The following is a 57,671-nucleotide window of genomic DNA, read 5'->3' on the forward strand; positions in this document are numbered from 1 at the left end:
TTTTGCACTCCTGCATCCTATCCCGAAAGGACAGCCCAAACCATAAAAACATTTATCACTCGTTAAATTTCTGTTAAATTTTCGTATTCGACACTCACTTTTTTACAGTCCTTTTTCTTTCCTCAAATAGCTTTTATACCCTCTTTCCCCAACCAAGTTTTTTTTGTACCGTTATTTTTCTACATCGTTGATAATCAATAGCAAAAGTCCTCTCATATGAATTCCACATGAATAGTGTTGTTAGCCAAATGTGGGAGCAGAACACCGACGTAGTGATGGTTGACACTGGTAACTCATACGAAGGACTCTGTGAGTATGTCGGTGGCAAGTACATCAGCTATACTGACGAGCATCCTATCACGATGAACCCTTTTGCCATCAAGCGTGAGGAGTTGAACATCGAGAAGATAGGTTTCCTCAAGAACCTGATAATGCTCATTTGGAAAGGAACGCAAGGCGAAGTAACCAAGACGGAAGACCGTCTCATAGAACAGGTCATCACAGAATACTTCGAAGAATACTTTGTGAAGAAACTCATTGATAACTTGTCGTTCAACACATTTTACGAGTACAGCACTGTCCGTATTCCTCAGATTATCAAGGAGAATAATTTGGCAGGAATTGATTTGGCAGCATACAACTATCTGCTAAAGGACTTCTACAAGGGAGGCAGCCATGAGCTTACTCTTAATGAGAACCTCGACACGAAGCTGTTTGACGAGACATTCATAGTCTTCGAGATTGACTCAATCAAGGATGACCCTCTTCTCTTCCCTCTCGTTACGCTCATCATCATGGACGTTTTCATCCAGAAGATGCGTATCAAAAAGAACCGCAAGGTTCTTGTCATTGAAGAGGCATGGAAAGCCATAGCATCGCCAATGATGGCAGAGTACATCAAGTATCTCTACAAGACAGCCCGTAAGTTCTGGGCATCAGTGGGTGTGGTAACTCAGGAGATTCAGGACATCGTGGGAAGTCCGATTGTAAAAGAAGCCATCATCAACAACTCAGACATTGTGATGTTGCTTGACCAGAGCAAGTTCCGTGAACGCTTCGACGAAATCAAGGCTATCCTTGGTCTTACTGATGTGGACTGTAAGAAGATCTTCACCATCAACCGCCTAGAAAACAAGGAAGGACGAAGTTTCTTCCGAGAAGTGTTTATCCGTCGAGGAAGCGTAGGAGGTGTGTTTGGAGTGGAAGAACCCCATGAGTGTTACATGACCTACACCACGGAGAGAGCTGAGAAGGAAGCCTTGAAGCTCTACAAGAAAGAGTTGCAATGTGACCATCAGCACGCCATCGAAGCCTATTGCCGAGATTGGGAGCTATCAGGTATAAGCAAGTCACTGCCTTTTGCCCAAAAGGTAAACCAAGCAGGTCGTGTACTGAGGCTCAAACCCAAGCCAAAGAGTGACCCCAACAGATTATAACAACAAGTCATAAACGATAAGATTCAGGAAAATGAAACGCTATCTGATAATACTTACCCTCTACCTCTGTGCCGTTGTACCTACAATGGCGCAGTACTACAGTGTGAACTATGACAAACGCACCGTAGCAGAAATGACAGCCACTTTTGCTACAGAGGCTGCTACCGAGGCGTATTATGCCCAGCAGGTAGCCAAGATACGTGAATACTATCAGGCGGCTGAGGTTGCAGCAGCAGGAATTTTCACTTCAAAGTTCCTTGACCGCAAAGCCCTCACCAACTTGGGACTATGGACAAGTGCCACTGAGAACTACTATTACCGCCGTATCTACAACATGGTTTCTGCCAAAATCATGCCCAAGATATGGACTGTAGCAGGTATGATGCTCAAAAGTCCACAGAATGCACTCTACTGGGGAAGCTATATATAAGGTATGTGAAGAGACCAAGACACTCTGCTATCAGTTTGAGTCAATCGTCACCAATAGCACGCTCTCATTCAAGGATATTGCTTTTCTGGAGATAAACCAGGAACTTGCAGCCATCTTGAAACTGTCAGAGTTGGGCAATGTAGATTGGGAGAAGATGTTTGACAACTTCTCAAACATCGGTTCCAACTTCACCAAGGAGAACTTGGATGAAGACATAAACAACCTATATAACATGGGAGTCAATCTTGCAGCTGCAGGAGCTGGTAATGCCATAAATTCCATCCTTGGCAACAGCAACTTCAATGGTTCGATGATGGATAAGACAAGCAGTGTCATTGAGATAGCTGAGAATGTCTATAGTCTCTACAATAGTCTGTCAACAAATGCCGGCAACACTATCTTGCAGTTTGTTGGAGGAAGAGATAGCATTGCAAACCTCTTCTCTTTATCGAACTACAATCTGACTTCCTGGATAACAGACTATGCCCGTGAAGGTATGGGACAATATTACACTCAGCGATGGTATATCTACAGAGTTGATGCAGGAAATGTTGCTCTTTGCGACTACTATCCACCAACGGACAACGATGCTGTGATTAAAGGCGACCACTGGTATCGCATCAATACAAAAGATCCGAACTATTCTCCAACATCGGCTGAACGAGAGACAGCGTTGAAAAACTCTGAAAACCATGCAGGTTGGAGCCGAAGTCAGGTTCAGCAACTGAACAGTTCAAACGACGGGTTTAGGTATAGTATGACATACTATATTTCGGGCTACATACTCAGTAAAAAGAAAAAGCAGTATGCCAAAGCCTATGCTTACGAGATACATGTGTCAAAGAGTTGGAACAACAAGGAAGTCGCCTATGAAGATGTCTTTGATTCCTACACTATGGACTTGAAAACATTCAAGGCAGGTTTGAACGCCCGTCTGGCAGAACTCAATGATAACGAGGAAGGTTACACCTATTACCTTTCAAGTGACCCAAAGAAATACTACCAGACCACAGATGCAAAGAAAATTGCAGGATGTGAAACAGCAACCATCAGCGTCACTTGCCATGATGGAGCCAAACTTGGTGAAGGTTCCACGCAATACAAATGTTCAAGTTGCGGAGGCAGTGTGAATGGTCATACCAAACAGTGTGCTATGTCCACAAGTATCACTCACGAAAATGTCGTCACCTCAGAGATAGATACAAAAATTGCGGAAACCGAAAGAAAAATCACCTCTCTCCAGTCTGAGATTACAAGGTTGGAAGCAGAAAATATGGAATTTCTCAGGAAGATAAAGAGTTCAAGTGTGGAAGATGCAGCAAGGTATCGCCAACAATACAATGCCAATAAAGACCGCATTACTGCTTTGAACTCAGACAAGAACGCAGCAGAGGCAGAACTTGCCCAGTACCAAAAGGCAAAGCAAGAAGCTATAGATGGTGAAAATGCCGTAACGGATGACCATTACCGCATACCAGCCATCATGCAGGATTGCAAGACTGCCTACAATCTCAACTGGAATGGTTCGGGTGCTTGGGAAGGTAACACCTTTGTCCGTACAGCATCTATGCCAAATATCAATGGTGTCATTACCTTCAAGGCAACAGTCTCGATAGCACGAAAGCCAAAGTATTTCCTTGGTATCAAGATACACCGAGCCATTGTGCAGATTTCATGGACATTGACCACGCAGTACAGCGACACGCAAGTTGTGGCAGTCATAAATCTCGATCCTGCAAAAACCGATGAAGAGAAAGCTGACGAAGTGAATAAGAAACTGGCAGAGGTCGCTCGTGAATTTCCCGACTGTGACCCAACGGTAGAATATGCAAAGAGCAACCCAGTTGAATCAGATGAAACCGATGACACTTATCATTTGCTATGGTCAAGCGACCGTCTGGAGATAGCACGTCAGATAGACAGCCGTCTTACGAAGATATTTGCCGATTTGGTATCATTGGAGAAGATGATGCACTACAAGCATTCCATCATAGACATATTGAGAAGGGTCGCTCCTCTAAACGACGAACAAGGCAAAAGACAGACTCTCATAGAGAAATGCCGGAAGCGATGGTTGAGGCACGCTGCAAACAGTAGTCATTCAGATAGTTACAACGGAAAATATGATGACGATGAAGAAGACAACAATGAATAGCAAGATACGGACAATCCTCATTTGTCTGTTAACCCTCTTGCCATCAATAGCAAAGGCGCAGATGGGATTTGATGTCACTTCTGTCGAAGCCTATATTAACGACCACAAGCAACAGCGCAGTCTGCTGCTTGTGCGTTCCACCTTGGAGGCAAGCAACAAACTGTTGCATGACTACAGTGGTGATGCCAATATCGGCTTCAAGGACATCAATAAAGAACTGGACAAGTACACCAGAGCTTTTGATGTGATAGACGTTCTGTATCAGACACTTCGCACCAGTCTTAATGTGTACAATACCTATGAAAACGTCAGTGACAGAGTTGGTGACTACAGGAAGATGCTCAATGATTTCAGAAAGAAGTGTCTGGAACGAGGCAACATCATGAGTACCGACACACTCATAATCACCATCAATACCAAGGCATTGGCAAAAATTGCTGATGAAGGAGATAACCTTTATAAGTCTGTCAGTGATTTGGTGCTATATGCAACAGGAGCAGCTGCATGTTCCACATCCGACTTGCTACTTATTCTCACAAGCATCAACAACTCGCTTGATAACATAAAGAAACATCTCAACAAAGCCTACTTCGAGACCTGGCGATACATTCAGGTTAGAATCGGCTACTGGAAAAAGCAAGTGTATCGAGCCAAGAGCAAGGAAGAAATCATAAGTGATGCCTTTGGCAGATGGAAAGGCGCAGGATATTTAGGTTATTAGGATAACAAATAAAAAACTCAATGAATATGAAACATTTAATTAGTTCACGAATGACACTTTGTCTATGTGGTATATCGCTGTGTTTCAGTGCATCCGCTCAGAGCTATGTGACTTACAATCATGATGCAGCCAAGATGAACCAGATAACGGTTCAAGAGATTGGCGCAGGTGGACTCACTCCTGCATTCTACTATGATGTCTTTCACAACAGATACCAGAAGACAGCAGCTCAAAAGAACAAGCAAGGATTCAGAACCTTGGCAGGAATTTCCGCATATCAGCAGGTCGATGTAGCAGATAGCATCAAGTCCTCACTCACTAAGCGAGCAGAAATCGAGGCACTCAACATTGCAGACCGACAAATTGACCTTGCCTGGCTTGCTGAAGGAAGCAAGATTAACGCAAAACTCTCTTACTTCCAGGCAAATATAAACCGAATAATCAGTGCAGGTGGCTCTGTTTCGGACAAAACACGATGGAACGAGTATTACAATATGTTCCAGACAGCCATCAAAGAAACACAGGATGCCTATATGCCTAATGCTCAACGTAAACAGCAGTATCTTGCTATCTATGATGACATTAACAGACAGAACGAGACACTTCTCTCGTTTCTGATTCAATTAAGCAACAAGCGAAAAACATCCTCCTTGCTTGCTGCCAGACTTGAAAGGAGAAACAATGTGGGCAGTCACGCTTCATCAGCTATCAGCCGTTGGCGTGAGGCTGGCAAAAAGAATGCAGGAAATAACTCAGGAGGCAATGATGACTCCGATGACAATAACATAGTAAAACAATAACCCATGGCAGATTCAAGCATTCTTTCCGATTTCGGTATCAATATCCTCGAACAGGAGATTGATGATGTGATATTCCAGACCAACGAGTTCCTTTGTGATGCTACATTCACTGGCTCACAAGGCCCTTTTTGGTGGATATTGCAAATGTGTATGGCTTTGGCTGCACTGTTTTCGATAGTCGTAGCAGGTAGCATGGCCTACAAGATGATGGTTAAGCATGAGCCGATAGACATCATGAAGTTGTTCAAGCCTCTTGTGGTCAGTGTAATTCTCTGTTGGTGGTACCCACCTGCAGACACCGGCATAACGAACAATGGTAGCAGCTGGTGTGTACTCTACTTTCTCTCGTATATTCCAAACTGTATAGGCTCATACACGCACGACTTGTATGAAGCAGAGTCAGCACAGATTGAAGACAAGTTCACGGAAGTTCAGGAACTCATATACACAAGAGATACACTATACACCTCTCTGCAAGCACAGGCAGACGTAGCCCATTCTGGAACCTCGGATCCGAACCTGATAGAGTCCACCATGGAACAGGCAGGTGTGGATGAAGTGACAAACATGGAGACAGACGCTTCAAAGCTCTGGTTCACCTCTCTCACGGCAGGGGCAGTAGTCGGCATAGATAAGGTTATCATGCTAATAGCCTTGATTGTCTTCCGCATAGGTTGGTGGGCAACCATCTATTGCCAACAGATACTTCTGGGTATGCTGACGATATTCGGACCGATACAGTGGGCGTTCTCTCTCTTACCGAAATGGGAAGGTGCTTGGGCAAAGTGGCTGATACGCTATCTGACGGTACATTTCTATGGAGCGATGCTATACTTCGTAGGCTTTTATGTCCTATTGCTATTTGATATAGTGCTCTGCATACAGGTGGAAAACCTAACAGCCATTACAGAAAGTGAGCAGACGATGGCAGCATATCTGCAGAACTCCTTCTTCTCAGCCGGTTATCTGATGGCAGCAAGCATAGTGGCATTGAAGTGTCTGAACCTCGTGCCAGACCTCGCTGCATGGATGATACCAGAGGGGGACACAGCGTTCTCAACCCGTAACTTCGGTGAAGGAGTGGCACAGCAAGCCAAGGTTTCAACCCAGGGCATGATTAGCAAAGTAATGTAAAACAGCAAACAATACATATTATATGGTAATAAGGAATCTCGAAAACAAAATCAAGTTGGTGATGATAATCTGCTCACTATTCCTTGTGGGCTGCATCGTCATCTGCATTTCCAGCATTTGGACTGCCAAGGTAATGGTGTCGGATGCGCATCAGAAAGTGTACGTATTGGATGGCAATGTTCCTATTCTCGTTCAGCGTAGCACCATGAAAGAAACGCTCGATGTGGAAGCCAAGAGTCATGTGGAAATGTTCCACCATTTCTTCTTCACCCTTGCGCCAGACGACAAGTATATCAAATACACAATGGACAAAGCCATGTATCTGGTTGACGAAACTGGTCTTGCGCAGTACAATACATTGAAAGAGAAAGGTTTCTACTCAAACATCATGGGTACGAGTGCCGTGTTCAGCATCTTCTGTGACAGTATCAAGTTCGATAAAGAGAAGATGGAGTTTACCTACTATGGCAGACAGCGTATCGAGCGACGTACAAGCATAATGACCAGAGAACTGGTGACGGCAGGTCATTTGAAGCGGGTTCCCCGAACCGACAACAACCCTCATGGATTGCTCATAACCAACTGGAGAACCCTTCTTAACAAGGATGTGGAACAAAAGACAAAACTGACATATTGATATGGGATGGAAGAAAATGCTCGTCGGCGAGAAGATGCCCGACAAGGACGATCCAAAATATCGTCAGAGATATGAAGAGGAGGTTAGGGCAGGACGCAAGTTTGCAAAAACCATGAAGCTTGATGTACTTGCCGGTAAGGTTCAACTGTTTGCAAATGACCACAAACGCTTGTTCCTGTCCCTCGTCTTTGGATTCATCATTCTCAGTTTTGGTCTGAATATCTACAGGATGGCTGTGGTGTATAATCATCAGAGGTCAAGGCAGAGTGCTGCAGAGAGACAGGAACAGATGTTGCGCAAACGGCACAACAAAGTCAGGAAAGCTGTCTCGGAAGCCTACACCACACTTCCTGCCGTGAATAGAGAAAATCAAATGGATAACAACAAAAAGATAGAAAACGATGGACGCACTGAAAAAGATTAACTGGAAACAGCCAAAGTACATGATACCAATTATCATCTACTTTCCACTGTTGTTTGTCGGCTATTTTGTGATTGACCTCTTTCATACGGAGAAGGCTGAGATTCCTGATGGTCTTACAACGACCGAGTATCTTAATCCAGACCTCCCTGATGCCAAGATGAAGGGTGACGGCATTGGAAACAAGTATGAGAGTATGCTCAAATCATACGGTAAGATAGACGATTATTCAGCTTTAGGTAACATTGAACGCAATGAAGAAGACACAAAAGAAGAGTATGATTCTAAATACTCAGATGAAGAACGTAAGCAAATCGAGGCGCAGGAAGCCGCGAAGCTCGCTGAGATGCAACGACAGCTACAGGAGAGTGCACAGAAAGGCCAAGAAATCGCAAAAGGCGAGGGTAGTTCAGAAAATGACCGCATAGCTCGTGGTAAACAACGTGAACAGGAAGCCATGGAAGAGCTAAACCGTGCCATTGCCCAAGCAAAGTTGCAGGCTCAGCAGGTCACTACTCCACCATTACAGGCCGAGGTCAGTGTTCAAACTGGCGATGCCAAGGAAGGAAAAGCGGAAATTCCGGAAAAGAACAAGACCAACGATGACGAACCCCAGGAAGTAGTCAAGAAGGTCAAGGTCACTTCCGATTACTTCAATACGCTGTGTGACAATGACAAGGAACCAGGGCTTATCAAGGCAATCATAGATGAAAACATCAAGGCAGTTGATGGTTCAAGAGTACGTCTTCGTCTTCTCGACGACATAGTTATCAATGATGTAGTCGTTCATAAAGGCTCCTATATCTATGCCACTATGAGCGGTTTCGGTTCACAGCGTGTCAAAGGTAATGTAAAGAGTATCATGGTAGATGATGACATCATCAAGGTTAATCTCTCACTCTACGACACTGACGGACTTGAAGGACTGTATGTGCCAAGCAGTCAGTTTAGGGAAACGACCAAGGATGTAAGCAGTGGCGCATTGAGCAACACCTCCACTCTTACCAATACCACAACCGCAGCAGGTTCAAACTTGGCGACATGGGGAGCGCAAGCCGTTAGCAATGCCGTCCAGAAGACAAGCAACGCTATCAGCAAGGCTATCAAAAAGAACTCTGCCAAGCTGAAATACGGAACCTTCGTGTATCTCATTAACTCACGTTCAAACCAGAAAGATAAATAATAACGAGCAAAACATATAGAAATATGAAGACTTTCAAGAAAATCAGCGCATTGGTAGTATGCGCATTAGCCTCCCTCCCATCCATGGCACAGCAGACGTATCAGGAAATGGAGCAGCTCACCATCAATGAGAATGTCACAACTGTCATCACCGCCTCTGAGCCAGTCCGCTTCGTTGACATATCCACGGATGCTGTCGTTGGTGACCAACCAATCAACAACACCCTACGCCTGAAACCCAAGGAAGGTGCTGACGTACATGCCGATGGTGATATATTGGCTATCGTCACTATCGTTACCGAGCGATACAGAACCCAGTATGCTTTGGTATATACCACACGCTTGCAGGAAGCAGTTACAGACAAGCAGATACTTGCCTCTGAGAAGATACCATATCACAATCCTTCTGTATCAATGAGTACAGAGGATATGACCAGATATGCCAGAAAGATATGGAACTCACCGGCAAGAATACGCAACGTAAGCATCAAACAGCATCGAATGACCATGCGACTGAACAATATCTATGCTGTAGGCGAATACTTCTTCATAGATTTTAGCATCGAGAACCGCACCAATATCCGTTTTGACATTGATGAGATGCGTATCAAGCTGAGTGACAAGAAGGTTTCCAAGGCTACAAACGCCCAGATGATTGAGCTTACGCCAGCTATGGTGCTTGACCAGTCCAAGACCTTCAAGTATGGTTATAGAAACGTTGTCGTTCTGAAAAAGATGACGTTCCCAAACGACAAGGTGCTGTCAATTGAGATTTCCGAGAAACAGATTAGTGGTCGTACCATCAGTTTGGACATCGACTATGAAGATGTTCTCTATGCCGACTCTTTCAACTCACGCTTAATGATAGAGGAATAAGCCTATGAAGAAATATATATTGTCATTGATGATGGGTCTGTGTATTTCAGTCTCATCATTTGCCCAAAGCCATAGTGACCGAATATCAGTAGGTGTAGGTGCTCTGTATCAGAGGGGTTTGGATGCCACAATCTCGTGGGAACACGAGACAAAGTACCATAATGCTTGGGAATACTTCATCAACGGTTATATCAAATGGGATGAATGTGCATCATGTGGACACGTCTGCCCAAATTCGTTTTGGAACAACTACCGCATATGGAGAATAGGTGCTGCCTATAAACCATGTGTGGTAAGAGGCAGAAACCACCACGGCAACCTGCGTGTTGGTGCAAGTGTAGGCAGTGATACAAAGAAGTTCGTTGGAGGCTTGCATGTAGGTTACGAGCATAACTTTGCTCTCCGTAATGGATGGGGATTGTTTATGCAAGCCAAGTGCGACCTTAGCATACCCAAACGAGAAGACCTGTTCAGAACTGGCATCGTAATAGGATTCAAGATACCAACAATAAAGAAATGACGATAATGAAGATACTACATATCCTTTGTGCTACTCTAATGGCAGTAGCCTTTGTTTCTTGTGATGAGCATAGAGACTTTCCAGATACATCAATGAAGACCTGCGACATCCTCTGTACAAATGGCAAGGTTGTAAGGTTTGAAGATGTAAAGTCACAAAACAAGACACCCATTGCCGTGGTGTTCTACGTTAATCAAAACGAGGACATCCAAGGCACAGGCTATGCTGTCTATCTAAAAGACATTGAACCTTATGTTTATTCTGACTCGCTCGGTCTCAAACATAATACATCAGCAGACATCACGGCATTCGACGGTAACGGCAACACTCACGCTATGTATTCCACAGGCACCTCACCTGCAGCTTCAGCAGTCTTTGATATGTGGCAATATGGTCAGAGTGCCTATATCCCTTCCGTTGCTCAGATAAAGCTCTTGTATGAAGCACGCAGTGCGGTGAATACCTATATCCGCAAGTGCGGTGGTGACGAGTTACTAGACAATCCAGATGAATGTTGGTACTGGACATCCACAGAGGTCAAAGGTCAGGAAACAGCCAAAGCCTGGTTGTTCTCTTTGGCTTCTGGAGCTCTTCAAGAAACGCCAAAGACGCAAGCACATAAAGTCCGTCCAATCATCACGTTATACAATTAGCATTACATATTCACTATACACAAGAATAAGGTTTCATGGAGGAAACAAAAGAATTACAGACCATGTATAAGATATTCCGCTATCTGATATACTTATCATTGATAGTGGAGTTCTTCGAGTATGCTATAGACCCAGAGTTGCTTGACTATTGGGGTGGCATTGTTTGTGACATACACAGCCGAGTAAAGAGGTGGTTCATCTATATGGATGGCAATCTCGTATGGAGCAAGCTTGCGACCATTGTGCTCATCTGCATCACCTGCATTGGCACCCGAAACAAGAAACACTTGGAGTTTGATGCACGCCGTCAGGTATTCTATCCGTTGGTGGGTGGGCTTTTCGTGACTATATTGTCGATATGGCTGTTCGGTCATCGTATGGATATGAGATTCTACTCCATCACGCTGAACATTTGGCTATACATGGCTGCCTCCATTCTTGGTACCATCTGCATCCACGTTGCTCTCGACAATATCTCCAAATTCCTGAAGGAAGGATTGCTCAAAGACCGTTTCAACTTCGAGAATGAGTCTTTCGAGCAATGTCAGGACTTGCAGGAGAACAAGTATAGCGTGAACATTCCTATGCGCTATTACTACAAGGGCAAGTTCCGCAAGGGCTGGGTGAATATCGTGAACCCTTTCCGAGGAACATGGGTTGTAGGTACTCCTGGTTCTGGTAAGACCTTCTCCATCATCGAGCCGTTCATCCGTCAGCACAGTGCCAAGGGCTTTGCCATGGTTGTCTATGATTACAAGTTCCCGACGCTTGCGCAGAAGCTGTATTATCACTACAAGATAAACCAAAAGGCAGGTAAAGTGCCACAAGGATGCAAGTTTAACATCATCAACTTCGTGGATGTAGAGTACTCCAGACGAGTGAATCCTATTCAGCAGAAATACATTGGCAACCTTGCAGCTGCCAGTGAAACGGCAGAAACTCTGTTGGAGTCACTTCAAAAAGGCAAGAAGGAAGGTGGTGGCGGTAGCGACCAGTTTTTCCAGACATCAGCGGTCAACTTCCTTGCAGCCTGTATTTCTTTGTCAACTACAAGAAGGTACCATACGATAAGAACGGCAAGGCTCTTATTGCGGAGATGACCACCGAGCCAAAGACTCATCGTCCGAAACCCACAGGCAGAGTCTTCGATCATACAGGTAGAGAAGTAGAACCCGACTATTGGCTTGGCAAGTATAGTGATATGCCACATATCCTTTCGTTCCTCAATCTCGACTACCAGACCATCTTTGAGGTTTTGGAAACGGATCCAGAGGTCGCTCCTCTCCTCGGTCCTTTCCAGACAGCCATGAAGAATAAGGCTATGGAACAGTTGGAAGGTATGATTGGTACGCTCCGTGTCTATACCTCACGATTGGCGACCAAGGAGTCGTATTGGATATTCCATAGGGATGGTGATGACTTTGACTTGAAGGTGTCCGACCCGAAGAACCCGTCATATCTGCTTATTGCCAACGACCCAGAGATGGAAAGCATCATCGGTGCTTTGAATGCTTTGATTCTGAACCGTCTTGTTACTCGTGTCAACACTGGTCAGGGTAAGAATATTCCTGTCAGCATCATTGTGGACGAATTGCCTACGCTCTACTTCCACAAGATTGACAGACTTATCGGTACTGCCCGAAGCAACAAGGTAAGCGTGGCTCTCGGTTTTCAGGAGTTGCCACAGCTTGAATCCGACTACGGCAAGGTGGGTATGCAGAAGGTAATCACCACTGTTAGTAATGTGGTCAGTGGTTCGGCAAGGGCAAAAGAAACTTTGGAATGGCTCTCTAATGATATATTTGGTAAGGTTGTTCAGTTAAAGAAAGGTGTGACCATTGACCGTGACAAGACTTCCATCAATCTCAATGAGAACATGGACAGCCTTGTTCCTGCCAGTAAAATCTCTGACATGCCAACTGGTTGGATATGCGGTCAGTCAGCTCGTGACTTCATTAAGACCAAGACTGGACGAGGTGATAGCATGAACATCCAAGAGTCGGCAGAGTTCCAGACCTCTAAATTCTACTGCAAGACGGACTTTGACATGAAGAAGATAGCCGAGGAAGAAGCAGATTATGAGAATTACAAGATACCGAAGTTCTACACCTTCCCATCAAAGGATGCCAAGGAGCGCATCTTGTATCAGAATTTCGTGAGTGTAAACCTCGATGTCAAGAATATGATTGACGAGATAAACAAATTCAAGATAAAATGACTTTCAGAAAGATACTATTATTCCTCTTCGTAACATTAAGCATGGCTACCTATGCACAGACACGATTACCGACAGAAAAGCAGCCATCAGCATCGGCTTTCATATTTGAGTTGCCCCCATTTGAGCGAGCCGTTTGCTGCATCAGATTTTATGAAGGTATGCACCGAGCTAAGGACTATCCGTATGTAGGTTATGGTCACAAGCTCAGACCAGGAGAACGTTACTCATCCAATATGTCTGCACAAGAAGCCGAGCAACTTCTTCGTAAAGACCTCAGAGAACTATGTGCGATGTTTCGCTCCTATGGTCAAGACTCCCTACTCCTTGCTGCTTTATCTTATAATATCGGACCATACAAGGTGACTGGATATAAAGGTAAGTACCCGAAAAGTACGGTATTAAAGAAACTTGAAGAGGGCAACCGTGACATTAGGGATGATTATGTGAAGCATTGCCATTGGCGAGGAAAACGCATCCCTTCTATAGAGCGAAGGCGTTTTGCGGAACTCATGTTATTATACACTCCATGACAGAAAACGAGCCTATTAGAACCGTATCAGACGGTATCACATTTCTATCCACTGGCAGATACTATGATGGTATCAACCAGTGGGTAGCACATAAACTGAAAGATGAAGATAATGATGCAATAGATTATGCAGCACGTCAGATTGCCAAGTTGCTTCCTCATGATGCTGTCCTCGTACCTATCCCTGGACATCATGGAAGAGCTATAGAGACCTTGCAATTAGCAAAAGTAATCTCCTCATATACTCATCTCCCTTTCGTTGATGTTTTACGATGCCGTGAGCGTGAATCACAATACGAAGCCAAGAAAAGAGGTCAAACGCTCTCCGCTGAATATATGGGATTTTACAAACAAAAGAACTTGCCAACAAATCGAACCCCATATATCATAGACAATGTCGTAGATACTGGAACCACAGCCAAAGCTGCTATAAAAGCCCTTGGAGGTGGTATCGTAATCTCTTTTGCCATGAGCGATTATCTTCTGCAAAGAGAAGAGTCAAGGGGATTGAAACGATAACCGCAACCATATTTTTGATTATATGCCTAGACCCAAAAGAAAACAAATAAAGCCAATCGTAACTGAAACAATCTACCATTGCAAGGATTGTGCTAACAGTTACGATTGGCATAGTAAGGCGTTAGATGGTCACCTTATTCTGTGTCGTTGCCCATACAAGCAGGAAGGTGGGCGATTTTGTATATTTCTTAAAGACCCACAGTGTGAGTACTTTGTGAAACGACTTATAGAAGGTAAACCAATGTTATCTCTTTCTACTTGAAGAATTGATCTATGTAAGAAACTTGTTTTTTTGTTAGAATACAATATTGGACGTAACGATTAATACCAACCTTTTCCAATTGCTCATACCCAAGCTCGTCACCTTCGTACATTGCTTTTATTGGAGTAAACTCAAAGCAATCATTATCAGGAACAAATGGAGCCAACCAACATTTTTTATCTTGTCTTGACACGCTTGTATTGGTTACTTCTAATTTGTATCTGATTTGATAATGTCCTTTACCTGACATAAAAAGATACACAATGTCACCAACATTGAGTCTCTTGTCAGACTTGCGCCAATAGAGTTTGCCGTATAAAGCAACACTCTTTGTATGATCAAGGAACTTCTCATTTCCTTTAAGTAATACGTGCTTAATTGTATTCATTTCAGACTTTTGAACCTTTATGTTTTATATCTTTGAAAAACTTAGCTATGACTATCAAGCCTGGATATGCTCGGTCATTGTCAAAATAAACCATATCTTTATCCAGCTCCCATACGGACATAAAATCTGGTGTTACAACTGTCTTTAGGTCTTTGTAAAGTCGGTCAAGCATCACTCTTTCTTGTGAGATATAAGTCTCACGTATATCATCAGAAGGGTTTGTACTGCTATGCGACGTAACGAAATGCAGACCGAGACGGATCACACCTTTTGTTTTTTCTTCAAAGTGTTTTATCTCATCCTTCACATTTTCAAGTTGAACGATATTCATGGTCCTCCATCTTTGTAGAAAACGCTCATCGTTTGTACAAGAGGTTTCAAAATTGTCGTAGCTATGCTTGACTTCAATAACAACGCTGTAATCTTTGTAAATGCACCAATAGTCAATTCGTCCTTGAGAATCCTCAATTTCCAATCCCTTCTTTTTACTGTTTCGTGTCATCGGATATTCGGCAAACGCAAGTCCTTTGCAAAGTGAAGCCAGTGTCGGCATTATCAATGTATCTAATTGGCGTTCTCTAAAAACAAAGGGAGGCTCATAAATATCATACTTGGTAGAGTTGAAAGCCAATGCATGTTTAGCCATACCTATGAAAAGTTTCTTTGTCAATTCATAGGCAACATCATAATATGCTTCATCAGATTCCTTTGCCGAGAAAAGAAAGCTTTGAGAGTTTCTTATTGAGTGACGAAATTTCATACCAACTTGAAAATTAGGTTATTCTACTTCTATTAGTTTTTTGAGCGTCCTATATTCAGGATCATCTAACATGAAAATAGTGCCGTTACTTCCTAAGGTAATTGCATTATAGCACAGTTTCAATCGATGTAGCATTGGTTCAATTATTCCTTGTGTCTTTTTTATGAAGTCTTCAACCTCGCTTTTCTTGGATGGTAATTTATAACCTTTATTGCTACTTGCTATTATCACACCATGATCTCGGAGCTTGGCAATAATTCTATTTCGGAAAGACTGAGTTGAAAGTCTTTCAAATCCCTTTCGTTCCAAATCATTTTGCAGTTCTTGTGTTGAAATGTATCTTCTCACAGAATTGTTCATGAAACGGAATAAAAGATAGTCAAGAACTGCAATCTGCATTTTTGAATTTTCATCAGCGTCTTTATTCTCGAATTCCTGCTTGAATGCCAACGCTTTTCTAAGACATAAGTTAGCTACAGTTGCATCATCCAGACTATCAAAATTAATCTGATCTTCCACACGGAATGTTACAGGGTCTCTTGGAAACTCCTGTATTCCTATTATTTTCTTGCCTAAATATGTTCTGTAGTTAGAACCCTCAGCCTTACTTTTCTTGTTCTCATCATAGCAGAATGCTAAACATCCAGACATAATGTCTGCTAATTGAACAAGAACACCATGTTCACTTTTATTAAAACGAAAATAAAACTCATCAAATAAAGAAAGAGCAGGATTATGGTCCTTAATATATTTTGAAAATGATTGCATAAACTCATTGCCACCAGTTTCATCAGCAACTATGGTGAGTTTCTGGAAACTTTTTTGGAGAGCATTATAAGCCATCTGGTTCAAGAACTTATAAAACGATGTTTTTATTCTAAGTCCACTTTGTTCATATATCTTTCTTTTGTCAACAACAAGGTAGTATATATTAAACGGCAATGGCATCAAATCGTCGAGTAGTTTTCTAATACGAGTGTGATTGTTTTTAAGATGACTTGATTTCATCTCTCCTGTCTGAAAATGTTTTTTACGTACTGCTTCTACGGAGTCACGTAGAGCGGGTAGATCGCTGTCATTCACTATGATGGCAGTGATAATAAAGTGAGTAGAGACGTTTGGTTTTTCAAAAGTAAAGCCAAATGCTCCGAATTCATCATAGAAAGCGTATTGCATATAATACTTCAGAGTTTGATTATTAGACAAACATTTCATAGTAATAACAGTCGTGTACAACTGGCAAAACAGCTGATTAACAACTATATTCAGTTGCAAAAATAGTAATAAAAGACGAGTAACATGCAAGAAAGTAAAGAAAATGCAATCAAATAAAAGAAAATTCTGTAGTTTTCCTTGTTTTTTGCGGTAGAATTATTAAATTTGCATAATACGCAATATAAATGGTTATGTCTTTTACAATAAAACAGAGATTGATCCGTTATATGTATTAAAGGTATAAAGCATGTAAAACCTAAGCAATATGGCAAAGGAAAAAGATTTTAATAGACTCAAAGTTGTACTGGCTGAAAAGAAGCGTACCAACAAATGGTTAGCAGAACAACTTGGTAAAGATCCTGCTACGGTGAGTAAGTGGTGCACTAACTCCGCCCAACCGGGATTAGAAACATTGTATCAAATAGCATCATGTCTTGAAGTTGACGTGAAGGATCTTCTTGTTCCCAACAAGGAGGAAAACATAATTATTTATAGAAAATAAAACTCCAATTTGACCAAACCCGATAAAATAAGTTTCAATGTTTTGACTATCCAAGGATGAACATAAGATGGACTAACATGGATATGGTTATTTGGACTAAATAGAATAAATTTGCATAATATGGCAAACTCTGACAACAATATAGGTTCTCAGAACGAAATAGTTCTTGGAGAAAACGAAATGGTATGCTCACTCACTAACCGTGTTGTGAAGACCACCGATAAAGAAATGACATTGCAGTCTATGATTGCGATGATGACAGAAGAGTATGGTTTTGCTCCTGAAGATATGGAGCGTGACTATAAGGTAAAGTATGATGATGCGGAAAGCGGAAAGACAAAGACACAGAAGGTGGATTTGGCTATCTTCAATGCAGGACACGCTCATGATGCTGACGAACTCATCCGTTTTATCATTGTTGCCAAAGATGCCAAAGTAAAGCCCAACGACAAGAAAAATGGCGTAGAAGCTACTACAGAAAACATCTTATGCACCACAGACTGCGCGTTTGCTTGCTGGACCAATGGTGAAGACTTACAATATGTACATGCTTTCGAAGACGCTTTTGGTCAGGTTACTTGTGAGGCTATTTCGGATTTTCCTGCCGAGGGGCAAACTCTTGAAGACCTTGAAGCACAAGGCGAGCGAGCTGTACCACGCAAACCTGCCAATGAGTCGCTTGTTAAGACCTTCAAGCGTTGTCATGATTATATCTATGGCAATGAAGGTATGAAGAAGACTGCCTTCTGGGAGCTTCTCAACCTTATCTTCTGCAAGCTCTATGATGAGAAACGTCGTTTCTCTGATGCGAGAGAAGGCATCAGCTATCGTCGTCGTTTTTGGGTTGGAGTAAAAGAGCAAAACACTCCAGAAGGACAGCATGAAGTAGCAGAGCGTATCAAAGGAATTTTCGAGGATTTGAAGGATAGCAATATCTTCAAGGATGTGTTCGACGGTAATGAGCAGATTATGCTTTCAGACCGTGGTCTTGCTTTTGTGGCAAGCGAATTGGCAAAGTATTCTTTCCTCGATGCTACGGTTGACGTGAAAGGTACTGCCTATGAAACCATTGTAAGCAACACGCTGAAGCAGGAGGCTGGTCAGTTCTTTACGCCGCGCAATATTATTAAATGTATGGTTGAGATGCTCGATCCCGACCAGAATTGTCGTGTGCTCGACCCTGCTTGTGGTTCGGGCGGTTTCCTTGTGATGGTGCTCGACCATGTGCGTCATAAGATTGCCAAGAATTTCTATCCCGAACTTGACGACATTCACCTTGAAGCCAAGATCAACTCTGCAGAAGTGGACGACGCTGTGCGTGAATATGCCGAGAAAATGATTTTCGGTTTCGATTTTGACCCAGACTTGAAGAAGGCTGCACGTATGAATATGGTGATGGCTGGTGACGGACATTCAAATATCTACAATATCAACTCGCTCGACTATCCTTATGGTAGTAAGCCAGACGTTCCTCATATTGCTGAAGCAGTAAACGTAAGTATCAAACATAGTGTCGATAAAGAGTTCCATTTTGAGACTCCTGATACAAATGCTCAGGGCAAGTTCGACATGGTATTTACGAACCCACCATTTGGTACAAAGGTAGAAGTAGACCAAGAGATTGCTGCACGCTATGAACTGAATAGCAAAGCTCCAGAGGTACTCTTCATAGAGGCTTGCTATAACTTCCTGAAACCAGGTGGCAAAATGGCTATCGTCTTGCCCGATGGAATCTTGGGCAACCCTAATACAGAGAGTGTACGTCTGTGGATACTGCAACATTTCAAGTTGCTTGCCAGCGTGGACTTGCCAGTAGAGACCTTCCTGCCACAGGTAGGCGTACAGGCTTCACTACTCTTCCTGCAGAAGAAGACAGATGCTGAGATACTTGTACCTATTGAGAATGAAGACTATGATGTCTTTATGGCAATCGTAGAGCAGGTTGGCAAAGACCGTCGTGGCGTTCCTGTTTACGTAAAGGACGATGACGGAGCAGAAATCCTGTTTGAGCATTACAAGAAATGGCTCACTTACGCTGATAACGGACGTGAGATTGTAAGACAACGTAGAGAGCGCATCAAGCATTTGGCGGATGACCTGCCGAAGGTAGCAAAGGCGTATATGGAGTTTAAGGAGGGAAAAGTATGAAATTTAATGTTGTAAATACAAAAAATGTACATTCTACTCAAAGATTTGATCCCTCTTTTCATTTAAGTGATGCTATCATTCTTAGAGAAAAAGTTGAAAATGTACCTTTTGAGCAAGTGTCGGTTGCGGATGCTACAGAAAATGTATTCCTTGGAAACATTTTTTCTCGCATTTTCGTAAAAGATGCAGAACATGGCATTCCTTACTTAGCAGCATCCGACACGGTGTTGGCTAATTTGAATACAGGTAGATACTTGTCTAAAAAACAAGCATCTGCTTTGTCGTATCTAATGCTGAAAAAAGATTGGATAGTAGTTACTTGTTCTGGAACTATTGGCAATGTTACGTATACTAATTCTTCCTTTGAAAACCATATAGCAACTCACGATTTAATTAGGATTGTACCAAATGACAATAAAATTCTTCGTGGCTATCTGTATTCATTTTTAGCATCGAAGTATGGTTATAATCAACTTACTCAGTCTCAATTTGGTGGTGTGGTAAAACATATTAATGCCGAGCATGTACGAAACATAAAAGTACCTTGTTTTCCAGAATCCTTTCAACAAGAAGTAGATGACTTGATACAGGAATCTGCTAGATTAAGGGAAGAAGCGGCTGATGCGTTGAAAAAAGCCAAACGGACATTAAAGACATTCATAAATGCAGATTTTAAAAAAAACAACTATAAAACGAGCATAGTTAAATCAAAAAGTATTTTAACTTCGTTACAGCATCGACTCGATCCGCCCGCATTAATGAATGATGGAGTTTTTGCAATGCAAGAAGTTACTTCTCGCATTGCAACCAAAATTATTGCAAATATAAATGCAACAGTTTCGCGTCCAGGAATCTTTAAACGTATTTATGTTGAAAATGGCATACCTTACATTAAGGGTTCGGAAATATTCTTGAATAACCCGTTTAGGAGATGTGAGCATTTATCTCGAACAAGAACACCCTTCATTGACGAAATGACTCTATTTGAAGGACAAATACTGATTACTTGCGCAGGTTCTGTAGGAAACATAAAAATGATTACCAAGGAATATGAAGATAAGAAAGCCATTGGTTCTCAGGATATTATCCGTCTTGCTTCTAACGATGAATTATTCACTAAAGAATATCTCTTTACATACCTACAAATGCCATTTGTATACGACTATATTCAGTCAATGAAATATGGTTCAGTAATTGAGCGTATAGAGCCTTTTCATATTGAAACAATTCCAATAGTAACACCAACTAAGGAACTTTCAGAAGAGGTTACATCAATTATTAGACAATATATGGATTACACTTATCGAGCTTTCAATGCAGAGCAAAAAGCCATTCGCATGGTCGAGCAGGAAATCGAGAAGTGGAATAAACATTAAAGGATTGCATTATGACTGAAGATACTTTTAAAGACCTATGTCTTTGTGGCGAGACCACTAAAGTACAGTTTAAGGAAGCGTTCACTTCGCAGAAGGAAATAGCAAAGGAAATGATAGCCTTTGCTAACTCCAAGGGTGGAGTAATCCTCTTTGGTGTTGAAGACAAAAGCGGTAAACTTGTAGGTCTGTCATACGATGAGATACAAGTTATCAGTCGTGAACTTGGCAATGCAGCCAATGAGCAAGTGCGCCCAACAATCTATATTGAGACAGATGTGATACATTTGGAAGGCAAGCATTTTCTGGTATGCACAGTAGAAGAAGGCAAGAACAAGCCCTACAAGAATCTCAACGGCGAGATATGGGTGAAACAAGGAGCTGACAAAAGACGCATCACGGAAAATATAGAAATTCTTGGTTTATTTCAAACTACAGGCAATTATCATCCCGAAGAAGATGGCGAAAGAGGTTCGTCTATGAATGACTTAGAGATGGCGTATGTGCGGGATTATTTCAAAAGAGTATATGGCAGGGAGATAGAAGATTTTGATCAACCATTGGAAAGAATGCTCCGCTCATTAGGCATTTTGAAGCAGAATGGCGAGCTAACACGTGCTGGAGTACTCTTCTTTGGTAAAAACCCACAACAATATGAACGTTCGGTAGTTGTCAAAGCTGTAGTATTTGCCGGTAACGAACTTGGCGATACCAACTATATTGACAGCCGTGACATATCCAGCACTTTGCCAAGAATGTTCTATGAAGGTATGGCTTTTCTAAAGTCTTATTTGCATCATGAACAGAAAGGACAGAATTTTAATTCTGTTGGAATCCTCGAAATACCTGAGGTAGTGTTAGAAGAGTTACTTCAAAACGCCTTGGTGCACTTTGATCTGCTAAACCATGCCGCTATCCGATTGCTGATCTTCAACGACCGCATAGAAATCATCAACCCTGGTTGTCTTTATGGAGGACTAACTGTAGATGATATAAAACTCGGTGTCTCTCGTCAACGTAACCCTCTGATGGTTGCTTTCGCAGCCAAGACGATGATTTATCGTGGTTTGGGGTCCGGAATCGTTCGTGCAATGCGAGAGGACAATCACATCGACTTTGACAACGAAGTGTCTGCTAACCAATTTAAGGTTACGATTTGGAGAACTACCCAAAAGAAGCCTTTAGAGGATAGTAATACTATCCAAAAGGACTCTGATACTATCCAAAAGGACTCTGATACTATCCAAAAGGACTCTGATACTATCCAAAAGGACTCTGATACTATCCAAAAGGACTCTGATACTATCCAAAAGAATTTGGATTTTTCAGAAGAAGAAGTACTAAAATTCTTAATAGAGAATCCAAAGGCAACCATTAGCGAAATGGTAGATGCAATAAGCAGTTTATCTTTAGGTGGCGTGAAATTCGTTATCGGCAAACTACAGAAGAAAGGCCTACTCAAACGTGTTGGTGGAAGAAAGCACGGAGAATGGCAAGTACTGATATAAAATGAAACCATATGTCACAGTTAAGGAAAGAAACAATAGAATGTCCACATTGCCACAAGGAAGGTGAGTTTGACCTTTGGACATCGGTTAATGTTGATCTGGATCCAGAGCTCAGGGAAAAGATTTTCTCTGATGAGCTATTCTTGTACCATTGTCCTCACTGTGGCGAGGTTACTGGGGTTCCTGCTGGTACACTTTATCACGATATGGAGCACAAGTTTATGCTCTTCTTCGAGTTCTTTAAGCCAGAGGGATATGACTATATGCCAATGGAACTGCCAAATACTTTGGGCATGGATAAGAACTACACGTTTCGTGTGGTCTTTGACTTACAACGCTTCAAGGAGAAGATTGTAATTTTGGAACATGGTCTTGACGATGTTGCCATAGAACACCAAAAGTATATGATAAGCCATGTTATCATGCCAGAGATCGCAGAGAAAGGCTACGAGCTTTTCTTTGCAAAACTGGAAGAGCCAGATGAGGAGTTTCCTTTGGGTAAGATTTTCTTCTTCTATAACGACGAGGAGAAGCAACAAACCATGGAAGTTCGATTTGCTATGGACAACTACTATGAGCACAAACTTGCCTGTGAACTTGACCCACGTATGACAATTGAAGGTTGCATGTGTGTGGACGAGGAATGGTTGTCAAAACAACTAAAGGAGGAATAACTATGGCAGATAATCTATATGACTTCGACAACAACGGTCTTGCCCGTGCATATAAAGATTGCAAATGGGCACTTTTTGACAGAGAGGAAAACCAAGTTGGTGAGTGGTATTCCTATATTGAAGAATGGGGTGAAGGTTTTTACAAAATAGAACAAGGCGCAAAGAAAAACATCATGCGCCCAGATGGTTCTGTAGTTCTGAAGGCATGGCACAATGATGTCTTCAAGGTGAAGCAGGGCTTCTTCCTATTCAGCAACACGATCCGCAAATCGAAGAATAATCCAAAGACTCGCTACACCTACGGACTGGCACATGTAAATGGTGATGTTATATTCCCCATGATTTTCGATAGAGCTGATTGGCTTGAAAAAGGCGATGGTATCTATTCAGAAATAGATAGTAAACCTTATATACTCACGCTTGATGGAAGTGTGTACGACCCGGCATGTGACCATCTTCCACGAAAGATCAATGTTGACTATAAAGAACTGTTTGAGAAATTTGCAAACTGGACATTACCCGGATTGCAGTTCTTTTACAGAGACACCGATGCTCCTGTCGTAATAGATACAACATACCATGTAGGTGATGTTCTTCGAGCTGGTTTCTTTGTGGATGTCACCACCAAGTTGTACAGACCTGCCCATAAGACTCGTTTCCTTATCGCCAGCGCACATGCCGCTATGATGTGTGAAATTGAAGAGCTATGTCAACAGAATCCAGATGTAAAGAAATGGAATCTGTGTACGCTTCACTTCAACAGCTATTTCAAAGTCATGGACGTGTATGAGAAGGACGGTGTAACCCAGGTGTTCCTACTCCACATCCCTGCAGCTGCAGCATTCTTCATCGGGCATGACGAGACAGCCATGAATTTTGTGAATGAGGCAACTGGTCAGGAGACTTCGCTTATTGACATAGCCCGAAAGAGTCTTGACGAGAAGATGCAAATGGAAGTTCACCCACGTTCTCTTGATAAGGAATTCTGTGAGCGAATGGAGCATCCTATAGGGTTAGACGACGACTTCTATCCTGTACCTCTTAATTCTGCTGATGAGCCAGAAGAAGGACCTATAGCCAATTTAAGCAATATGATTCACAAGTTGGCTGATGATGCAGATATACAGGACTTCATCAATGTAGAAGACAACTATCCTTATCATGGCGTTGAAGGTTCTGTTTGCGAGGGCTGTATCTATGCGAATGGCATACAAGGTCACGGAGAAGGTTGTGGCAGACTCTTCATAAAGAGCTTCCGTGAGCGTTATCTTAAAGGCAGATGCGAATATCGTAAGACAGATATTAAGACACCATCCGAGTTTGAGGAGATGGACAAGTATCACAAGAAAATCGAGAAAGAAAAGATAGAGAAATCTTGTGACACCTTTGCTTAGAATAAACTGAAGAAGTTCATTGCGGAGCGACTCGATGGTGACATAAAGAATTTGAAAGACTTCGACTTCTACACCTTGAAGGAAGATACGGATTTTGGTGACGAACGTGTCAGCGTAGTTGGGCTTGAGAGTATGATTGTAAAGTCAATACTCACCCTTGCATTTGCTGATACTTATCCTGATTTCACTTATGAAAGCATGGATAAGCATAAGTACAAGGCTGATACCATCAATATCACCAACACCATCTTCGGAATCAACTTTGAGGATTACTATAAAGCACTTGAAACATATGATGCGCCATCTGAGCTTCATGCTAGAGTTGTCCGTTTCGGCAAGAAGGTTCACACCATTGGTAACATCATGGTTCTTCCCTTTGGCTTGCACCAAATGCGAGATACTAAGCCACTTGGACGTGGATATTGTGATGTGTTCCTCACGGAGTTCTATAAGATGATGACTGGTGCTAAGAAGTGCAATATGAAGATGTTTGACGCACTTAATCTGAAAAAGAAAGAAATAGCTGCCTTCCGCACGGAAGACAACTTCAATCATATTGTTCACGCACTGATGCTTGAAGACTTCCTTGATTCAGAAGGAAAGCCAAAGCAGGTGTTTCAAGGTCTCTTTAGCTGGGAACCGGGAATATCACGTGATACATTTACAAAAGCTGCCAACGAGTTCCTTGATTTCTGTGAACCGTTTATTGATAAACGAGCTGACAGAATCATTGAAAAGTTGGAAAGAATATTATCGAATAATCAATAAGATATGTATAACATATGGCACAGATAAGAAAACCCATACACGACGATGGTCCTGTAAATGCTGGTGAGCAGCGTTTATTGGACTACCTCGACTTGAAGTTGCCAAGTAACTATATTATTATTCCTAATCTGAATGTTGCTATCACAGGTCAAAACCGAGTGATGAAGTATTGGGAATATGATTGCATTGTTGTGGCACCTCATGCTATTTATCACATCGAGAATAAGGATTGGGCAGGTAATCTCGAAGGAGATGACTGGGCTTGGTTCCGTAGTGGACAAGAGGTAGCAAATCCTCACAAGACTGCAGGTTTGAAGAGCCGTATTCTCGCAAGTAAGATAAAGAATCAGCATCCAGATTGGCGTTTCGGTCAGATACTGACAGCTGTAACCTTAAGTAATCCTCAACAGTCAAAGTTTGGTTTGGATCCTCAATGTGATTGCTACAAGCAAACATTCACATTGGGCGGAGACCTGATAGATTTCCTTACCAAGCCTGAGCTTGTTGGACGAACTCCAGGAATGATCATGGATATTCAGTCACAGCTGGTTGACTTACTCTCTGGACAGTCTGCAGAACGCAGAAGAGCTGAGCGTAAAGAGATTTTCAACTATCTAATAGAGGAAGTCCTGCAGGAAACTGAGGAGTTCACGGAATATCTCTGTGTACCAAAGTTTATCGCGACAGCACATTATATAATTCGGGAATATCCTCTCGATGTTGTCGGCAAGAGTCCAGCAGAACTAAAGAAATTGTCCTTGACGGTACAGAATGCAAGCTTTGCTCAAGATAAAATAGGGGTTTCACCTTATATAGTTAAGACAGACTGTAGAATGAATGAGGAACAGACTTATTACTATGAGATAAGCCGCTATCAAGACGAGAGCTCACTTAGAAGTAAGCTTCGTCAGAAAACCTTCAAGCAGACTGATAAGATCAGCATCATCCTTGATGTAGCTAATGCGCTGAAAGCAGCGCATAAGGAACAAGTTTATCATCGTAATGTCTGTCCAGAGAATATTTTTGTTTATGAAGGTGGTAAGGCTGCTTTGGCAAACTTTGGTATGGCATGGTTTGTCGAGCACTCAGACCTTAGCTTCACAGTAAAGCATGATACCAACGCCAAGTCACCATATACAGCACCTGAGTTCTTGGAGGGTGACGCATGTTCTGGAAGTGATATATTCTCCCTTGGCGTTATCTTCTATGAATTGATGACAGGCAAGCTGCCTTTTGACAGTTGTCTTACATTTACTTCCGCATTAGGAGGTGTGCTTACAGAAGACCTCATGCCAAGCAAGGTATCTAAAGATCTTCCCGAATGGATGGACGAGGTTGTTAAGCACACAATTATTGCTAATCCATTCCAGCGTTGGCAGAAGGCAGATGAATTTATTGAGTTCATCAACAATTCAATGGATGAAGAACAGAAGAAAACCATTGAGGCACAGAACGCCCAGTCTGACAATAATGCTAAAGGTCAGACAAAGGTTGCATATCTGAAGGACATGAAACCTGGTGTCAAGGTTACTCCCTCAATGACTCTTCATGAGATTCTTGGTAGAGGAGGTTTTGGACGTGTGTTCAAGGTCTGGCACGATATGCAGAAGCAGTATCTTGCCATCAAGATCTTTGAGCGTGATGCCTCCGTTGACAATGCCATCAACGAGTTTGAGGCATTAAAATCTCTCCACCATCCAAACATTGTTGAGTTCAAGTTTAACGACCGCACTCAGCAGGGGCTGTTCTATACCTTGATGGAACTACTTGAAGGAGAAAACCTGCAAGACTACACAAGAGGTGATCTCCGTCTTCCTGTTGATGAAGTCTATAAGATGGCAACACAGATTCTGAAAGCCCTCCGCTATATGCAAGAGGATCAGAATCCTCCTGTATATCATAGAGATATTAAGCCAAGCAACATTATGTGGCATAAGCGTCAGATCTATAAGCTTATCGACTTCAATATCTCTACAACTACCGATGATAAGTCATTTGGTGGAACATTCCCTTATATGGCTCCAGACCTTGTCGTATCAGGAAACAAGATCGACTGGGATAAGTCAGCCGATACATTTGCATTGGGTATCACTATCTATGAGCTACTTGCACATGCCTATCCATGGCCAGGAAGCAATATGCGCCCTAATATTCACATGCAACCAACCGATATTCGCAACTACAATGATAAGTTGACTGATGAGATTGCTGACTTTGTAATGAAGGCAATCATTACTGATAGACATAAGTGATTCACATCTGCCAAGGAGATGTTGGAGGCATTAGAGAAGATTGGTGTAAATGGAATTTTGAAAGACACTTCAACCATCATAAACACCTTTAATGTCAATGCAAATCCTGTGGATTATATCAATTCCCTATATAGCCAGAGTCGTCATGGCAATAGCGGTACACGTGCAGGAGCGAAATCACATGCTTTTGATGACTTGACCTATTCAAAGACTAAGTTGGATAAGCAGCTTATCCAGGACATCAAGGATTTGAAATACAAACTGATTATCATTACTGGTAATGCTGGTGATGGTAAGACTGCTTTTATTCATAGAATCGAAGATCAGGGAACCAATAAGGAATCATTCGATACCAATAATGGTTCACAGTTCTTTATCAACGGGGTACGTTTTGAGTCAAACTATGATGGCTCACAGGATGAGGATAATAAGGCCAATGATGATGTATTGGCACAATTCCTTGCTCCTTTCAACAGCCTGAATGACTATACTCAGGCTAATGAAGGTCGTGTGATTGCGATCAATGAAGGTCGTCTTGTGGATTTCCTATCTACTCGTTCGGAACTGAGAGAGCTTCAAGATAACATCGAGGAATATTTCTATCAGGAAGGTCACGCAGAACTTCTTCCAGGACTTATGGTCATCAACCTTAATCTCCGTTCGGTAACAGCAAGAGATGGTAATTCTCCAAGTCTGTTAGCTCAACAGGTTAAGAAATTGACTCGTCCTGAGTTATGGTCTAAGTGTGAGGGCTGTCCGATAGCTGACCGCTGCTATATCAAATATAATGTAGATACATTCCAGGATAGCAGTGCTGGTGACGAGGTTATCAATCGTCTGGAATGGCTTGTAAGAACCATTGTCTATAAGCGTGAGCTCCACATCACTATGCGTGACTTGCGTTCTATGATTGCTTGGATGCTTACTCGTGACTACTCGTGTGATGAGGTCAAACAATTAGTGGAGTATGTTCAGACTGAGCAGTTGCCAGAATATTATTGGCAGTATTATTACTTCAATGTAACTGCACCAGTAGCATGGCCAGCAAAAGACTTCATGCTTCCTTCTCTCGATTCAAATGACCGATTGGTCAAGTTGCTTCGTGAGACAGATGTGGCAGGTGTTGCTCTTCCAGCGTACGACCGTGACCTTTATTATACCTCAAAGCTTCCTAATGATTATCTGATCTTTAGTGACCGCAAACGCAATCTGTTGAATGACTTCAACGAAAATAACATTATCATTCCTGCATATGAGGTAAAGTCAGATGTAATCAGGATGCAGTCAACTGGTCGCCACAAGAGCTATGTTCGTCATCAGTATTTCGAGGGTAAGTTTGATTTTCGCAGACGACTCCCATATCGTTATGCAAGTATGTTCGAGGAACAACTTCGTGTTGAAGACGAGAATGCGCTTAAACAGACGATGCAGGATCTGGCTTGTGCTATTTCCGCAAGTGAAGGTTGTGACAATACAAACCTGACTAAAGGCTATCTGCTATTGGCAAGTTCAAATGTCGGTGATCCTATATCAAAGAGTTACCGTCGTTTCCCTTTGGATGAATTTGAGTTGTTCGTGAATAAGACCGATCACTTGACCAAGTATATCGAGTACGAAAGCGACAGCCTTACTTTCCGTCATAAGACAGATAAATTCATCCAGTTGACAGTTAGCCTTGACCTCTATGAAATGCTTCAATACATTCGTGCAGGTTTCAGTCCTTCTGTCAATGACCTTCGAGGTCGATTTATCGAGCTTCAGATTTTCAAGAATCTGTTAGAAGCAAAGACCTATACAGAGATTCTTGTAACCAAGAACAACAGAAAGTTCACCGTGATTCGTCTCGATGGCAAGAAACATATTGTTATTGAACCTCTTAACGCATAAAGAATACGATTATGATACTGAAATTAAAGAAAGGTACCGTTGCATTCTTGAACAAAGAATTGCTTTACGTAGACTTCAAGTCGGTAAGACTGGATCGTGTTCTTACTAACTTGTTCATCAAAATGTATGCCGATGGACAGCCTGTCCAGCTAGCATTCAGAAAAGAATATACCATTGACACCCTAAAATCCAACCTCAACACGCTTGAGGAGCAAGGTGTCATCAAAGGTGTGAAGGATAATCCTGATGGTGTTGAAGACTGGCTCCGCAGTTCCCTGCTTGAACTTGTGAACCGTGGTAACGTCATCAAGGAGCATGTATCAACACTGAAGCCACTCCACCTATTGAGTTTCCGTGTGCAGAACAGTAAGTTCTGCCGTGATTATCGTGCTTCAGATCAGTTGTATCTAATGTTGAAAAGCAACCCTGAAGTCATGAAGGGATTGGTAAAGTATCTCAGCAAAGGTTGGGATAAGGCCTCTGGAGAAATCAACACCCAGGAGGATCTTGATGTTGATACAACAGGTATTCTCCATATAACCAAGCCTCTGCGTGAACGCAAGAGTATGAACAAGGATGTTGATGTCATTCCAAAACCGCTTTTGGAGAAACAGGCTGCCTTGTTTACCGATGATGTCCGTAGATTGCTCCTCTATAAAGAGAAACTGCCAAGAGCGGTCTTCATTGACTATCTTCGAATCCTCTGCGGTCTTCATCTGGCTCTTTATACAATGAAGGTTGTGTATCTGTTGCCAAAGATGGTTGATGCAGGTACTCGTAATGTTACAGACGACTGGTCAATGGTTGTTGATCTGACAGATAATCTTGACAGTATTGTCTCTCAGTATGCTTGTAAGGATATTGAGCGCATGGAGAACAGCTATGGCAAGTATATTCGTGCCACCTACATGGTCGATATTATCCAGAAGAGAAAACGCTGTGATGTAGATGAAGCATTCCGTATTCTCAAGGAAGATAACAACAAGCAGGGAGAATACTATGAGAAGGAACTCAATGATATTGAGGACAGCCTTCCAAACAGCGACGAGAAGGAGTTTGATAAGAACGACTTCCATGAAATGCTGGAATTCTTTCCCGAGGAAGACTACTTCGACATGTTTGTGCATGTACTCGAAAAGTCTAATTTGGGAGCCAGTCAGTACAAGTACATTCATGATTTCGTTGATGCCGTCTGCATGAAGAATAGCTCTTCTATGTTGTTGGCTGACAGCCGTTCAAAGCGCCATCCTCGTAGAGGTGCTTTAGGCAGTAAACTGCTCGAAACCTTAGTTCAGCTGTTAGTTCTTAAAGAGAAAGCTAATGGAGGTTATGAAACTCGTTCTCTCTCTATTGATGAGTTAGCAAGTGCCATCCGTAAGCGTTATGGACTCATCATCAACGGAATTGGAGAAGAACGTTTTGCTGATGCTGACGTAGAGATGAATGCCGCATTCAGAGTAAATATGGATGCGTTCAAAAATAAGCTCCGTCAGATTGGATTCTATACAGATATGAGTGATGCTTGTATCCTTCAAAAGATTCGTCCACGTTATAAATTGGAAGACTAATGGAAAATATAAAAACTCTATATTACGAACGCTTCATTCAACATGTCGTTGAAGCGTATTCACAAAAGTTGAAGTCTGCCAAGCCGGGACACTGTATGAAAATTACAGGTCTGGCTATGAAGGAACTTCGTGTCTTACTTCCATTGCTTCGTCCTTTGAACAGTGGAATGGAAGTTTATATTCTCTCAGAAACAGAGAAAGGCAACGAATACATCCATGCTACAAAGCTTATTGAGTTACGCAATAATCCAGATAAATCGGTACTGATTCTTGTACCTTCAAACAGCCGAACATCTGCAGAAGACTCTTATGGTGATGCAACATTCCAAAATCTGTCAGTAGCTGAGCTGCAGGATTCCTTTGTATATAAACTCATAAGTGAATTACCTGAGGAGAAGGAATATCTTTGGACGCAGATGGTAGACCTCTTTAAGGAGATTAAGCCTGCAAGAACAACAGTCATCAACTACCTCCTATACCTGGAGACGAAGCAGTATGCTGGCGAAGCTTGGGGTAACGGCTTATACCTCTTTGGCATGCTCCCAGACAAGGATCTCATTAAGAATGAAGGTACAATTAGAAGACGCTTCATAATCAATCTGGAGAAAGTCTCATCTGTGATGGCTGACTTCTCATTGACGGCTGCTGACAGAATTGTTAGTCTTCCTTTGGTAAGAAATACCGTTCAGAAAGATTTGATGGTATTCTTTACTTCTACTAACAATATTGAAGATGCAGTATCTCTTTTTGAGAACATTCATGATAATCATCCTGAGTTCAACTATGCAGTATTGCCTTGGATCGATAAGGACAATGAAAGCAAGCCAGTGAAGGTTATGGTAGATATAGCCCCAGGCAAGGATCCAAAGAAAGAACTTGTTCGTGATGCTGATACGGGTGCTCTATTGCTTGCCATTCCGCAGGACAAGAAGGGTAAGGTGTCATTTACGATTACAACAGACCCTTCACCAAAAGACAATCCTGATATATTTTCATTTGAGATAGCATTGGTCAACATTGATGACTTTACTGAGGTCGGTGTTGTCAAGAAAGCAAAGGTTGGTACAAACAAGCGTGCCTCCCGAAAGCTTTCATTGAACATTGCGTCTGGAATGTTTGAAGAAGGAGAATATATGCTTCGTGTCCGTGCCCTTGATGAGAACGGCATTGTTCTTGATACCTTAAAGGAGTTCAAGGAAGAACGTGTTCAGGCAGCATGGCTTGATGCGAAGGAACAGAATTCTAAACTTCAGATGGAGCAATACCGTCTGGAGCAGCATGTGGCATACTGTAACGAATCGGAGAGCTTCACAATTACCACTGACGAATATACAGGAGAAGGCGAAGTCGACAAACGTGGTAAGGTCAATAGCTATACTCAGGCAATTATCCATTATCGCAGCACACATCTCTCAAAAGAAGAAGATTTAGAACTTCCTAAAGGTGGCGCAGACAGAAGTCTATGGATTGAAGGTACTTTGAACAATACCTATCAGTTTGACTTTGGTGCGGCTTATGCTTATCAGATTCAGTTGCCTAAGAAACTGATTCAGTTGGAAACCACATTCCTCAGTAAAGATGATGAATTTGGTCATGTTGAAGCATTGCTCAGCGGCAATCCAACTGACACCAAGTTGCTTGATCCAACAGATACAGCAAAGCAATATCCTCTGTTCGTTGCAGCCAAGAATCTGAATATTCCTGATGAATTGACAGCATTGCGTCAGGAATTGTTCTCTGTTATCCGTGAGTCAGCAGATAATGAGACAGGTCTTACATGTACTACAGATTTCACTGCAATTATAGGTCTTGTCAAAGGCTATCTTGCAGAATATGACTCATGGTTGAGAAATATTCAGGAGACAGAATTAAGTGAGGAGCAGATTATCAGTTTGCAGAATCTTGATACAGTTCTTTTGACTGTAGAAATGCCAGATGGCAGCAATGTTAAAGTAAAACTCATTGCTCCACTACATCCATTACGACTGGCTTGGATGATCAACTTGTATGAACTGTATCAGGACTGGGAGGAGAAGACATTGGAGTGTACCAAATACCGCAAGGCATGGTACAGAAAGTTAGACAAACTCTTCATGGGATTACTTCCTATGGAGATTGCTCCTCTTGTTCTCAGCGAAAACTCATTGCAGGAGGCATATCAGTATATTGGAGAAATCACATTCGGTTGGGGCGCATACGCACAACCATCATATGGTCGTGAAGAAGCATTTGCATCTGGCTACCGTCAGTTGAAGTCTTATACTGCAATGCTGCTTAATGTTGCCCGTGAGAAGCAGATTGATAGTGATGTGAGCAAGGAACTTGTTGTTCGTCATCTGTTTAACTATGGCTTGTCTCATCCATATACAGACAAACTGGTCATCAACCTCTTCAATGCCGGTGATGCAGCTGTATTTGCTCAGGCACTCATTGAACTTGAGAAGATTGGACTTGGTCTTGATCTAACATACGAAATACGTCTGTTCTCTGACGACAACATGCTTCAGTCAGGTGAAGCATTCAAGGATTTGCTTGATCCTGAAGGCTATGGAAGAACTACTGTAGAAGCAGAGGTGTTCTCACAGGCATCCGCAAACAGATTGTTCCCTAAACTTCGTTTCTCACTGAATAAGGTCAGCGATTTTATTGATGACCACGATAAGTATCAGGCACACCTTTCATTTCTGGTTAACCCATTCGCAGTACATACAGAATTGGTTCGTCCCGACGAATTAAGCCGTTCTTTCTACTTGAATGGTACTGTCTGTAGGGATGTGGTGAACGCAGCCAAGGAAGGAAAGTCATTCGTTTGGAACAGATACTATTCAAATAAGACTCTCCCTAACCCAGTGTCTGAGTCTGCTAATATGGAGGTCAGTCTTTTTGCACGACTGCAAGAGGCAACAGGAAAGTTGCTCTCTTCAACGCTTGAAGAGTCAGTTCCTGCGACCACCCTTCGTTTGAAAGAAAATGACATGATGCTGCTGTCATTCATTCATGATAGTAGCGACTGGGTGATTACTTTCGACAAGAACATGGGACCAGAGTTCTATGACCTTCCTTGTCTCGGTGAAAATGATGTTCCTTACCTGTTGGATTACGTTCCTGGTGAGGATGCAACAGGTGTGTCTTCATATCTGACCACCAAACCTACAAGCGAGATTGGCGCATTGATGATTCCTCTCTTCCATGAGTATGGTATCAACCTTGAAAGATACGAGAACTTCAAGCAGATCTTGGAAGATGTCCGTTCTGTAAGTAGTTCTTTGATTATGCAGGTCAATGCGACATCACGCAAGGGATTTGAGGTCATCGGAACCACTCTTTGTAAACGCTTCTTGGAGAAGAAGGGTATTACTAAGGAATCATTCCTCATTCCTATCGATCTTCACAAAGAGTTGTTCGTCGACTTGGAAAATGAAAGTAAGGAACGTGCTGACAATCTAGTAGTTAAGATTGATTCAACTAAGAAAGAAATACTATTTACAGTCGTTGAAATCAAGTGCCGCAATACTCATTACAATGCGGAAGAACTACATGCGAAGATGGTTAATCAGATAGAGAATACGATCTTTGCACTCCGTTCCCACTTTGAGATTGCCGTTGATGGTACAGACCGTCTTGACAGAGAGCTCAAAGTACTGGAGTTAAAGTCTTTCCTGGAGTTCTACATTCGCCGTGCAATGCGTTATGGTCAGCTTGATCCTAAGTTTGCTCACGATTATTTATTATTCTTGAGTAAGTTGGCTGATGGATATACAATCAGATTCAAGCAGCTGGGGGTTGTCTTTGATTTCACTCAGATGGAACGTCAGAAGAAACACTTCTATGGTGATGCACTCGTTTATTCAATGGGCGAACCAGTAATTGGTGAAATCCTCAATACAGAAGGTTCACTGAAGACGGAAGTACTTGAAGCTATGGATAAGGAAATTATCAATTTCTTTGAGCCTACTTATTCTGCGCCCAAGGATTCTGACGCAGATATTATAGCTCCTGTACAGCCAGTTGTTATGCCAAATAATCCAGAACAAGATCCTGAGTACGAGGTGATTATCCCAAAGAAACCAACAGTCAAGCCTGTAGTGGAGAAAATTTCAACGGAAGTTCCAGCCGAATCAGTTGTAACACCTACAGTTGAACAACCTTCTGTATCGTTTACACCTCAGGCTGGACCTGAGCAGATGGAGGTCGTTGTACCTGATAATCCATATAACTCTCCAGCGCAACCTGAGCCAGAATCTGTTTCTCCTGCACCAGAATCTGTTGTAGAACCAACTCCAGAGCCAGAACCTGTTGATCCGAACTATCAAGAGCCATCATGTGATGTAATTATCGGCAAGAATAGCGATAGTCCTCAGTTCGGTATTCTTGGTAAGATGAACAGCAACGGACGTGTCATTGGTCTTGACCTAAATGAATGCAACACCATCAGTTTGTTTGGTGTACAGGGCGCAGGAAAAAGTTACACGATTGGTTCTATCACAGAAATGGTACTCCGTCAATTCTCTAATGTGAATCTGTTGCCAGCACCAATGGCTAGTGTTATTTTTCACTACAGTGACAGCATGGATTACGCTCCTGAGTTTACATCGATGGTCTATCCAAACGATGAAGCTAGTCAGTTAGCAAAACTCAAGGCTGAATATGGTGCAGAGCCAGATAGCATCAAGGATGTAATCCTTCTTGCTCCTGAAAGTCAGGTTGAAACCCGAAAGGCAGAATATCCTAATATAGATGTTCACCCAATCGGATTTGATTCATCAGAGTTAGCTGTTCGTGATTGGATGTTCTTGCTTGGTGCTATGGGGAATGACTCCACCTACATCAAAGAGTTGAAACAGATTATGAAGGCTTGTAGAAATGACATGAGTCTTGTCAACATCCGGAATGGTGTTGCTAACAGCAATCACATGAGCTCTTCCCAACGTTCTCTTGCCGAGCAGAAACTTGATTTTGCAGAAGAATATATTACAGATGGCAACAAGCTGCAGGAATTTTTGAAACCAGGACGCTTGATTATTGTTGACCTTCGTGATGAGTTCATCGAGAAAGACGAAGCTCTTGGTTTGTTCGTCGTTATGCTCAATATCTTTTCTTCTGTCATGAAGGTTGACGGACGTGCATTCAACAAGTTCATTGTTTTTGATGAAGCTCATAAGTACATGAATGACAGGGAACTTGTAAGCTCTATTACGACTGCTATCCGTGAGATGCGTCATAAGGGTGTATCTATCATGATAGCAAGTCAGGATCCTATGAGTCTTCCAACAGAAATCATTGAATTGAGTTCTATTGTAGTTATGCATAGATTCAGTTCACCTGCTTGGGTAAAGCATGTACAGAAAGCCATTACCCCACTACAGACCCTTACAGCAACTGAAATGGCTGCATTGGGTTCTGGCGAAGCATATCTGTGGGCAAACAAGGCTACGGACAAGGCTATTACTCAAAGACCAATCAAGATTAGTATTCGCCCACGTGTTACTAAGCATGGTGGTGATATAATTCAGGCAGTTAAGTAATGAAAATATTCCAATATACCAACAAAGGAAGTCGAGAAGAGAACCAGGATTTCGTTATCCACGGTTCCCTTCCCGATAACTCAGCTGTTTTCGTCGTTGCAGATGGCATGGGTGGTTATTCCTATGGAGCTACTGCATCAAAAGTAGTTTCAGAGGCTATCCATGATTTCATTGAAATGAACTATCAGCAATACACTCCTGCAGAAATTTTGAAAGAGGCTATTTCATTTGCAAATGATTCGTTGATGTTGAAGCGAATGGCTATGGCAGCCCTGAAGATGGGATGTGTTATCACTGCACTTCTTGTCACAGGTGGCAGCGCTTATCTCACTTGGCTTGGCGATAGCAGAATTTATATGTACCGAGATGGTCAGGAAGTTTATAGAACTAAAGACCACTCTGTCGTTAATGAGCTTGCAAAGATCAAGACTTTGCGAGTATCAAGTTACGAGAAGTATTCCTCTATCGTGACAAAATCCATCATGGGCGAAGATCCAGTAGATGTTGCTCCAATCAGGAAGATAGAGATTGAATCTGGGGATGTTTTCATCCTCTGTTCGGATGGTTTCCATAAGGAGATAGATATGACTAAGGCACTAAGCTATGATGACTCTAAGAAGGAAGAATTAGATGTCATTGCCGATACTATCTCAGACAACTTTTCTTTCATTAAGGTAGAAATATGATATTGAATAATGCGATTATTGAGGATCTAAAGGAAAAGTCAGGTCTCCTGTTTGACAAAGCAGGAGACTTTAGCATTTTATCTTCCCTCATTTTTGATGAAACAGGACGTACTATAGGTGCAACCACATTGAAGCGTTTGTTCTACTATATCAAGGATGATAGAAAGGCAAGCGAATATACATTGAATACTATAGCCATCTACATTGGGCATAAGTCATGGGAAAAATATTCAGCATCAAAGAATCTTGTAAGTGATTGGGGATTTAACGATGATACGCTTTATATTCATGTCCTTGAGTTGAACACGAAGATAACAGTTCAATATCTCAATCGAAGGTTGACATTTGTGGTTGTTGAGCATGAAGGAAAGAACTATCTGAAGGTTATGTCATGCGAAAATAGCAGCCTTCACGTTGATGATCTCCTCCTCGTTTACAGAATACGAAAAGGCGAGATTCTTGAAGCAGAGAAAGTAATCCGAGGCGAAAGCATTGGTAACTACAAGACTCATGGAGAGATATTAAACATCGAATTATTTAAGAACTAAGAGTATGATGATCATATCAAAAGATAATTTTATAACTGATAGCATGACCAACATGGTTTGTTATTCCAGTCTTCTTCCAGCAGAGAGCAGCGGTTTGGACTCTCTGTTAAGAGAAAAGTTATATAGTGCTTTAAAAGAGTCTGTTAAGAACTTGAAACACTATGAACTGTATAATACTCGTGACATCTGGGCGAGAGATTACATGCCTGTGCAACTGACTAAAAATCTCTTTCTAAACTATACCTATAGTCCAGATTATCTAAGCGACCAGAAGACTTACATTACAAACTGGTTATTGCACAAAGTCCATACTCGAAAGGTAGAAAATTTGAATTTTGACATAATTACCATCCCTATAGTTCTTGATGGAGGTAATGTGATAAAGGCTATCGACAAGTTTGGCAAGCCGACAATCATTATGTGTAACAAAGTCTTGAATGAAAACAATATCTCAATAGAAGAACTTTCAGACTAGTGGAACCATTTTTTTGATAATCAGATTCGTCTTATCCTGATTGAATGGGAAGGGAAAGATGAGAATCCTATTGGACATGCAGATGGTATGATTAGATATATCTCGGAAGGTAAAGTCCTGATTACAAATTACTGTGATTTGGACGATGAAGAACGTCTAAGCGAACCTTTGAAAGCTTTCTTTGATATTGAACGTCTTCACTTCGGGGATATTGATGGAATCAAAGGAACCAAGATGTGGAGCCTCTTGAAATCTAAAAGCTGGGGCTACATTAATTTCCTGCAAGTTGGGAAACATATTATTGTACCCAAATTAGATTGGGAAGAACTCGACAAAGCTGCTATACACCAGATTCAGAAAGCGTTTGGTTCTTCTTATAAAGTTGAGCTTATTGATTGTGATATGACTCAAATTCTTGAGAATCCAGATGTAAGCACAAATAGTGGCGGTGGTCTAAACTGTCTGACATGGACATTGTTAAGTTCTGAATAACATATTTCATAAATAAATGGCTGCCTATACAAGTGTAGGCAGCCATTCACTTATTTACTTTGATGCTGCATTCAAGAGTTTATCAATGTTGAATGTGAACGTGTAATCATTCTGAACATTCTCAATCATGATAGGCATCATTATAGTCATAGTTTTACCGACAAGTGAAGATGCTCCTGCATTAAAATCTTCAGGAGTCTTATAAATACATGGAATCAGATAGTTTTCTCTCCAACCACCATATTGACCAGACACAAAATAGACATTCTCTGTAGGAAGAAGAATATCAGAAATGCTTGCACCCTTGGGAACAGTAGTTGCTGGCTGAGAATTATTCTCTCAGTATATTTTACACCTGCGTGCATAACTCGACCCACTTGACCTTTGGTGTCAACATAACTAATGTCATCCCAATTGATTTTGAGAGTATGGCCAGATTTGTTTTTGAGGGTAAAGTTGAATTGTTTTGAACCAACAAACCAAACGATGTCAATGTAATCGTCTTCATAACGGTACTTACTGACTCCTTCTTCATTGAAAGTCACAACCTTTGTTTCACCAAATTGTTGCTTTGCATCAGCAGGGCTCTCTACAGTACTAAGTCCAACAGAATAGCTGGCAACATAGCTTTTGAAAGCACCACAAGAAGTTAAGCAAAGAGCTCCACAAATGAGAGCAACAAAACTAAATCTCTTCATTTTCATATGTTTATTTAAATATAAAGTTTATTGTGGTGCAAAGGTAATAACTAAACAACTAAAAAGAATCAAACTACATTTACATGGACTAAGATGGATGACAATAAACCTAATTATACTTTTAAACTAAGCAAATATTTCACATACTCTAGAAGTATGACAGGGTCAAACGCCTTGCCATCCTTTTTTGTTGTCAGATGCAGATGGGGACCAGTTGACATACCAGAGTTGCCAGATAATCCTAGTGTTTCTCCTGCATTGACATACATACCTTTTGTTACCCAAAACGAAGATAGATGGCAATAACTAATAGTATAGGCACCTGTCCTTACCATCACAAACTTTCCAGAACGAAAGTCTTGTCCAACTCCAATAACCTCACCAGGAAACATAGAGAACACCTTTTCGTAATGAGCTGCGAAATCCACGCCATTGTGCATAATTGCTTTGTGCATCACTGGATGGTTACGCATTCCATACTTTGAATTGATTCGAATGCTTTTCAATGGAAATGAAGCATTCAGATGTGGATGAATCTCATGTGCTACTTTCTTGGGTAAAGAATCAGATTTCGCAATTGAGTCCACAGGAGCAATTTCATTTGTTTCTTGTGGATTTTTCTTTTTATAGACATGATGCTTCTTCACATATCCAATCGTGTTGAATTGGGCATGTGCAACAGACGAACAGAATATAAACGTCAGTATCAATATTGGCAACTTTATAGCTTTCATGCTACAAAGGTAATCAGACTCAACAGAACTATACGAAAAGAACTACAATTCCCTTCTCTATCTAACTTTATTTATGCTAATAGTATGATAATTGAAGAATAATCATACTTCTTTCATAACTATTTATAAAACTTCTACGATACTAAGGTGGCTCTTCTACATCTTCTGCATATACAATGTAATTTTGTTGTCGGATTGGCTTTACGAATTAATGTTTTCGTATAAGCCACCAGATATAAAACGTAAAAACAAAAAGCAAATGAATTACAATTTCGATGAGAACGAGATGCCTTACGACATCCTTGAACGTTTCGGACTCACTCAGGCAATGATTGATGATTTGCCCACCGATGTCCTTCAGAACATCCACAACGGACGCAAGTCTCCAGTCTTGCCAGTCCATATCACAGCCGACGATGGTGAAGAAGTCAAGGCACGAACTAGATTCAGCCTTGTGAGAACAGTCAAAGGTGGCGTTGATGTTCTCTTCTATCCACAGCTCGATGAGTTTGGTTTGAAACTCTTCAACGAGCTGCAGGAAAAGAATCTCCTCGCAGGAAAACCTATAGTCGGTCATCTGGAGAGCAACGAAGTTGGCAACGAACTCGGAATCAAGTGTTTCTTCCAGCTTGACCCTGAAAGCAAACAAGTACTTAGCGTACCCACACCTGTCATCGGCAGAAACATCCAATATGTAGCAGACCGTTACCGCCTCACTGGTACAGAAATGCAGAAGTTGCAAAATGGCGACGTTCTCACCATAATTGATGATGAGGAGGAACAGACCATCGGTATCGACCTTAACTCAAACACCGGCATCCGCTTCGCAGCAGGTAACGAACTTGTCTGGAAGCGAGAAGCAAAGCGTGACTGGGATAAATTCAACTTCGGCATCTTCGGTTGTTGGACAATGGACGAGAATGGCAATCTCGATTACATCCCAGAAGAGAACTATACCGAAGAGATGTGGAATGAGCAAAAGAAACTGGGTATGCGCATGATGCAGCGATAACCCAAAGTATTAACCAATAAAACAAGATTTCATGGCAAATGTAAAGTACTATCCAGAAGATGTGCTTGTGGAGAAATTCCAGAGCGGAGAATATGGCTGGCTTGACTACATCAACCATCACTCACCAGAATGGCAGGAAGAATACACCGCATACTGTAAAGAGAAGAACCTTGTAGTCAACGAGGAATCGGCAGAAGAATTTGTCGATTGGAAAGGTGAGCAGATTGAAGCTGGCGAATAAACACACTGTACACAACCAACAAAAAGCATTAGAATATGTCTATCAGATCAAATGCATTACCAGTAGGCAGAGACTTGGCTCCTGAATTACAAGCTATCCTTCGCAAGAATGGTATGCAAGCGCATATCATCAGACAAGGAGAAGGTTATCAGTTAGCCGTCCAAGGTCACGATTTACCTCTGCTCACATACGCCATCACGCCACAGCAGCATAGGGCATTGGTTGACTGGGGAGCTATCTCAGCTAACAAGCGAGCATACAACACAGTTGCAGAACTCGTAAAGAACGATTTCTACATGCCTCGTGACTTCGTTCATGCCAGAAACGCCAACGGTCGTGTTGCCATGGGACTTCACGGCTACCGTATAGGCGTTGGTGAATACGGCAGACTGCCATGGAACAGACGTTGCGCCCACATGATGATGGATCCGTATCATGGACGCTTCCTCGGTTGGACTCCACGATGTCAAGAAGGATTCCACATGCGGCGAGTCGGAGGAGCTATGTTTATGCAAGGTGCTCCTATCGTACCAGAACGTCCTGACGGCAGAATGAAACCAGGCGAAATGCAGAATGGTGGCTACGGCTTCTACTATAAAGGCGGTCAACAAAACATGGTACAGCAACCTTCGCAGGATGTGTTGGCAGACTTGCAATCTGTCATTACGCCAGTGGAAGTTCGTACACGCCCTAAAGAACCAGCCAAGCCATACAACGAACTTATCACCTTCAAGGTCTATTTCAGCAATGACAAGTGGCAGGAATGTCTGTCTTCCCACGGCATCATCGTTGATGCAGCCAACAAGACACTGACCATTCAGTCCTCTGCTACCAAGCAAGACTTTGTCTATGACCTCACCGAAGAGGAAGTAAAGAAGCTGACCAACAATTCCATCAAGGAAGTCCCCATCCAAAAGCGCATCGACATCATCAACAATGTCATAAAGAACGATTTTCAGGATAAGTTGACGATGGATATGCTCAATTCAAAAGAGCAAATCAGCCTGAAACTCAATTCAGAGGTGGAGGCAGAACTCTGTAATCGCCAACAAATGGTGCAAGAACAGTCAATAGCACTCGACAATGACCAGATAACTATCGAGCCAGAAGACCGTAGCGTAGCCCATGTTGACGGCAATAGCCTTTATGAACAGAACGAAAACAAGGGTTGGTTCCGTGAAGGCAAGCATGGCAGAGAAGTCCAGGTTGACGACATCAAGGTAGAGCCATTGCGTAATGAGCAAGGTGAGATTCAGAAAGACGAGAAAGGCAACGCCAAGTATCGCATGACAGCCGTCATCAACGGAGAAAGCATCAGCCATGAGATTACTCAAAAGCAGTACGACAAGTTCATGGCCATCGATGACTATCACCGTATGAAGCTCTTCTCACATATCTTCAAAGAAGTGGATATGAAAACCATCCCTGGAGAAGGAAAGAACATCGGTGCACAGATTGGAGGAGCCCTCCTTGCAGGACTTGCCGTTATGAGCGAACTGGGCAGAGACCGTCCTGCACCGGCAGTATTCGTAGAACACCATCATGCCCATGGACCACATGTATATTTCAAGGGCAGCGTTGATTCACCGCAAGACCTTGCTTCAAGAGCCTTTGATGCAGGACTCAATGCTGGAGAGCACGGTGTTGGCTTAGGTCATGGCAGATAAACAACAATAGAAATAAAATGAGATGACAGACGAACAGACATTTGCAGAATACAGAAACCGTATAAATATCAAGGAAGTATTGGAGGACGCAGGCTACACGTTTTACAAGCGTGATGGCTTGCGCTATCCTGCATATGTACGCCTGGACAGCGACGGAAAAAGAATCAGTGGTGACAAATACATTGTCATGCCCAACAAAAACTGCTGTTTCAAGCCGCCAACCATCAAGCTCTACTCTGTTACCTCCTTCATCTGGGAGCATCCAGACCTTTTCAAGGAGTACAAGTATGGCATGAAGGAATCAGCCCTTGTCCATAAAGTCTGCCAACGCCTGCTAAACATCCCGGTAGAACATCGGAGTCAGGACGTGCATAATCCTACTGTCAACAGCAAGCCATTTGACATCAATGACTACAAGATTGACCGTTTCAATCCCAAAGACTTCGAGTCACAGAAGCCGTTCTACGCATTCTTCAAGTCAAGAGGAATTGATTTCGCCACCCGTTGTGCTTTCCATCACAGCTTTTTCCTTGCGTCGAAAACCGCCAAAGATGGCAGCATATATAAGAATCTCTCCTTCCCTATGCACATTCCTGGGCAACCAGACAAATGTGTAGGCTTAGAGGAGAGAGGCTATCCTCGAAAGGATGGTTCTGCCCGAAAAGGCATGGCAACAGGTACAAACGCCAGTGAAGGTGTTTGGATAGCAAGTCCAAAGAACACCTCCCTCAAAGATGCGCAAAGAGTATATGTCTTTGAAAGTGCATACGATGCCATGGCATTTTACCAGCTTCAGATGCGCAAAGAATCCGGACTGGACAAGGAAGGACGACAAGATTTGAAAGCAGCGGTTTATGTCTCTACTGGAGGCAATCCAAGCTACGGACAGATACAAGGTCTATTGAAAGCAGCACCACAAGCCACCTTCCACCTCGGTTTTGACAGAGACATTGCAGGAAGGCAGTTTGTGGCAAACTTCATAGATATAGCCAACAAAAGGAGTATAGTGGCACCTGAGAATGTACCGAACGAAATGAGAGAGTTCATGGAAAGTTACGATAAACTACCAAAGACTACGAAAGAACTTTTGAATTTCGATGACGATAATTACGACTTGCTCCCCGATGACTTGCGAAAACTGTATCTCACATACGATAGTGCAAATGATTTGGCTTTGGAATATCACTACTCTCACTTCATCTGTAAAGAAGACAAGCAGGAAGCGGTGGACAAAATGCGTATCGCTTGGAAGGATTTCAAAGAAGCATTTCTGAATAAACTCCATCTGCAAGAAGGCCAAAACCTCGAAACTGTGAATGTTGTCCGTGAACTTCCGTCGCAAGACTACAAGGATTTCAACGATGAGCTGCTTGATAAGAAGCTATTCTCATCGACCGACGTAGTAGAAACGGCATTTGACGATGGCGGTGTTGACTTGACTTTTGAACGCCAAGAAGAGAATGAGGAAACCAAACGTCATGGATTTAAACGATAACGAATATGACAGACCCAATCAGAAGATTCAATATCATAACCATTCGCCCACATTGGGCACAGTATATCATCTCGCAAGGAATGTCGTTCATCATCTGTTGCGCCATGTTTCTTATTGCCGGTCACGACAGCATCACCTACAAGATGCCATTTGTGGCACTGGGAACCGTCATTATATGTTTCATGCTCTACGAATGTCTGTATCTCCACAAGCTAAGATACATCATCACCTCAGAGCAGCTCATTATCCAACATGGAGTATTGACCAGAACCAGTGACTACATCGAGCTGTACCGAATAGTGGATTTCAGCGAGAACCGTGGTATCATGGAGCAGTTCTTCGGATTGAAGACAGTCGGGATATTCAGTGGCGACCGTACCAATCCCCAACTGGACATCTATGGCGTAAAGGAAAAGTTAGACGTTGTGAAGATTATACGTGAACGAGTAGAATACAACAAAAGGAGGAAAGGCATATATGAAATCACTAACAGATAACAGAAGATGGGTGCTCGTATCAGCCATTGCATTAGCATTTTTGCTATTACCAGAGAGAGGTCATGCACAGATTGTTTCCAGCAACCCTTTGGAATATGTTGCCCTGGCAGAGGGTAACGAACTCATAAACGGCCAGATAAAGCATCAGATAGAAGACCAACAAAAGACAGCCCTCCTGCAGAATACCATCGCAGCCGAGTTTACCCAGATACATAAATGGGAAAAGAAGTACAACAACTATCTGAAAACAGCATCGGGCTATGCATCCACGCTGAAAGCCTGCACCTCGCTTTACGATGACGGCGTAAGAATCTTCATCAACTTGTGCCATCTGAAGAAAGCAATTGCTAACAATCCCCAAGGCGTTGTAGCCACTATGAACATGAACAATCTCTATATCGAGACAGCCACAGAACTTGTCACGGTATATACCACACTAAAGGATGCCATAGCCAAGGGTGGTAAAGAGAACATGCTCACGGGTGCAGAGCGAAGCAAGACCCTCTGGGAGTTGAATGACCGTCTCGCACAGTTCAACAAGAAACTCACAAGGCTAAGTCTAAGCATAAGATATTACACCATGGCAGATGTCTGGAACAATGTCACGGCAGGAATGCTCGACCGAAGCAATGCCGAGATAGCCGGTCAAGCACTGGGTAGATGGCGCAGATGTGCCAGAGTTGTAACACCATAAGAAAGAACTACTTTGAGGATAACATTTATGAAACGTTTCTATGCTCTCATACTACTTTTCTTTTTTCTCATCTTTCCCTTCGAGGGGGAGGGTGGTAGTTTTCTCCATGCTCAGGGAAACGACCCCGTGTTGGCAGGTATGATACTTCTCTATACCGACAAGGCAAAGAAAGAGTTGAAGCAGCAGGAAGAGATGATGCTCTTAGAGTCCACTGGGCATATATGGACAAAGGAAGAGGTGGAAGCAACAACCAACCTACATAAGGAGTTCAATAACTACCTTGACCAGTTCAACAGCATCATCAGTTATGCAGCACAAATCTATGGCTTCTATCACGAGATAGACCGTCTTGTGGCGCAACTTGGAACCTACAGCCATCAGCTCAGCCACCAAACGACCAATGCTCTGGCAGTAGCCCTTTCCTCCAATCGCAACAAACTCTATCGTGAGCTTATCATGAGTAGCGTGGAGATAGTCAATGACGTAAGGCAAGTATGCATCTCCAATACCAAAATGACCGAGAAACAACGTCTGGAAATAGTCTTTGGCATACGTCCAAAACTCAAGCAGATGAACCAAAAACTCAAACGGCTGATACGTGCTGTGAAGTACACCAGACTATCAGACGTATGGGCAGAAATAGACTACGGAGCCAGGACTGAGGCAGACAAACCTACTATTGTTCAGCGATGCAAAGAACGATGGCGAAGGAACGCAAGACCTTGAAGTAAAGATTCAATATAATCAGATAACAAATAATAGTACAATTATTTAGAAATAAAAAGCATTATGGGTTGGGGTTCATTTTTAAAATCAACTCTTCGATTAGGAGGAAGGATGACCAGTGCAACTGCACACACATTGGGCGGTGCGGTGCTTCATCCTCAACAGACCTTAAAAGGCGTTGGTACTGCCACAAAAAGCGCAGTGGTCGGAGGAAGTCTTGGTTACATAGGTTGGGAGAAACTCACCACAGACAAAAGCGTTGTTGGCATAGTCAGCGATGCCGTCATAGGAGAAGATACCACCAAGATGATTGGCGATACAGTAACAGGCATTGGTAATGGTGTAAAAGACCTGAAAGACTCTGTTACGGGGCTATCAGACAACGTAAATGGAGCTATCAGCAGCGTTGATTCAAAATGGAGCGGTATGTCAGGCTTCCTGCGAGCCATGTTCTCTGGACATGGTGGCGATATGTTTAGCAATTTCTTCAGCAATATAGGCAAAGGCAATGTATCTGGACTTAGCCTCATTGGGCTGGTCGTCTCCTCCCTACTTGTATTCGGTCGCTTCGGATGGTTAGGCAAAATAGCAGGAGCCGTTCTTGGCATGATGATGATTGGCAACAACGCTAATCTATCAAGTGTACTTGGTGGCAATAACAACCGGATGGCAAGCAACAATAAGGAAGAGGGAAAGCATCAAGAAGCTGAGTAAATAAATACTGTAAGCGGGCGAAGATAACGCACACTGTAACAAAGTGTTACATAATGCACTATACACAAGAAATGATACTGCAATCCGAGAGTGGCTATTGCATGCCATTCGAGGAAAGAAACGGAGAGGTGACCATGATTTTAGGCTACGGCAAGCAAAAGCATCCCCAAACCGCAGAACCGTTTTTCCATCATGGAGTTGACTTCAAAGTCAAGAACTACTTGCTCTCGGCAGTAGCCATGGGCAAGGTAACAGGCTTGGGCAACGATGCTATCCACGGCATCTATCAAGTAACCCGATATGGAGACTACGAAGTAACATACGCCCACCTTAGCAACGTATTTGCCAACTACGGCAAGGAGGTCAAGGCAGGGCAAGTCATAGCCGTCAGTGCCGACTCCCTCCATGTAGAAGTCAAGTACAAGGGCGAAGAACTCAATCCGTTGGAGTTCCTCACTATGATCTATAGCAATCTGAAAGTGATGGAACAGAACGGCAAGCCTGGTGCAGTGCCTCAGTTTGTAACATTGGATATGGATGTACATACCATGTATGACAAAGATCAGAAGGAAATTGAAAATCTGATGATGCGCTTCTTTCCAGACTACATGAGCGATATGAGTCAAGGAATCTATGCACTGCCAGAGCACACCGAACTTGCGCTACGCAATATCTTCACAATGTCGGCAATTAAGAATTACTTCTACGAAACCATACCGTCAATGGCCAACCCATTGGGCATGGGAACAAGAAGCATCCCTATAGCAGAACGAGTTCAGAATCTCCTTATAGGTGATTTTCTCAACTATCTCGCCTTGCGCCACCAGATTTTTCTGTCAAGCATGAGTGCCATCGAAAAAAAAAGCACAAGACCGGGCAATAGCGACGAGCGGTATAGTTGACCCTCTGGCAGAACTCGACATTGATGTGCAAAGCTTCGATATACCACGACTGGTAAGTGTCTATCCCGACAAATCAGGTCACAGATGGTGGACAAAGGCATGGTTCAACAATAGTGAGAAAGGCGAAGCTGCCATTGAGATAGAACGAAGTCTGGCTATCAAGTTCATCAACGACAACATCGAAAAGGATGAATGGTTGGAAGAGTACTTTCCAAAACAGATGGAAGTATATCACAACGCCATTGAGCAAACCAGAGAGCAAATACTCAATCAATTAAACTTGTAAACGAAAAAGCTATGGCAGAATCCGGTCAAGATAAGATTTTCAGAACAAAGGTCATTCCGATAATGAATAAAGTTCGGAGTGACCTACAGAACAAGCAAGCCGATGAGCTGAGAGAGCACTCCACCTCGTTTGCAGGCTTGATGGCAGCAGCCGCTGGTCCCGATGGAGGAATGACTTCCATTCAGGCACACAACGACACGCTCAGATATACTGGCAAATGGACTTCCAAGACCACAGAAGACTATATTGAGATGGTCAAGAAAGAGTTGAAGCGACAGCATATTATTGTCAACGCAGCCATGGAACAGAAGATGATCGACAAGATGATAAAGGACAAGATTCCGAAATCGTCCATCGACTACATCATGAGAAAGGCTGCAACAAGTACCATATTCTACCTACCGCAGGAAATGGCCAAGTCACCATTGGAACGCAAAATGGACGCAGAAGCAGAGAAACGTTACAATCCCTCTGCTTGGGAGAAAAACGCTGGCATAGCCATCGGTTCGGTCGCAGACCTTGCCTGTATGGGAGGATTTGGTGGAGGTTTGAAGACAGCAGCCACATGGGTTGGAAGCGACATGCTTGTCACTCATCTTGGTGAAAAACTAGAAGACCGCTCTGATGTTCCTCTGATTATCGCCCCTGGCAAAGAAGAATACAGACGAGCTCAGCAGGAAAAGAAGAAACAATCGGAACAGAAGCCCACGAAGGACAAGACACAAGCCGTTAAAGACATGCCACCAGAGGAGGCCCCCAAAGAAGAAATACAGCAATCTGACGACGAAGCCGAGAATACACAACCAGAGCAGACCAATATGGATGGCTGGCAGGGACTTCTAACATCTTTCGGACTGAATGGTATCAGCGACATCGGACACAACCTTGGCTATGTCTTGGCAATGCTCCCCGACATGCTCGTAGGCATGTTCACTGGCAAAACCAAGTCGATAAACATCAAGGACAACATGATGCCAATAGCAAGTATCGTAGCAGGAATGTTCGTCAGGAATCCAATACTCAAAATGGTACTCATCGGTATGGGAGGTATGAACCTCTTGAACAAAGCAGGACATGAATCCCTGGACAACTTCAAGGCGCAGGAACATCCTCAGGCAACGGATAGCAGAGTCAATTACCGCATTTATCCAGAAGAACCGCTGAATGTCCGCATCCAGAATCCAGAGATAAGAGCCAACTGTTTGATTGCAACCATAGACAGAGTGCCATGCACCATAGCTCTACCTGAAAAAGTCGTGGACGCTTACCGGCAAGGCGCATTACCTCTCAATACTCTTGCCAATGCTGTGCTGGCAAAGAATGACCAGATGCGACAGATAGCATCCGAGAAATACGAGGCTGGTGAACGGCAGACAATCGTCGAGAGACCACTTGCACAAAGATAACAGGATAACAAATAAATATATCTATGACAGAAAAGAATCAACAAGAAAAGATGGCAGCAGAACGTCAAGTTGAGTTATTCACCAATGCGTTCAAGAAAGCCAAAGAAAATAACGGTATATGGTTGACTAATGATGGTCGCAAAGCTCCTGCACTCTACCAGAAGCATTTGCAGGTATCAGCCTTCAATGCCATCGTCTTGGGAATGCACGCAGCCCAAAACAACTACAAAACCAACCAATATACGCTCTTTTCGGAAGCAAAGAAACGTGGCGAGTCTGTTCAATCAAAAGAAAAAGGAGTGCCATTTTTGTGGTACAACTGGAACGAATATGTCAACAAGCACAATCCTGAAGACAAAATCAGCCGTGCCGACTACCAGGCACTCCCTTCTGAGAAGCAAGCCGACTACAAAGGCATCAGGAGCCGTGAAGTACGTGCCTTATTCAACATCGAGCAGACAACCTTGCCAATGGTTGACAAGACCGCTTATGAAGCCACTGTTCAGGAACACGGCAGACTAAGCGACCGCAATGATGTCGAGTCTGCCTCCACCGCCATTCGCCAAGGCGTAGAAAATCTTTTGGACAAAGCACGTGAGAACATGGTCGAAATACGCAGCGACTCCACAGGTGTAGCACATTACGACAGCAAGAAAGACATTGTCTTCCTGCCAAAAGCATCATCCTACGAACACTATGAGGATTATGCCCGTGATGCCGTATCGCTACTTGTCACTGCTACCGGTCACGGGCAGCGACTGGCTCGTGAAGGCATGATAATAAAGAATGGCAAAGCATCAGCCGAAGATGCCATCAAGCAAGAACGTTTGATTACAGAAGTAGCCACCGCTGTAAAACTTCAGGAGTTAGGCGTTTCAGCCAAACTCTCACCAGAAAGCATGGTGATGACAGACTATTGGGCAAGAGAGCTGAAAGAAAACCCTTGTCTCATTGATATACTGGAGAGGGATGTCAACAATGCCGTCGATATGCTCCACAAGGCAGAACGTGGCGAAAAGATTGAATTGAACAGCAAGACTGCCAGAAATCAGGCAGATACCATTAAGAGCATCCTGCCCAAGCATTACTATGTAGCAGACGAAATCAGGAATCTTCCCAACAAGTCCACGAAAGAGTTTGTCATCGTAAAAGACGCAGATGGTAAAATGGCAGATGTTGTACTTCCCGAAGGTGCGTCTTTAGGCTTTGACAGCGACATTCCTGGTATGAGAAAAGACCGTATCGAGCACGCTTTGCAAAAAGAAGGCTATGATACCGTCACATTCTATAATGTCGATGGTTCCATGGGCTACCGACCCGACGATAGCTTCTTTGACGGGAAAGCAGTTTCTGTAGCTCGACTCAACAAATGGAATTTGGAAACAATCACACTCCTCGATGTATCAGATGCAGTGAGACGCTCCGGTGCTGTGGATTTTGATAAGGTACTGATGCTACGTGATGATAATGGCAAATGGGCACTCTACCTGAAAGCTGAGAATGAGAGAGCCTTCTGCGTCTATCCCGATAAGGCAGATGTCAATCTGTTCTTCACCACAGTCAAGCAAGGTGATGAAGAAGTCTCAGACACCATGCGCCAAGACATGGCACAGAAATACTACATGGAAGCTTCCAATAAGCCGGAAATGAAGGTTGACCTCTTCAAGAGCAACGTTCCTGCCGAAGAGGTGGAGAAAATCCAGCGTGTCAACATCTTCAAAACCAAAGAGACGGAGAATCAGCCAAGTGTCATCCTCTGTATGCCTACAGTAAATGGAGAAAAGCTCAAACCTCGTGAGATTTCACCGTCACAGTGGCAACGTATGTGGCTTGCAGAGAATATGCAGGACTACAAAAAATATCTTGCAGCCAGCCTTTTTGCCGATGTTCTACGCAAAGACCGCACAGATGCGGTAGCCGTAGGCACTGAAAAATCAGAGCAGGAAGCGCAGAGCAATGAAGTCAAGCAGAATACCACTCAACAGGAGGAAGACAAGACCGTGGAGGAACAGAAAGAGGAAACTCCAGAAAATAAAGAACAGAAGCAGAAGGAAGAAAAGGCAAAGGAAGAGAAGACTAAAGCCGAGACAAAGGCAGCTGCAGTGGTCGCCATAAGTCCGATGTTAAAACAATTCTATGACCTCAAAGCCAAACATCCCGATGCTGTGTTGCTATTCCGTTGTGGTGATTTCTATGAAACCTATTGTCAGGATGCAGAGAAAGCTTCAAAAATTCTGGGCATCACACTAACCAAAAGTTCCCGAACCAAGGATGCAGACGGCAAGCCTCTGGCTATGGCAGGGTTCCCATATCACGCTCTTGACACCTATTTGCCAAAACTCATCCGTGAAGGTGAACGTGTTGGCATCTGCGACCAGTTGGAATCTCCCAAACGCAACAAAGAGGAAGCATCTCCCTCAAAGGAAGAAAAACCTCACCAAGAACAGAAAAATTCATCAGGAATGCATAGATAACATGTAAAGATCATGTCCAAAAACCAAGAATATGTAAAACAATATGCAGAGTATGCCATGGAGCAAATGCGCAGATATGGCATACCTGCTTCTGTCACACTTGCTCAAGGCATTTGTGAGAGCGCAAGCGGACAGAGTGAATTATCACGAAAGGGAAACAATCATTTCGGCATCAAGGCTACCTCTGGTTGGATTCAGAACGGTGGGAAGTACCTGGTATATACCGATGACCGCCCCAATGAGAAATTCTGTCAATATGCCTCTGTCGGCGACTCGTATGAACATCATTCCCAGTTCCTGAAAGGTAACAAGCGATACAGTTCACTCTTCAAACTATCTCCCGATGACTACAAGGGATGGACTAAAGGACTGCAAAACTCCGGTTATGCCTCAAACAAGAAGTACGCTTCAAGTCTTCAAAGCATCATCGAAAAGAACAACCTGCAGAAGTATGACCAGATGGTCATGCAGGAAATGAAAGCACAAGGCAAGACCTTTGGCACAGAAACAAATCCTCGTCACAATACAGACCTAAATGCTTCTGCACCTGCATCAATAGTTTCAGATGAGCAGAACTACTCTTATCCATTGAAACGCAATGAGTTCATGCTTGTCACATCGCCATTTGGAACAAGAAAAGACCCAATCAATCCAGGTACTACACAGATGCACAAAGGCATTGATATACGAGCCAAACATGACGATGTACTGGCAACGGAAGACAATGCTAAGGTAACAAAAGTCAACAACAATCCTAATACTGCAGGTGGTCTTTCTGTCACCGTTGAGTACAACAGAAACGATGGCAGCAAGTACCAATGCACCTATATGCACCTGAGTAGTATTGCCGTCAAAGTCGGTGACAATGTCAACGCTGGTCAGCGCTTGGGCGTAACAGGTAATACTGGCACCAGAACTACTGGAGAGCATCTGCATTTTGGAGTAAAAAGCGTCTCTACGGACGGAACAGCACGAGACATTGACCCAGCTGCTTATCTCGCAGAAATCTCACAAAAAGGCAACATCCAGTTGCAGACACTACACAATGGCAAGGACATCACCGCCCAATATAAGGTGAACAATCCAACCTCCGAAAAGCCCGAAGTACAACAGAGTCCGGAAGATTGGATGAAGAAGCTACTTTCGTCTGAGGATAGTGGTGTGAGTATGCCAAGTGGTGACCCTATCATAGATATGGCTATGACCATGTTCTCGTCCCTTATGGTTCTTGCATTACAGATAGACAACAAGAGCAAAGAAGAGAAAATGCAGCAAGTGACCGATGCGGTTGTAAGCAAAACCATCGACCTCTCGTCGCTCCTTCCCTCTTATAAAACTTGTTCCATTAACATTCAAGATGGGAAGCCAGCTCTCCATGTAGATAACGGAACCATTCAGTTTACAAGGGAACTCACCAATGCAGAATTGGCAAAGCTTCGGCAGACACTTAGCAATGCCAGTCTTAGTGATGATGACAAGCGACGAGGTGTTGCTTCTATCATACAAGCTGCAGTGGTATCACAGCAGATGTCCCAGAACTATCAAAAAGGAATGGACAATCAGCAAGACAGACAAGAATCTGTTCAAATCAAATAAAGAAGTAAAACAATAAATGCGTTTATTATGATCAAATGTAATGTAACCGTATGTGGCACCATATCTCGCCAAGCGCAGATGCGTGCCAACAAAGAAGGCAAGCAGTTTATCTCTTTCGGTATCAGTGTGGTGATTCCTGCCAAGTCTGGTATCAATCAGACTGTAGAAATCAGCGTTGCCAAAGATGGTAATAACCAAGCAGAACTGGTCAACTATCCTGTAGGTTCTCGTGTAGAGGTGGCAGGAGTTCTGCAATTCCACAAGAAGGGAGAAGTGCTTTATCTTAATCTCTCTGCTTCAGGAGTAAACAGTTTCAATGCAGGAAACCAGGATGCCATTACTGGTAGCATCGAGTTCCGAGGAACAATCGGCAAACAAGTTGAAGTAAAAACCGACAAGAAGGGCAAGCCGTACACCATGTTCTCAGCCTATAGTAGCGAGAAGGACGGAGAAAACTATTCCTACACTTGGGTTCGTTTTATGCAATTCGATGCACAAAAGGCTGATTGGGTGCAGGCTAAGGCAGGTATCAATGCCAAAGGAGATTTGCAGGTTGGAGCCTACAATGACCGCTTAGACCTTACTTGTCGTATCACCGAGCTTACTCCATGGGAGAAGAAAAAAACATCCACAAACTAAAAGTAAATAATTATGGCTGATTACAAGAAATATAATTCTGATGGCCGTAGTAGTGAAGACAAGGCTCTGGATAAGTTTGCAGAGATGATGATCGAGAAGATTAACACATTGCAGAATGACTGGAAAAAGCCTTGGTTCACCGAAGGTACCTTGTCGTGGCCAAAGAACCTATCTGGACGTGAGTATAATGGTATGAATGCCCTTATGCTCATGATGCACTGTGAGAAGCAGGGATATAAACTGCCAGTGTTCTGCACCTTTGACAGGGTAGTAGGCTTGAACTTCACCAAGAACAAACAAGGCAGTAAGCAGCAGGTCAAGGACAACAATGGCGAGGCTCTACCGCAGGTGACAATCCTTAAAGGAGAGAAGAGTTTCCCCGTCTTTATCACGACCTTTACCGTCGTTGACAAAGAGACGAAGGAACGCATCAAGTACGATGACTACAGGCAGATGTCGGAAGAACGACGCAAAGAGTACAACGTATATCCCAAATTGCATGTTTACAACGTATTCAATGTTGCACAAACCAATCTGCAAGAGGCTCGCCCCGAACTCTATAAGAAGCTGGAGGAAGCAGCAGGACTGAAACGTCCTATGCAACATGGAGATGACTTCTCATTCCCTGCAATGGACAAGATGATAAAGGAAAACGAATGGATTTGTCCTATCAAGCCTGTCTATGGTGATAATGCTTATTATAGCATATCAAAGAATGAGATTGTCATTCCAGAGAAGCAACAGTTCAAGGATGGAGAGTCATTCTACACCAATCTGGGGCATGAAATGGCTCATTCTACGGGCGCAGAGGACCAGTTGGCAAGACTAAAACCAGCATCATTCGGAAGTGCAGAATATGCTCGTGAGGAACTTGTAGCAGAACTCAGTGCAGCTTTGGTTGCACAGCGTTACGGCATGACCAAGCATTTGAAGGAAGATAGTGCCAGTTATCTCAAAAGTTGGTTGGACAGCTTGAAGGAGTCACCGGAGTTCATCAAGACGACACTTACTGACGTAAAGAAGGCTTCGCACATGATTACTCAACGTATTGATGCCATGCAGCTTAAAATAGACCAAGAACGGGGTTATGAGGCAGTACAGACGCAAGGGAAGGCACCGACTATGTATTATGCTTCAGTGGCGTATCTCCAGAGTACCGATGCTACAGATCGTCTCGACAACCTCAAAAATGATGGTGACTATGGCACTCTGCTCACAGAGGCAAAGGAGTACGATCAGGGAGAGGCTCCAGACCTTTCTAAGGTTAATCTCTCACCAACCAAGTACCGTGGTGATGATTTAGTTATCGAGGACGAGCATTATGCCGTGGTATATAATCCAACAGTTGGAGGTACATACGATGTGATGCGTAAGGTAACGGCAGAGGACATAAAGGATAACATCATCCGCTACGGTCTTCCTGAGGATGCTACGGACGATGTGAAGGAAGTTGCCAAACAAATGCAAAAAGAAGAGATAGTGGTTCAGGAAGAAGAGCAGCACTACCATCGAGGACGTTAAATTATTGATTTCTATTAAAGGCAGTCGCAATGTTGACTGCCTTTTTTTTGATTTTAATAATTCTCCCCAAAAAGAAAAAGGTACCGACTCTCACGAGCAGGTACCAAAATTGACATAGTTTGTCGTATGAATAATTTGTTATACACTATGATAAAAGTTAATGTGTACATGTAAACATGTATTCACGTACACACTTTCCACCTTATTTTAATAAAATAACCGTAGTAAATCGATTTGCCTCGTTAGCTTCGTATTTGTCTATACCGCCATAGTTAAAAGCTTGAATCTGGCATTTATCTACACCTCGCTTCACAAGAGCCTTGGCTATGTACTTGGCACGTCGCTTACCTAAATCATGGTTGCCTAACTGGGTTCCTGTGGCACTGTCAGCTGCACCAGATATTTTTATCCTCAGATTTTCCTCCTTAGCAATCTTAGCTATGTCATCAAGATTCACGAGCTGTGACTCATCAACCAATTTGTCAGAATTGAGTTTGAAGAAGAAATACACCGGCACGCCAACACAAACTTTCAAGTGGTCAGAATATGCAAGGGAGTCTGGGCGATTGCCATTGGTATTGCTTAATGCGTTGCCATCTTCTCCACCAACGGCATTATGGTCGTTTGTTCCACTATTGCCAGACATCGAAAGACGAGCACGAAGTGAGTTAAGTTCACTATAGCTATTCTTGGGATAAATGGTCTTGCCATCATCATTTCCTGCGAGTCGCTTTTCCAAGTGGACATTCTTGTCTTTCACATAAGCCAAGTATTCTTTGAGATAGGTGTTCTGTTCGATATAAGGAGTCGCATCAACGACACGCTTCCATCCTGTCTTACCTATAGTAAATGACAAACCTGCAGATATGGAAATCATATTATCCCCGAATTTCGTAGAGCTGCCTATACCGTCAAAGTTCTTTGCTGTCAGCATTCCACTTACTTCACCAATAATATTGACTCGGTCGCTTATACGATAACGTGCTTCCACGCCATAGGTAAAGGCAAACGGATGACTGCCACTTGAACCTCCTTGGCAGGTACAGTGATTTATCCAGTCTGAATTATGAACCATTCCTATACCCACAAATGGAATCACATCCCAAAGAGGGATTCCGCTCTCGTTCTGACGGAAGCCAGATGTTACGTTATACAGAAAGTCTGCATGAACAAACTGATACTTCATTGTATTGAACTCTGCGTTCTTGAATGTGAGTCCTTGATAACCTATTCGTCCACCGATTGCGGGCGTGAACCATTTGCCGACTCCAATCTGCAAGACAGGAGTGATTCTGTCGAACACGTCACCGCAACCAATGGGCGACCCAAGAAAAGCTGAAGCTCCGCCCTTTGCTTCAATAAACCAATTTCTACCCCAGTTGGCTGCTTCGCTTACATTCTTGAGATATGTAGGATTCACAGGCATGAGCATCCGCTCCTGACTGTATGTTTTCTGAATATAAATCAGAACTCTGTCTGGCTGTTTGTGCCGAAGCTGTCATTGCAGCCAGGCACATCATTGATATTGATAATATTTTCTTTCTCATGTTGTTGTCTTTGATGATTGATTACTTACGTAAACAAATGAGCGTGTATTACATCCTCTTTCTACGACCAACCGAAGGAGCGCACATCTTGCGTGCCATTGCCAGGCATCTTCTTGCCCACTCCCGATCGTCTTCATCTTCTCGCTTGCCCCATCCAGAACCTGGG

Annotated in this window: 48 protein-coding genes and 3 pseudogenes (1 of these 51 running past the window's edge); 44 read left to right on the plus strand and 7 right to left on the minus strand. The window is 42.8% G+C overall.

Going from position 1 to position 57,671, the window contains the following annotated elements:
* Positions 1-221 precede the first annotated feature (221 nt).
* The 14 genes and pseudogenes from HPS57_RS13160 to HPS57_RS13225 all read left to right on the plus strand — a co-directional run.
* Positions 222-1,436, plus strand: a pseudogene (locus HPS57_RS13160) (TraG family conjugative transposon ATPase); the annotation flags it as partial.
* Positions 1,437-1,467: 31 nt separating this feature from the next.
* Positions 1,468-4,021, plus strand: a pseudogene (locus HPS57_RS13165) (hypothetical protein).
* On the plus strand, positions 3,999-4,742 hold the full coding sequence (locus HPS57_RS13170) for a hypothetical protein (protein ID WP_172183882.1): 744 nt from the start codon (positions 3,999-4,001) through the stop codon (positions 4,740-4,742). The pseudogene HPS57_RS13165 and the gene HPS57_RS13170 overlap by 23 nt, the downstream one beginning before the upstream one ends.
* Positions 4,743-4,768: 26 nt before the next feature.
* Positions 4,769-5,542, plus strand: a complete 774-nt coding sequence (locus HPS57_RS13175) for a DUF5045 domain-containing protein (RefSeq protein ID WP_172183884.1) — start codon at positions 4,769-4,771, stop codon at positions 5,540-5,542.
* A gap of 3 nt (positions 5,543-5,545) precedes the next feature.
* On the plus strand, positions 5,546-6,676 hold the full coding sequence (locus tag HPS57_RS13180) for a hypothetical protein (RefSeq protein ID WP_172183886.1): 1,131 nt from the start codon (positions 5,546-5,548) through the stop codon (positions 6,674-6,676).
* Between the two features lie 22 nt (positions 6,677-6,698).
* Positions 6,699-7,313 (plus strand): conjugative transposon protein TraK, encoded by a 615-nt coding sequence (traK, locus tag HPS57_RS13185; RefSeq protein ID WP_172183889.1) that lies wholly within the window; start codon positions 6,699-6,701, stop codon positions 7,311-7,313.
* Between the two features lies 1 nt (position 7,314).
* Positions 7,315-7,737, plus strand: coding sequence for a hypothetical protein (locus HPS57_RS13190; RefSeq protein WP_172183892.1), 423 nt, complete (start codon positions 7,315-7,317; stop codon positions 7,735-7,737).
* Positions 7,715-8,917 carry a conjugative transposon protein TraM gene (gene traM, locus HPS57_RS13195; RefSeq protein ID WP_172183895.1) on the plus strand — a complete coding sequence of 401 codons (1,203 nt, stop codon included), beginning with the start codon at positions 7,715-7,717 and terminating at the stop codon, positions 8,915-8,917. The genes HPS57_RS13190 and traM overlap by 23 nt, the downstream gene beginning before the upstream one ends.
* Positions 8,918-8,940: 23 nt before the next feature.
* Positions 8,941-9,792, plus strand: coding sequence for a conjugative transposon protein TraN (traN, locus tag HPS57_RS13200; RefSeq protein ID WP_172183896.1), 852 nt, complete (start codon positions 8,941-8,943; stop codon positions 9,790-9,792).
* Between the two features lie 4 nt (positions 9,793-9,796).
* Positions 9,797-10,312: a hypothetical protein gene (locus HPS57_RS13205; RefSeq protein WP_172183897.1), complete on the plus strand. Its 516-nt coding sequence runs from the start codon at positions 9,797-9,799 to the stop codon at positions 10,310-10,312.
* 5 nt (positions 10,313-10,317) lie between these two features.
* Positions 10,318-10,965: an Lcl C-terminal domain-containing protein gene (locus tag HPS57_RS13210; RefSeq protein WP_172183898.1), complete on the plus strand. Its 648-nt coding sequence runs from the start codon at positions 10,318-10,320 to the stop codon at positions 10,963-10,965.
* Between the two features lie 35 nt (positions 10,966-11,000).
* Positions 11,001-13,183, plus strand: a pseudogene (locus HPS57_RS13215) (type IV secretory system conjugative DNA transfer family protein).
* On the plus strand, positions 13,180-13,713 hold the full coding sequence (locus HPS57_RS13220) for a glycoside hydrolase family protein (RefSeq protein ID WP_172183899.1): 534 nt from the start codon (positions 13,180-13,182) through the stop codon (positions 13,711-13,713). The pseudogene HPS57_RS13215 and the gene HPS57_RS13220 overlap by 4 nt, the downstream one beginning before the upstream one ends.
* Positions 13,710-14,231: a phosphoribosyltransferase gene (locus HPS57_RS13225; RefSeq protein WP_172183900.1), complete on the plus strand. Its 522-nt coding sequence runs from the start codon at positions 13,710-13,712 to the stop codon at positions 14,229-14,231. The genes HPS57_RS13220 and HPS57_RS13225 overlap by 4 nt, the downstream gene beginning before the upstream one ends.
* Positions 14,232-14,485: 254 nt before the next feature.
* Here the strand turns inward: HPS57_RS13225 and HPS57_RS13230 are convergent, their stop codons facing one another.
* The 3 genes from HPS57_RS13230 to HPS57_RS13240 are packed head-to-tail and all read right to left on the minus strand — an operon-like array spanning position 14,486 to position 16,817.
* Positions 14,486-14,881 carry a hypothetical protein gene (locus tag HPS57_RS13230; protein WP_172183901.1) on the minus strand — a complete coding sequence of 132 codons (396 nt, stop codon included), beginning with the start codon at positions 14,879-14,881 and terminating at the stop codon, positions 14,486-14,488.
* 1 nt (position 14,882) lies between these two features.
* On the minus strand, positions 14,883-15,641 hold the full coding sequence (locus HPS57_RS13235; RefSeq protein WP_172183902.1) for a hypothetical protein: 759 nt from the start codon (positions 15,639-15,641) through the stop codon (positions 14,883-14,885).
* An 18-nt stretch (positions 15,642-15,659) separates the two neighbouring features.
* A complete protein-coding gene (locus HPS57_RS13240) occupies positions 15,660-16,817 on the minus strand; it encodes a DUF3800 domain-containing protein (RefSeq protein WP_172183904.1) in 1,158 nt (385 codons plus the stop codon).
* A 304-nt stretch (positions 16,818-17,121) separates the two neighbouring features.
* Between HPS57_RS13240 and HPS57_RS13245 the strand changes: the two genes are divergently transcribed.
* The 15 genes from HPS57_RS13245 to HPS57_RS13305 all read left to right on the plus strand — a co-directional run bounded on the left by HPS57_RS13245 (position 17,122) and on the right by HPS57_RS13305 (position 38,656).
* Positions 17,122-17,358, plus strand: coding sequence for a helix-turn-helix domain-containing protein (locus HPS57_RS13245; RefSeq protein ID WP_172183906.1), 237 nt, complete (start codon positions 17,122-17,124; stop codon positions 17,356-17,358).
* 120 nt (positions 17,359-17,478) lie between these two features.
* The gene (gene mads2 / locus HPS57_RS13250; protein WP_172183908.1) at positions 17,479-19,506 is read left to right on the plus strand and encodes a methylation-associated defense system DNA methyltransferase MAD2; all 2,028 of its coding nucleotides are present in this window, start codon (positions 17,479-17,481) and stop codon (positions 19,504-19,506) included.
* Positions 19,503-20,882, plus strand: a complete 1,380-nt coding sequence (gene mads5 / locus HPS57_RS13255; RefSeq protein WP_172183910.1) for a methylation-associated defense system restriction endonuclease subunit S MAD5 — start codon at positions 19,503-19,505, stop codon at positions 20,880-20,882. The genes mads2 and mads5 overlap by 4 nt, the downstream gene beginning before the upstream one ends.
* A gap of 11 nt (positions 20,883-20,893) precedes the next feature.
* Complete coding sequence (locus HPS57_RS13260; protein WP_172183912.1) at positions 20,894-22,387, plus strand: RNA-binding domain-containing protein; 1,494 nt, start codon at positions 20,894-20,896, stop codon at positions 22,385-22,387.
* A gap of 11 nt (positions 22,388-22,398) precedes the next feature.
* Positions 22,399-23,061 (plus strand): CpXC domain-containing protein, encoded by a 663-nt coding sequence (locus HPS57_RS13265; protein WP_172183914.1) that lies wholly within the window; start codon positions 22,399-22,401, stop codon positions 23,059-23,061.
* A 2-nt stretch (positions 23,062-23,063) separates the two neighbouring features.
* On the plus strand, positions 23,064-24,455 hold the full coding sequence (locus HPS57_RS14375; protein WP_253946571.1) for a hypothetical protein: 1,392 nt from the start codon (positions 23,064-23,066) through the stop codon (positions 24,453-24,455).
* 51 nt (positions 24,456-24,506) lie between these two features.
* Positions 24,507-25,223, plus strand: coding sequence for a hypothetical protein (locus HPS57_RS14380; protein WP_253946572.1), 717 nt, complete (start codon positions 24,507-24,509; stop codon positions 25,221-25,223).
* Positions 25,224-25,237: 14 nt separating this feature from the next.
* Positions 25,238-27,475 (plus strand): methylation-associated defense system protein kinase MAD6, encoded by a 2,238-nt coding sequence (gene mads6 / locus HPS57_RS14385; RefSeq protein ID WP_253946573.1) that lies wholly within the window; start codon positions 25,238-25,240, stop codon positions 27,473-27,475.
* Positions 27,476-27,493: 18 nt separating this feature from the next.
* A complete protein-coding gene (locus tag HPS57_RS14390; protein WP_253946574.1) occupies positions 27,494-29,362 on the plus strand; it encodes a hypothetical protein in 1,869 nt (622 codons plus the stop codon).
* An 11-nt stretch (positions 29,363-29,373) separates the two neighbouring features.
* Positions 29,374-30,930 carry a methylation-associated defense system protein MAD7 gene (gene mads7, locus HPS57_RS13280; RefSeq protein ID WP_172183916.1) on the plus strand — a complete coding sequence of 519 codons (1,557 nt, stop codon included), beginning with the start codon at positions 29,374-29,376 and terminating at the stop codon, positions 30,928-30,930.
* Positions 30,930-36,455, plus strand: a complete 5,526-nt coding sequence (mads8, locus tag HPS57_RS13285; RefSeq protein ID WP_172183918.1) for a methylation-associated defense system ATP-binding protein MAD8 — start codon at positions 30,930-30,932, stop codon at positions 36,453-36,455. The genes mads7 and mads8 overlap by 1 nt, the downstream gene beginning before the upstream one ends.
* Positions 36,455-37,141, plus strand: a complete 687-nt coding sequence (locus tag HPS57_RS13290; RefSeq protein WP_172183920.1) for a PP2C family protein-serine/threonine phosphatase — start codon at positions 36,455-36,457, stop codon at positions 37,139-37,141. Before mads8 ends, HPS57_RS13290 begins: the two co-directional genes overlap by 1 nt.
* Positions 37,138-37,689, plus strand: coding sequence for a hypothetical protein (locus HPS57_RS13295; RefSeq protein ID WP_172183922.1), 552 nt, complete (start codon positions 37,138-37,140; stop codon positions 37,687-37,689). The genes HPS57_RS13290 and HPS57_RS13295 overlap by 4 nt, the downstream gene beginning before the upstream one ends.
* Positions 37,690-37,693: 4 nt before the next feature.
* A complete protein-coding gene (locus HPS57_RS13300; RefSeq protein WP_172183924.1) occupies positions 37,694-38,164 on the plus strand; it encodes a hypothetical protein in 471 nt (156 codons plus the stop codon).
* A gap of 69 nt (positions 38,165-38,233) precedes the next feature.
* Complete coding sequence (locus tag HPS57_RS13305) at positions 38,234-38,656, plus strand: agmatine deiminase family protein (protein WP_369811548.1); 423 nt, start codon at positions 38,234-38,236, stop codon at positions 38,654-38,656.
* A 215-nt stretch (positions 38,657-38,871) separates the two neighbouring features.
* Here HPS57_RS13305 and HPS57_RS13310 read toward each other — a convergent pair whose 3' ends face one another.
* Both HPS57_RS13310 and HPS57_RS13315 read right to left on the minus strand, forming a co-directional pair.
* A complete protein-coding gene (locus tag HPS57_RS13310) occupies positions 38,872-39,360 on the minus strand; it encodes a hypothetical protein (protein ID WP_172183928.1) in 489 nt (162 codons plus the stop codon).
* Positions 39,361-39,467: 107 nt separating this feature from the next.
* The gene (locus HPS57_RS13315; protein WP_172183930.1) at positions 39,468-40,088 is read right to left on the minus strand and encodes a M23 family metallopeptidase; all 621 of its coding nucleotides are present in this window, start codon (positions 40,086-40,088) and stop codon (positions 39,468-39,470) included.
* Between the two features lie 259 nt (positions 40,089-40,347).
* On the opposite strand from HPS57_RS13315, the gene HPS57_RS13320 reads away from it, so the two are divergent.
* The 15 genes from HPS57_RS13320 to HPS57_RS13390 all read left to right on the plus strand — a co-directional run bounded on the left by HPS57_RS13320 (position 40,348) and on the right by HPS57_RS13390 (position 55,958).
* Positions 40,348-41,100 carry a DUF4099 domain-containing protein gene (locus HPS57_RS13320; protein WP_172183932.1) on the plus strand — a complete coding sequence of 251 codons (753 nt, stop codon included), beginning with the start codon at positions 40,348-40,350 and terminating at the stop codon, positions 41,098-41,100.
* 31 nt (positions 41,101-41,131) lie between these two features.
* Positions 41,132-41,341 carry a hypothetical protein gene (locus HPS57_RS13325; RefSeq protein WP_172183934.1) on the plus strand — a complete coding sequence of 70 codons (210 nt, stop codon included), beginning with the start codon at positions 41,132-41,134 and terminating at the stop codon, positions 41,339-41,341.
* 35 nt (positions 41,342-41,376) lie between these two features.
* Positions 41,377-43,008 (plus strand): hypothetical protein, encoded by a 1,632-nt coding sequence (locus tag HPS57_RS13330; protein ID WP_172183936.1) that lies wholly within the window; start codon positions 41,377-41,379, stop codon positions 43,006-43,008.
* Between the two features lie 22 nt (positions 43,009-43,030).
* The gene (locus tag HPS57_RS13335; RefSeq protein ID WP_172183938.1) at positions 43,031-44,503 is read left to right on the plus strand and encodes a toprim domain-containing protein; all 1,473 of its coding nucleotides are present in this window, start codon (positions 43,031-43,033) and stop codon (positions 44,501-44,503) included.
* 5 nt (positions 44,504-44,508) lie between these two features.
* Positions 44,509-45,000 carry a PH domain-containing protein gene (locus tag HPS57_RS13340; RefSeq protein ID WP_172183940.1) on the plus strand — a complete coding sequence of 164 codons (492 nt, stop codon included), beginning with the start codon at positions 44,509-44,511 and terminating at the stop codon, positions 44,998-45,000.
* Positions 44,981-45,694 (plus strand): hypothetical protein, encoded by a 714-nt coding sequence (locus tag HPS57_RS13345; protein WP_172183942.1) that lies wholly within the window; start codon positions 44,981-44,983, stop codon positions 45,692-45,694. Before HPS57_RS13340 ends, HPS57_RS13345 begins: the two co-directional genes overlap by 20 nt.
* A gap of 138 nt (positions 45,695-45,832) precedes the next feature.
* A complete protein-coding gene (locus tag HPS57_RS13350; protein WP_253946582.1) occupies positions 45,833-46,420 on the plus strand; it encodes a hypothetical protein in 588 nt (195 codons plus the stop codon).
* Between the two features lie 63 nt (positions 46,421-46,483).
* Positions 46,484-47,134 carry a hypothetical protein gene (locus HPS57_RS13355; RefSeq protein WP_172183944.1) on the plus strand — a complete coding sequence of 217 codons (651 nt, stop codon included), beginning with the start codon at positions 46,484-46,486 and terminating at the stop codon, positions 47,132-47,134.
* Positions 47,135-47,187: 53 nt separating this feature from the next.
* Positions 47,188-48,036, plus strand: a complete 849-nt coding sequence (locus HPS57_RS13360; protein ID WP_172183946.1) for a M23 family metallopeptidase — start codon at positions 47,188-47,190, stop codon at positions 48,034-48,036.
* Positions 48,037-48,040: 4 nt separating this feature from the next.
* Positions 48,041-48,322, plus strand: a complete 282-nt coding sequence (locus HPS57_RS13365; protein ID WP_172184006.1) for a hypothetical protein — start codon at positions 48,041-48,043, stop codon at positions 48,320-48,322.
* A gap of 11 nt (positions 48,323-48,333) precedes the next feature.
* The gene (locus HPS57_RS13370; protein WP_172183948.1) at positions 48,334-49,728 is read left to right on the plus strand and encodes a hypothetical protein; all 1,395 of its coding nucleotides are present in this window, start codon (positions 48,334-48,336) and stop codon (positions 49,726-49,728) included.
* Between the two features lie 23 nt (positions 49,729-49,751).
* Positions 49,752-52,202 (plus strand): MutS N-terminal domain-containing protein, encoded by a 2,451-nt coding sequence (locus HPS57_RS13375; RefSeq protein ID WP_172183950.1) that lies wholly within the window; start codon positions 49,752-49,754, stop codon positions 52,200-52,202.
* A 12-nt stretch (positions 52,203-52,214) separates the two neighbouring features.
* Entirely contained in the window at positions 52,215-53,798 is a 1,584-nt protein-coding gene (locus HPS57_RS13380; protein WP_172183953.1) for a glucosaminidase domain-containing protein, read from the plus strand.
* A 27-nt stretch (positions 53,799-53,825) separates the two neighbouring features.
* Positions 53,826-54,437 carry a hypothetical protein gene (locus HPS57_RS13385; protein WP_172183956.1) on the plus strand — a complete coding sequence of 204 codons (612 nt, stop codon included), beginning with the start codon at positions 53,826-53,828 and terminating at the stop codon, positions 54,435-54,437.
* 12 nt (positions 54,438-54,449) lie between these two features.
* Positions 54,450-55,958 carry a zincin-like metallopeptidase domain-containing protein gene (locus HPS57_RS13390; RefSeq protein WP_172183958.1) on the plus strand — a complete coding sequence of 503 codons (1,509 nt, stop codon included), beginning with the start codon at positions 54,450-54,452 and terminating at the stop codon, positions 55,956-55,958.
* A gap of 202 nt (positions 55,959-56,160) precedes the next feature.
* Here the strand turns inward: HPS57_RS13390 and HPS57_RS13395 are convergent, their stop codons facing one another.
* Both HPS57_RS13395 and mobV read right to left on the minus strand, forming a co-directional pair.
* On the minus strand, positions 56,161-57,384 hold the full coding sequence (locus HPS57_RS13395; protein WP_253946576.1) for an OmpA family protein: 1,224 nt from the start codon (positions 57,382-57,384) through the stop codon (positions 56,161-56,163).
* A gap of 169 nt (positions 57,385-57,553) precedes the next feature.
* Positions 57,554-57,671, minus strand: the 3' end of a protein-coding gene (gene mobV / locus HPS57_RS13400) for a MobV family relaxase (RefSeq protein WP_253946577.1). The gene runs 947 nt beyond the window's last position; 118 of the gene's 1,065 nt are visible here — the last part of the coding sequence; its start codon lies beyond the right edge, outside the window; its stop codon occupies positions 57,554-57,556.

This window comes from Palleniella intestinalis, assembly GCF_013166595.1.
Classification (GTDB): domain Bacteria; phylum Bacteroidota; class Bacteroidia; order Bacteroidales; family Bacteroidaceae; genus Prevotella; species Prevotella intestinalis.

Bases quoted from the DNA above. Each gene is read 5' to 3' on its own strand.
- HPS57_RS13360 (WP_172183946.1), top strand. From the start codon at position 47,188: ATGCACTATACACAAGAAATGATACTGCAATCCGAGAGTGGCTATTGC.
- mads7 (WP_172183916.1), top strand. From the start codon at position 29,374: ATGATACTGAAATTAAAGAAAGGTACCGTTGCATTCTTGAACAAAGAA.
- HPS57_RS13240 (WP_172183904.1), bottom strand. From the start codon at position 16,817: ATGCAATACGCTTTCTATGATGAATTCGGAGCATTTGGCTTTACTTTT.
- HPS57_RS13385 (WP_172183956.1), top strand. From the start codon at position 53,826: ATGATCAAATGTAATGTAACCGTATGTGGCACCATATCTCGCCAAGCG.
- traM (WP_172183895.1), top strand. From the start codon at position 7,715: ATGGACGCACTGAAAAAGATTAACTGGAAACAGCCAAAGTACATGATA.
- HPS57_RS13330 (WP_172183936.1), top strand. From the start codon at position 41,377: ATGTCTATCAGATCAAATGCATTACCAGTAGGCAGAGACTTGGCTCCT.
- HPS57_RS13180 (WP_172183886.1), top strand. From the start codon at position 5,546: ATGGCAGATTCAAGCATTCTTTCCGATTTCGGTATCAATATCCTCGAA.
- HPS57_RS13190 (WP_172183892.1), top strand. From the start codon at position 7,315: ATGGGATGGAAGAAAATGCTCGTCGGCGAGAAGATGCCCGACAAGGAC.
- HPS57_RS13380 (WP_172183953.1), top strand. From the start codon at position 52,215: ATGTCCAAAAACCAAGAATATGTAAAACAATATGCAGAGTATGCCATG.
- HPS57_RS13315 (WP_172183930.1), bottom strand. From the start codon at position 40,088: ATGAAAGCTATAAAGTTGCCAATATTGATACTGACGTTTATATTCTGT.
- mads8 (WP_172183918.1), top strand. From the start codon at position 30,930: ATGGAAAATATAAAAACTCTATATTACGAACGCTTCATTCAACATGTC.
- HPS57_RS13335 (WP_172183938.1), top strand. From the start codon at position 43,031: ATGACAGACGAACAGACATTTGCAGAATACAGAAACCGTATAAATATC.
- HPS57_RS13290 (WP_172183920.1), top strand. From the start codon at position 36,455: ATGAAAATATTCCAATATACCAACAAAGGAAGTCGAGAAGAGAACCAG.
- HPS57_RS13300 (WP_172183924.1), top strand. From the start codon at position 37,694: ATGATGATCATATCAAAAGATAATTTTATAACTGATAGCATGACCAAC.
- HPS57_RS13220 (WP_172183899.1), top strand. From the start codon at position 13,180: ATGACTTTCAGAAAGATACTATTATTCCTCTTCGTAACATTAAGCATG.
- HPS57_RS13265 (WP_172183914.1), top strand. From the start codon at position 22,399: ATGTCACAGTTAAGGAAAGAAACAATAGAATGTCCACATTGCCACAAG.
- HPS57_RS13320 (WP_172183932.1), top strand. From the start codon at position 40,348: ATGAATTACAATTTCGATGAGAACGAGATGCCTTACGACATCCTTGAA.
- traK (WP_172183889.1), top strand. From the start codon at position 6,699: ATGGTAATAAGGAATCTCGAAAACAAAATCAAGTTGGTGATGATAATC.
- HPS57_RS13310 (WP_172183928.1), bottom strand. From the start codon at position 39,360: ATGAAAATGAAGAGATTTAGTTTTGTTGCTCTCATTTGTGGAGCTCTT.
- HPS57_RS13350 (WP_253946582.1), top strand. From the start codon at position 45,833: ATGATACTTCTCTATACCGACAAGGCAAAGAAAGAGTTGAAGCAGCAG.
- HPS57_RS13210 (WP_172183898.1), top strand. From the start codon at position 10,318: ATGAAGATACTACATATCCTTTGTGCTACTCTAATGGCAGTAGCCTTT.
- HPS57_RS13260 (WP_172183912.1), top strand. From the start codon at position 20,894: ATGACTGAAGATACTTTTAAAGACCTATGTCTTTGTGGCGAGACCACT.
- HPS57_RS13395 (WP_253946576.1), bottom strand. From the start codon at position 57,384: ATGCCTGTGAATCCTACATATCTCAAGAATGTAAGCGAAGCAGCCAAC.
- HPS57_RS14390 (WP_253946574.1), top strand. From the start codon at position 27,494: ATGTTGGAGGCATTAGAGAAGATTGGTGTAAATGGAATTTTGAAAGAC.
- HPS57_RS13390 (WP_172183958.1), top strand. From the start codon at position 54,450: ATGGCTGATTACAAGAAATATAATTCTGATGGCCGTAGTAGTGAAGAC.
- HPS57_RS13175 (WP_172183884.1), top strand. From the start codon at position 4,769: ATGAAACATTTAATTAGTTCACGAATGACACTTTGTCTATGTGGTATA.
- HPS57_RS14375 (WP_253946571.1), top strand. From the start codon at position 23,064: ATGGCAGATAATCTATATGACTTCGACAACAACGGTCTTGCCCGTGCA.
- traN (WP_172183896.1), top strand. From the start codon at position 8,941: ATGAAGACTTTCAAGAAAATCAGCGCATTGGTAGTATGCGCATTAGCC.
- HPS57_RS13245 (WP_172183906.1), top strand. From the start codon at position 17,122: ATGGCAAAGGAAAAAGATTTTAATAGACTCAAAGTTGTACTGGCTGAA.
- HPS57_RS13295 (WP_172183922.1), top strand. From the start codon at position 37,138: ATGATATTGAATAATGCGATTATTGAGGATCTAAAGGAAAAGTCAGGT.
- HPS57_RS13370 (WP_172183948.1), top strand. From the start codon at position 48,334: ATGGCAGAATCCGGTCAAGATAAGATTTTCAGAACAAAGGTCATTCCG.
- HPS57_RS13325 (WP_172183934.1), top strand. From the start codon at position 41,132: ATGGCAAATGTAAAGTACTATCCAGAAGATGTGCTTGTGGAGAAATTC.
- HPS57_RS13355 (WP_172183944.1), top strand. From the start codon at position 46,484: ATGGGTTGGGGTTCATTTTTAAAATCAACTCTTCGATTAGGAGGAAGG.
- HPS57_RS13170 (WP_172183882.1), top strand. From the start codon at position 3,999: ATGAAGAAGACAACAATGAATAGCAAGATACGGACAATCCTCATTTGT.
- mads5 (WP_172183910.1), top strand. From the start codon at position 19,503: ATGAAATTTAATGTTGTAAATACAAAAAATGTACATTCTACTCAAAGA.
- HPS57_RS13205 (WP_172183897.1), top strand. From the start codon at position 9,797: ATGAAGAAATATATATTGTCATTGATGATGGGTCTGTGTATTTCAGTC.
- HPS57_RS13345 (WP_172183942.1), top strand. From the start codon at position 44,981: ATGAAATCACTAACAGATAACAGAAGATGGGTGCTCGTATCAGCCATT.
- HPS57_RS13340 (WP_172183940.1), top strand. From the start codon at position 44,509: ATGACAGACCCAATCAGAAGATTCAATATCATAACCATTCGCCCACAT.
- HPS57_RS13225 (WP_172183900.1), top strand. From the start codon at position 13,710: ATGACAGAAAACGAGCCTATTAGAACCGTATCAGACGGTATCACATTT.
- mads6 (WP_253946573.1), top strand. From the start codon at position 25,238: ATGGCACAGATAAGAAAACCCATACACGACGATGGTCCTGTAAATGCT.
- HPS57_RS13375 (WP_172183950.1), top strand. From the start codon at position 49,752: ATGACAGAAAAGAATCAACAAGAAAAGATGGCAGCAGAACGTCAAGTT.
- HPS57_RS13235 (WP_172183902.1), bottom strand. From the start codon at position 15,641: ATGAAATTTCGTCACTCAATAAGAAACTCTCAAAGCTTTCTTTTCTCG.
- mads2 (WP_172183908.1), top strand. From the start codon at position 17,479: ATGGCAAACTCTGACAACAATATAGGTTCTCAGAACGAAATAGTTCTT.
- HPS57_RS13230 (WP_172183901.1), bottom strand. From the start codon at position 14,881: ATGAATACAATTAAGCACGTATTACTTAAAGGAAATGAGAAGTTCCTT.